This window comes from Tardiphaga alba (assembly GCF_018279705.1).
Taxonomy (GTDB): Bacteria; Pseudomonadota; Alphaproteobacteria; order Rhizobiales; family Xanthobacteraceae; genus Tardiphaga; species Tardiphaga alba.
In genome coordinates this window covers 2,825,581-2,882,137 of the sequence record NZ_CP036498.1, presented here as the reverse complement: position 1 = coordinate 2,882,137, position 56,557 = coordinate 2,825,581, and the positions used below count along the sequence as shown (strand labels likewise).

General features: G+C 62.4%; 54 protein-coding genes and 4 pseudogenes (2 of these 58 running past the window's edge). 29 read left to right on the top strand and 29 right to left on the bottom strand.

Features of this window, described 5'->3' with window-relative positions; all coding sequences use genetic code 11:
• On the bottom strand, positions 1-235 hold the 5' portion of the coding sequence (locus tag RPMA_RS13715) for a PaaI family thioesterase (RefSeq protein WP_211913309.1). 164 nt of this gene lie to the left of the window's left edge; 235 of the gene's 399 nt are visible here — the first part of the coding sequence; it begins with the start codon at positions 233-235; its stop codon lies beyond the left edge, outside the window.
• 101 nt (positions 236-336) lie between these two features.
• Between RPMA_RS13715 and RPMA_RS13710 the strand changes: the two genes are divergently transcribed.
• Positions 337-1,119 carry a cobalamin-binding protein gene (locus RPMA_RS13710; protein ID WP_211913650.1) on the top strand — a complete coding sequence of 261 codons (783 nt, stop codon included), beginning with the start codon at positions 337-339 and terminating at the stop codon, positions 1,117-1,119.
• A 102-nt stretch (positions 1,120-1,221) separates the two neighbouring features.
• Here RPMA_RS13710 and RPMA_RS13705 read toward each other — a convergent pair whose 3' ends face one another.
• Complete coding sequence (locus tag RPMA_RS13705) at positions 1,222-1,965, bottom strand: pyridoxamine 5'-phosphate oxidase family protein (protein WP_249225668.1); 744 nt, start codon at positions 1,963-1,965, stop codon at positions 1,222-1,224.
• A gap of 73 nt (positions 1,966-2,038) precedes the next feature.
• On the opposite strand from RPMA_RS13705, the pseudogene pdxR reads away from it, so the two are divergent.
• Together pdxR and RPMA_RS13695 are read left to right on the top strand one after the other, a co-directional pair.
• Positions 2,039-3,517, top strand: a pseudogene (gene pdxR / locus RPMA_RS13700) (MocR-like pyridoxine biosynthesis transcription factor PdxR); the annotation flags it as partial.
• A gap of 263 nt (positions 3,518-3,780) precedes the next feature.
• A complete protein-coding gene (locus RPMA_RS13695) occupies positions 3,781-4,026 on the top strand; it encodes a DUF6719 family protein (RefSeq protein ID WP_211913306.1) in 246 nt (81 codons plus the stop codon).
• Positions 4,027-4,087: 61 nt separating this feature from the next.
• Here RPMA_RS13695 and RPMA_RS13690 read toward each other — a convergent pair whose 3' ends face one another.
• Together RPMA_RS13690 and RPMA_RS13685 are read right to left on the bottom strand one after the other, a co-directional pair.
• On the bottom strand, positions 4,088-4,513 hold the full coding sequence (locus tag RPMA_RS13690) for a hypothetical protein (RefSeq protein ID WP_211913305.1): 426 nt from the start codon (positions 4,511-4,513) through the stop codon (positions 4,088-4,090).
• 37 nt (positions 4,514-4,550) lie between these two features.
• Positions 4,551-4,715: a hypothetical protein gene (locus RPMA_RS13685; RefSeq protein ID WP_211913304.1), complete on the bottom strand. Its 165-nt coding sequence runs from the start codon at positions 4,713-4,715 to the stop codon at positions 4,551-4,553.
• 266 nt (positions 4,716-4,981) lie between these two features.
• On the opposite strand from RPMA_RS13685, the gene RPMA_RS13680 reads away from it, so the two are divergent.
• Positions 4,982-5,257 carry a hypothetical protein gene (locus RPMA_RS13680; protein WP_211913303.1) on the top strand — a complete coding sequence of 92 codons (276 nt, stop codon included), beginning with the start codon at positions 4,982-4,984 and terminating at the stop codon, positions 5,255-5,257.
• A gap of 21 nt (positions 5,258-5,278) precedes the next feature.
• Here RPMA_RS13680 and RPMA_RS13675 read toward each other — a convergent pair whose 3' ends face one another.
• The gene (locus RPMA_RS13675; RefSeq protein ID WP_408056550.1) at positions 5,279-5,785 is read right to left on the bottom strand and encodes a CreA family protein; all 507 of its coding nucleotides are present in this window, start codon (positions 5,783-5,785) and stop codon (positions 5,279-5,281) included.
• Positions 5,786-6,131: 346 nt separating this feature from the next.
• Here RPMA_RS13675 and RPMA_RS13670 point away from each other — a divergent pair, with 346 nt between their 5' ends.
• From RPMA_RS13670 to RPMA_RS13655, 4 genes are all read left to right on the top strand, one after another.
• Positions 6,132-7,709, top strand: a complete 1,578-nt coding sequence (locus RPMA_RS13670; protein WP_249225667.1) for a L,D-transpeptidase — start codon at positions 6,132-6,134, stop codon at positions 7,707-7,709.
• 82 nt (positions 7,710-7,791) lie between these two features.
• Positions 7,792-8,364 (top strand): glutathione peroxidase, encoded by a 573-nt coding sequence (locus RPMA_RS13665; RefSeq protein WP_211913301.1) that lies wholly within the window; start codon positions 7,792-7,794, stop codon positions 8,362-8,364.
• Positions 8,365-8,731: 367 nt separating this feature from the next.
• Positions 8,732-9,688 (top strand): polysaccharide deacetylase family protein, encoded by a 957-nt coding sequence (locus tag RPMA_RS13660; protein ID WP_211913300.1) that lies wholly within the window; start codon positions 8,732-8,734, stop codon positions 9,686-9,688.
• Positions 9,689-9,696: 8 nt separating this feature from the next.
• Positions 9,697-10,248 (top strand): dihydrofolate reductase, encoded by a 552-nt coding sequence (locus tag RPMA_RS13655; protein WP_211913299.1) that lies wholly within the window; start codon positions 9,697-9,699, stop codon positions 10,246-10,248.
• Between the two features lie 98 nt (positions 10,249-10,346).
• Here RPMA_RS13655 and RPMA_RS13650 read toward each other — a convergent pair whose 3' ends face one another.
• On the bottom strand, positions 10,347-10,799 hold the full coding sequence (locus RPMA_RS13650; RefSeq protein ID WP_211913298.1) for a DoxX family protein: 453 nt from the start codon (positions 10,797-10,799) through the stop codon (positions 10,347-10,349).
• Positions 10,800-10,942: 143 nt separating this feature from the next.
• The gene (locus RPMA_RS13645; protein ID WP_211913297.1) at positions 10,943-13,252 is read right to left on the bottom strand and encodes an NADP-dependent malic enzyme; all 2,310 of its coding nucleotides are present in this window, start codon (positions 13,250-13,252) and stop codon (positions 10,943-10,945) included.
• Between RPMA_RS13645 and RPMA_RS13640 the strand changes: the two genes are divergently transcribed.
• Together RPMA_RS13640 and RPMA_RS13635 are read left to right on the top strand one after the other, a co-directional pair.
• Positions 13,251-13,394 carry a hypothetical protein gene (locus RPMA_RS13640; protein ID WP_211913296.1) on the top strand — a complete coding sequence of 48 codons (144 nt, stop codon included), beginning with the start codon at positions 13,251-13,253 and terminating at the stop codon, positions 13,392-13,394. The genes RPMA_RS13645 and RPMA_RS13640 overlap by 2 nt on opposite strands.
• A gap of 189 nt (positions 13,395-13,583) precedes the next feature.
• On the top strand, positions 13,584-15,563 hold the full coding sequence (locus RPMA_RS13635) for a hypothetical protein (protein ID WP_211913295.1): 1,980 nt from the start codon (positions 13,584-13,586) through the stop codon (positions 15,561-15,563).
• Between the two features lie 187 nt (positions 15,564-15,750).
• Here the strand turns inward: RPMA_RS13635 and aspS are convergent, their stop codons facing one another.
• The gene (gene aspS, locus RPMA_RS13630) at positions 15,751-17,523 is read right to left on the bottom strand and encodes an aspartate--tRNA ligase (protein WP_211913294.1); all 1,773 of its coding nucleotides are present in this window, start codon (positions 17,521-17,523) and stop codon (positions 15,751-15,753) included.
• On the opposite strand from aspS, the gene RPMA_RS13625 reads away from it, so the two are divergent.
• The 4 genes and pseudogenes from RPMA_RS13625 (at position 17,522) to rnd (ending at position 22,534) form a co-directional block, all read left to right on the top strand.
• Positions 17,522-17,686, top strand: a complete 165-nt coding sequence (locus RPMA_RS13625) for a hypothetical protein (RefSeq protein ID WP_211913293.1) — start codon at positions 17,522-17,524, stop codon at positions 17,684-17,686. The genes aspS and RPMA_RS13625 overlap by 2 nt on opposite strands.
• A gap of 262 nt (positions 17,687-17,948) precedes the next feature.
• Positions 17,949-19,627: pseudogene (locus tag RPMA_RS13620) on the top strand (methyl-accepting chemotaxis protein).
• A 181-nt stretch (positions 19,628-19,808) separates the two neighbouring features.
• Complete coding sequence (locus tag RPMA_RS13615) at positions 19,809-21,284, top strand: protein adenylyltransferase SelO (protein ID WP_211913292.1); 1,476 nt, start codon at positions 19,809-19,811, stop codon at positions 21,282-21,284.
• Positions 21,285-21,385: 101 nt separating this feature from the next.
• Positions 21,386-22,534, top strand: coding sequence for a ribonuclease D (gene rnd, locus RPMA_RS13610; protein ID WP_211913291.1), 1,149 nt, complete (start codon positions 21,386-21,388; stop codon positions 22,532-22,534).
• Here rnd and RPMA_RS13605 read toward each other — a convergent pair.
• Positions 22,531-23,034, bottom strand: a complete 504-nt coding sequence (locus RPMA_RS13605; protein ID WP_249225666.1) for an FCD domain-containing protein — start codon at positions 23,032-23,034, stop codon at positions 22,531-22,533. The two genes, rnd and RPMA_RS13605, sit on opposite strands and share 4 nt — an antisense overlap.
• Before the next feature lie 27 nt (positions 23,035-23,061).
• Positions 23,062-23,223 (bottom strand): annotated as a pseudogene (locus RPMA_RS28565) (GntR family transcriptional regulator); the annotation flags it as partial.
• 120 nt (positions 23,224-23,343) lie between these two features.
• Between RPMA_RS28565 and RPMA_RS13600 the strand changes: the two are divergent.
• From RPMA_RS13600 to RPMA_RS13590, 3 genes are all read left to right on the top strand, one after another.
• Entirely contained in the window at positions 23,344-24,303 is a 960-nt protein-coding gene (locus tag RPMA_RS13600; RefSeq protein ID WP_211913289.1) for a fumarylacetoacetate hydrolase family protein, read from the top strand.
• Complete coding sequence (locus RPMA_RS13595) at positions 24,300-24,791, top strand: GlcG/HbpS family heme-binding protein (protein ID WP_249225665.1); 492 nt, start codon at positions 24,300-24,302, stop codon at positions 24,789-24,791. The genes RPMA_RS13600 and RPMA_RS13595 overlap by 4 nt, the downstream gene beginning before the upstream one ends.
• 197 nt (positions 24,792-24,988) lie before the next feature.
• Positions 24,989-25,807, top strand: coding sequence for a Bug family tripartite tricarboxylate transporter substrate binding protein (locus RPMA_RS13590; protein WP_211913288.1), 819 nt, complete (start codon positions 24,989-24,991; stop codon positions 25,805-25,807).
• Between the two features lie 13 nt (positions 25,808-25,820).
• Here the strand turns inward: RPMA_RS13590 and ppx are convergent, their stop codons facing one another.
• The 4 genes and pseudogenes from ppx to RPMA_RS13570 all read right to left on the bottom strand — a co-directional run bounded on the left by ppx (position 25,821) and on the right by RPMA_RS13570 (position 30,959).
• Positions 25,821-27,326 carry an exopolyphosphatase gene (gene ppx, locus RPMA_RS13585; RefSeq protein ID WP_211913287.1) on the bottom strand — a complete coding sequence of 502 codons (1,506 nt, stop codon included), beginning with the start codon at positions 27,324-27,326 and terminating at the stop codon, positions 25,821-25,823.
• A 12-nt stretch (positions 27,327-27,338) separates the two neighbouring features.
• Positions 27,339-29,540, bottom strand: coding sequence for an RNA degradosome polyphosphate kinase (locus RPMA_RS13580; RefSeq protein WP_211913286.1), 2,202 nt, complete (start codon positions 29,538-29,540; stop codon positions 27,339-27,341).
• A 158-nt stretch (positions 29,541-29,698) separates the two neighbouring features.
• Positions 29,699-30,376 (bottom strand): P-loop NTPase family protein, encoded by a 678-nt coding sequence (locus RPMA_RS13575; protein ID WP_211913285.1) that lies wholly within the window; start codon positions 30,374-30,376, stop codon positions 29,699-29,701.
• A 29-nt stretch (positions 30,377-30,405) separates the two neighbouring features.
• Positions 30,406-30,959, bottom strand: a pseudogene (locus RPMA_RS13570) (CDP-alcohol phosphatidyltransferase family protein).
• Positions 30,960-31,126: 167 nt separating this feature from the next.
• Here RPMA_RS13570 and purM point away from each other — a divergent pair.
• A complete protein-coding gene (gene purM / locus RPMA_RS13565) occupies positions 31,127-32,200 on the top strand; it encodes a phosphoribosylformylglycinamidine cyclo-ligase (protein WP_211913284.1) in 1,074 nt (357 codons plus the stop codon).
• A 4-nt stretch (positions 32,201-32,204) separates the two neighbouring features.
• A complete protein-coding gene (purN, locus tag RPMA_RS13560; RefSeq protein WP_211913283.1) occupies positions 32,205-32,858 on the top strand; it encodes a phosphoribosylglycinamide formyltransferase in 654 nt (217 codons plus the stop codon).
• A gap of 139 nt (positions 32,859-32,997) precedes the next feature.
• Here purN and RPMA_RS13555 read toward each other — a convergent pair whose 3' ends face one another.
• On the bottom strand, positions 32,998-33,822 hold the full coding sequence (locus RPMA_RS13555; RefSeq protein WP_211913282.1) for an alpha/beta fold hydrolase: 825 nt from the start codon (positions 33,820-33,822) through the stop codon (positions 32,998-33,000).
• A gap of 322 nt (positions 33,823-34,144) precedes the next feature.
• Between RPMA_RS13555 and RPMA_RS13550 the strand changes: the two genes are divergently transcribed.
• Both RPMA_RS13550 and RPMA_RS13545 read left to right on the top strand, forming a co-directional pair.
• Complete coding sequence (locus tag RPMA_RS13550; RefSeq protein WP_211913281.1) at positions 34,145-35,170, top strand: alpha/beta fold hydrolase; 1,026 nt, start codon at positions 34,145-34,147, stop codon at positions 35,168-35,170.
• Positions 35,167-36,108 carry a fatty acid desaturase gene (locus RPMA_RS13545; RefSeq protein ID WP_211913280.1) on the top strand — a complete coding sequence of 314 codons (942 nt, stop codon included), beginning with the start codon at positions 35,167-35,169 and terminating at the stop codon, positions 36,106-36,108. Before RPMA_RS13550 ends, RPMA_RS13545 begins: the two co-directional genes overlap by 4 nt.
• A 73-nt stretch (positions 36,109-36,181) precedes the next feature.
• Here the strand turns inward: RPMA_RS13545 and RPMA_RS13540 are convergent, their stop codons facing one another.
• Genes RPMA_RS13540 through RPMA_RS13530 form a run of 3 tightly spaced genes read right to left on the bottom strand, consistent with a single transcriptional unit; the run spans position 36,182 to position 38,774 of the window.
• The gene (locus RPMA_RS13540) at positions 36,182-36,763 is read right to left on the bottom strand and encodes a TetR/AcrR family transcriptional regulator (RefSeq protein ID WP_211913279.1); all 582 of its coding nucleotides are present in this window, start codon (positions 36,761-36,763) and stop codon (positions 36,182-36,184) included.
• A gap of 53 nt (positions 36,764-36,816) precedes the next feature.
• Positions 36,817-37,380 carry an adenylate/guanylate cyclase domain-containing protein gene (locus RPMA_RS13535; protein ID WP_211913647.1) on the bottom strand — a complete coding sequence of 188 codons (564 nt, stop codon included), beginning with the start codon at positions 37,378-37,380 and terminating at the stop codon, positions 36,817-36,819.
• Positions 37,377-38,774: a cache domain-containing protein gene (locus RPMA_RS13530; RefSeq protein ID WP_211913278.1), complete on the bottom strand. Its 1,398-nt coding sequence runs from the start codon at positions 38,772-38,774 to the stop codon at positions 37,377-37,379. Before RPMA_RS13530 ends, RPMA_RS13535 begins: the two co-directional genes overlap by 4 nt.
• A gap of 163 nt (positions 38,775-38,937) precedes the next feature.
• Here RPMA_RS13530 and RPMA_RS13525 point away from each other — a divergent pair, with 163 nt between their 5' ends.
• A complete protein-coding gene (locus RPMA_RS13525) occupies positions 38,938-39,321 on the top strand; it encodes a hypothetical protein (RefSeq protein ID WP_211913277.1) in 384 nt (127 codons plus the stop codon).
• A gap of 123 nt (positions 39,322-39,444) precedes the next feature.
• On the opposite strand, the gene RPMA_RS13520 is transcribed toward RPMA_RS13525, so the two are convergent.
• From RPMA_RS13520 to RPMA_RS13500, 5 genes are all read right to left on the bottom strand, one after another.
• Positions 39,445-40,122 (bottom strand): ABC transporter ATP-binding protein, encoded by a 678-nt coding sequence (locus RPMA_RS13520; RefSeq protein ID WP_211913276.1) that lies wholly within the window; start codon positions 40,120-40,122, stop codon positions 39,445-39,447.
• A 1-nt stretch (position 40,123) separates the two neighbouring features.
• On the bottom strand, positions 40,124-40,879 hold the full coding sequence (locus RPMA_RS13515; protein WP_211913275.1) for an ABC transporter ATP-binding protein: 756 nt from the start codon (positions 40,877-40,879) through the stop codon (positions 40,124-40,126).
• Positions 40,876-41,838, bottom strand: a complete 963-nt coding sequence (locus RPMA_RS13510) for a branched-chain amino acid ABC transporter permease (protein ID WP_211913274.1) — start codon at positions 41,836-41,838, stop codon at positions 40,876-40,878. The genes RPMA_RS13515 and RPMA_RS13510 overlap by 4 nt, the downstream gene beginning before the upstream one ends.
• Before the next feature lies 1 nt (position 41,839).
• A complete protein-coding gene (locus RPMA_RS13505; protein WP_211913273.1) occupies positions 41,840-42,745 on the bottom strand; it encodes a branched-chain amino acid ABC transporter permease in 906 nt (301 codons plus the stop codon).
• A 61-nt stretch (positions 42,746-42,806) separates the two neighbouring features.
• Positions 42,807-44,102, bottom strand: coding sequence for an ABC transporter substrate-binding protein (locus tag RPMA_RS13500; RefSeq protein WP_211913272.1), 1,296 nt, complete (start codon positions 44,100-44,102; stop codon positions 42,807-42,809).
• 174 nt (positions 44,103-44,276) lie between these two features.
• Here RPMA_RS13500 and RPMA_RS13495 point away from each other — a divergent pair, with 174 nt between their 5' ends.
• Entirely contained in the window at positions 44,277-45,203 is a 927-nt protein-coding gene (locus tag RPMA_RS13495) for a ketopantoate reductase family protein (protein WP_211913271.1), read from the top strand.
• Positions 45,204-45,356: 153 nt separating this feature from the next.
• Here RPMA_RS13495 and RPMA_RS13490 read toward each other — a convergent pair whose 3' ends face one another.
• Both RPMA_RS13490 and ndk read right to left on the bottom strand, forming a co-directional pair.
• Positions 45,357-46,190 carry a TerC family protein gene (locus RPMA_RS13490; RefSeq protein ID WP_211913270.1) on the bottom strand — a complete coding sequence of 278 codons (834 nt, stop codon included), beginning with the start codon at positions 46,188-46,190 and terminating at the stop codon, positions 45,357-45,359.
• An 83-nt stretch (positions 46,191-46,273) separates the two neighbouring features.
• Entirely contained in the window at positions 46,274-46,696 is a 423-nt protein-coding gene (gene ndk, locus RPMA_RS13485; protein WP_211913269.1) for a nucleoside-diphosphate kinase, read from the bottom strand.
• Positions 46,697-46,954: 258 nt separating this feature from the next.
• Here ndk and RPMA_RS13480 point away from each other — a divergent pair, with 258 nt between their 5' ends.
• Entirely contained in the window at positions 46,955-47,224 is a 270-nt protein-coding gene (locus RPMA_RS13480; protein WP_211913646.1) for a sulfur globule protein precursor, read from the top strand.
• 178 nt (positions 47,225-47,402) lie between these two features.
• On the opposite strand, the gene RPMA_RS13475 is transcribed toward RPMA_RS13480, so the two are convergent.
• Complete coding sequence (locus tag RPMA_RS13475) at positions 47,403-47,636, bottom strand: hypothetical protein (RefSeq protein WP_211913268.1); 234 nt, start codon at positions 47,634-47,636, stop codon at positions 47,403-47,405.
• Between the two features lie 6 nt (positions 47,637-47,642).
• Here RPMA_RS13475 and RPMA_RS13470 point away from each other — a divergent pair, with 6 nt between their 5' ends.
• The 4 genes from RPMA_RS13470 to RPMA_RS13455 all read left to right on the top strand — a co-directional run bounded on the left by RPMA_RS13470 (position 47,643) and on the right by RPMA_RS13455 (position 53,454).
• A complete protein-coding gene (locus RPMA_RS13470; protein WP_211913267.1) occupies positions 47,643-49,505 on the top strand; it encodes an ABC-F family ATP-binding cassette domain-containing protein in 1,863 nt (620 codons plus the stop codon).
• Between the two features lie 303 nt (positions 49,506-49,808).
• Complete coding sequence (locus RPMA_RS13465; RefSeq protein ID WP_211913266.1) at positions 49,809-52,121, top strand: TonB-dependent siderophore receptor; 2,313 nt, start codon at positions 49,809-49,811, stop codon at positions 52,119-52,121.
• 44 nt (positions 52,122-52,165) lie between these two features.
• A complete protein-coding gene (locus RPMA_RS13460) occupies positions 52,166-53,272 on the top strand; it encodes a PepSY-associated TM helix domain-containing protein (protein WP_249225722.1) in 1,107 nt (368 codons plus the stop codon).
• Positions 53,269-53,454: a hypothetical protein gene (locus tag RPMA_RS13455; RefSeq protein ID WP_211913264.1), complete on the top strand. Its 186-nt coding sequence runs from the start codon at positions 53,269-53,271 to the stop codon at positions 53,452-53,454. The genes RPMA_RS13460 and RPMA_RS13455 overlap by 4 nt, the downstream gene beginning before the upstream one ends.
• A gap of 9 nt (positions 53,455-53,463) precedes the next feature.
• On the opposite strand, the gene RPMA_RS13450 is transcribed toward RPMA_RS13455, so the two are convergent.
• The 3 genes from RPMA_RS13450 to RPMA_RS13440 all read right to left on the bottom strand — a co-directional run bounded on the left by RPMA_RS13450 (position 53,464) and on the right by RPMA_RS13440 (position 56,088).
• Positions 53,464-53,994 (bottom strand): hypothetical protein, encoded by a 531-nt coding sequence (locus RPMA_RS13450; protein ID WP_211913263.1) that lies wholly within the window; start codon positions 53,992-53,994, stop codon positions 53,464-53,466.
• A 132-nt stretch (positions 53,995-54,126) separates the two neighbouring features.
• On the bottom strand, positions 54,127-54,579 hold the full coding sequence (locus tag RPMA_RS13445) for a DNA polymerase III subunit chi (protein ID WP_211913262.1): 453 nt from the start codon (positions 54,577-54,579) through the stop codon (positions 54,127-54,129).
• A gap of 6 nt (positions 54,580-54,585) precedes the next feature.
• Positions 54,586-56,088, bottom strand: coding sequence for a leucyl aminopeptidase (locus RPMA_RS13440; protein ID WP_211913261.1), 1,503 nt, complete (start codon positions 56,086-56,088; stop codon positions 54,586-54,588).
• 445 nt (positions 56,089-56,533) lie between these two features.
• Here RPMA_RS13440 and lptF point away from each other — a divergent pair, with 445 nt between their 5' ends.
• Positions 56,534-56,557, top strand: the beginning of a protein-coding gene (gene lptF, locus RPMA_RS13435) for an LPS export ABC transporter permease LptF (protein WP_211913260.1). 1,149 nt of this gene lie beyond the right edge of the window; only the first 24 of its 1,173 coding nucleotides appear in the window; its start codon is at positions 56,534-56,536; its stop codon lies beyond the right edge, outside the window.

Here is a 56,557-nt window from a genome sequence, read left to right as displayed (position 1 = left end):
CGATGGTCGTGGTGCCCTTGGCGTCCTCGGGCAGATTGATCACGGTCGCGGCAGCGCCAACGGCATCGGCCAGCGCCATCACCGCGCCGCCGTGGATCGTATGACGCGCCGTGCACAGGTCTTCCCGCACCAGCATGGTGGCGACCACGCGGTCGAGTTCTGCCTCGATGAAGGTGACACCCATCGATACCGAAAACGGCATCGTCACGGCCTTGATCTTGTCGAGCGGCGTCATGTGGTTCTCCCTGCAATGTCCGTCGTGGCGCGGACTGATGGCCCATGGAGACGGATGCGGCGCGCCGTGACAAGTCCCCCTTTCCGCGGCATAGCGATGCGATGAACGCCTTCCCGCCCCGCCGCATTGTCTGCCTCACGGAAGAGACCGTGGAGACGCTGTATCTGCTCGGCGAGCAGGACCGCATCGTCGGCGTCTCCGGCTATGCGGTGCGCCCGCCGCAGGTGCGTCGCGAGAAGCCACGTGTCTCGGCCTTCATCTCGGCGGATGTGCCAAAAATCCTGGCGCTGGAGCCGGACCTTGTCCTCTGCTTCTCCGACCTGCAGGCCGAGATCGCCGCCGCGCTGATCCGCGCCGGCATTGCCGTGCATGTGTTCAACCAGCGCGACATCGCCGGCATCCTGGCAATGATCCGCACACTCGGCGCCATGGTCGGCGCGCAGGACCGTGCAGAACGGCTTGCCCGGTCCTACGAACAGCGTCTGGCCGACGTCGCGGCAGCCGCACAGACCCGCGCTGCCAGGCCGCGCGTCTATTTCGAGGAATGGGACGATCCGCTGATCACCGGCATCGGCTGGGTATCCGAATTGGTCGACATCGCCGGCGGCGTCGATGTTTTCCCGCAGATGCGTTTTCAGAAGGCGGCGAAGGATCGCATCGTGTCGCCGGACGACGTACGCGACACGATGCCCGACGTGATCCTCGCCTCATGGTGCGGCAAGAAAGTCGTGCCGGACAGGATCAGGCAGCGACCGGGATGGGGTGACATTCCGGCCGTGCGCGACGATCGCATCGTCGAGATCAAATCGCCGCTGATCCTGCAACCCGGCCCGGCGGCGTTGACCGATGGCCTCGATGCGATCGTGAAGGCGCTCTGGCCGTAGCCCGGATGGAGCGCAGCGCAATCCGGGGACCGGCGTTTCCGCGAAATCTGCTGTCCCTGCATTACGCTACGCTCCATGCAGGCTACGAAATCAGCGACGCCCTCAACCTTCCGGATATTCCAGCGCATAGGCCTCCGTCAGCGCATCATCAAGCAGCCTGCCTTCGCTGAAAATCTGCAGCGATGCCGGCCGCGCGACGCCGGGCAACAATCGCTGACACGGCTCGGGGGCTCCGATCACGGTCCTCACCGGAATGCGCTCGGCATAGATCGGCAGCTCGTAATCCTCGTCGTCATCGGCAACACCCTTGGCGCGGATTTTTGCCGACGCCTCCTCGATCTCCATGGCGATGAAGGACGTTGCTTTCATCTCCTGCGCTGTGGTAGCGCGCAGGCCCGCGGTGCGGTCGGGGAAGAAGCGATCGACCATGGCGATGCCGGCGCGATCCTTCTCCGCGGGATCGGTGACCAGATAGGCATTTCCGAACGCCATCACGGCGCGATAATCGGCCGAGTGATTGAAGCCACAGCGCGCCAGCACGAGGCTGTCGAGGAAGGCCACGGTGAGGCAGACGCGCTGATGCGCGGTCTGGTTCTTCAGCATCCGGCTCGCGCTCGATCCATGCCAGTAAAGCGTCGTGCCTTCGCGCCAGAAAAAGGTCGGCGTGCAGTAGGGCTGGCCGTCGATCACATAAGAGACGTGGCACATCATCGCCGCGTCCAGGATCCTGTGCACGGTCTCGTGGTCGTAGAAGCCACGATCATGCCGCCGCTTCACGCGGTTGCGCTGGGTGAGCGGATAGGTCGGCGTTGTCTCTTCTGTCGTCTTCAGTTCGGCGGTGCTCACAGTAAGTCCTCGTGGATTGGAAGCGTTCGAAACTGTTGTAGCCGCCGAATTGGTCTGCGATAGTGCCAATTCCATGCGAAAAATTCCGACCAATTCTCGCACGATGAAATCGACACCTGCAGTCCCGCACGCATTGCCGCTCGATCTCGATGGCGCACATATCGACCGCCACGCGTCCGCGCCGGAACGCCTGTATCAGGCGCTGCGCCATGCCATCACGTCAGGCACGGCCAAGCCCGGCGAAGCGCTGCCGCCATCGCGAAACCTCGCCGAACAAGCCGGCTTTCGCCGCAACGCGATCACCGATGCCTATGAGCGCCTGATCGCTGATGGCTTCGCCGTCGCGCGCGTCGGCTCCGGCACGTTCGTCGCCGAGCGCATTCCATCCGCCGTCGATGCGAAAGCGCCGAAGCGCATCGCCATCATCGAGCCCCAGCGCGGCACGCTCGCGCTCGGCTGCACCGATATCGACGAGACGGCGCTGCGCCGTTTTCGCTCGTTTGTCGGCCGCCGCATGCGCGCCTTCGGCAGCGAGCATCTGCATTACGGCGATCCCCGCGGCAGCCGCGAGCTGCGCATCGCCATCGCCAATCACCTGCTGTCGGCGCGCGGCCTGCGCTGCGATCCCGACCACATCATGCTTACATCAGGCACCCAGCATGGCCTGCGCATCGTGCTGTCCGCCATCCTCAAGCCAGGCGAACAGATCTGGGTCGAAGACCCCGGCTACCCCGCCGCGCGCAAATCCATCGAGCATTACGGCGGCAAGCCGGTCTCCGTGCCGGTGGACGACAGCGGCATGATCGTCGCCAAGGGGCGCTCCTCCGCGCCGCATGCGCGCGCCGCCTATGTCACGCCCTCGCATCAGTTTCCGCTCGGCGTGCAGATGGCGATGCCGCGGCGACTGGAGTTGCTGGACTGGGCGCGCGATGCTCATGCCTTCGTGTTCGAGGACGATTACGACAGCGAATTCCGCTATGACGGCGCGCCGCTGCTGTCGCTCGCCGGCATCGATCACCTGCGCCGCGTCGTCTATATGGGCACCTTCGCCAAGACGTTGTTTCCCGGCCTGCGCATCGGCTATTGCGCGCTGCCGGAAAACCTGATCGGCCCGGTCGCCGCCGCCCGCGCCGCAATGGACCGCTTTCCCGCCACGGTGATGGAAGGCGCCATTGCCGACATGCTGAATTCTGGCGCTTTCGCCGCCAACCTGCGCAAGATGCGCGGCCGTTACCGCGAGGCGCGCGATGCCCTCGCCCGCACGCTGACGGACGCATCGGACGGGCAACTCACCGTCCCCGTCCCGTCGCAAGGCTTGCATCTGGTCGCGCGGTTTGCGGCAACGACACCGCTCGAGATCGCCGCGCAGGCCAAGGCCGATGCCGGCGTCGAAGGCTGGCTGCTGGCCGACACCTATCTGCGCGCCCGCCCCGCGCCGGGCTTCGTGCTCGGCTTCTCTGGGCATCCGTTACGCAAACTCGTCACCGCCGCCGAAACGCTCGCAAAGGCCTCGGCCGCAACGCTGCGCGCGCATCAAAAAGTCGCAACGAAACGGCGCGATGGAACCCGCGCCGGGGCTAGCACTTATGGCTGGCGACTGCTGCGCTTCAAGAATCGAACCGGCGTCCGTAGACTGCATCACCAACGGCCCCACGGAGATTTCATGTCCGGCAATCGCAACGTGCTCTTTCTCATCATCGGCGCACTCGTCGTCGGGATCGGCGTGCTCGGCTACAACCTCTATCAGGAGAAGAAGGAGCCCCAGGGCCTGCAGATCAATGTCGGCCCCGACGGCCTGAAGGTGCAGAACAAATAATGCGCGCCACATTGGCTCTCGGCCTGCTCGCCGCCCTCACCGTCACCGCCCCGGCTTTCGCCGTTGATCAGGTTTCGCGCGAGGAGGACATCGTCGAACTGCGCCTCGGCCAGCGCATCTGGGTCGATGACGGCTCCTGCCCGACCGGCCAGATCAAGGAAGTCATGGGCACCACCCTCGCCGCCAACGGCAACGTCGCCCGCGTCAAGAAATGCGTCCCCCGCGGCGGCACGCGGGTGCGTTGAGGGGCGGCCATCGACGTATCGTGCAGAGACTCAGCGATCGCTGAGATGCGCCTTCGCCGCCTCAGTCGATCGGCGCGGGGTCATACATGCATTGCAGGGTCGGCTTTGCGATCTGGCTGAACGTCGCGCTGACCAGCGATTGCTTGGATTCCGGGATCCAGCCCTTCTCGATGGTCGGCACGCCGCGCTCGGTGATACCGCGCAGCAGGGCCTCCCGCAGGTCGGTGTCATCCACCGGCGCGATGGCGTGATCGTGCAGGCAGCCGCAGACCTGTTCGGGATGCGCCCAGCGCCCCGCCATATGCGGCGCGCACAGGCGGACGAATTCACCGCGCTGATCCGGCAGCTTGCGCCAGGACAGCGTTTCCCAGAACCGCGCCTCCCGCACCCTGGCCTCCGGCACCTGCGCCTGCGCATCGACACCGGGCAGAACGCAGGCAAGGATCACGGCGACACAGGCAGCAAAACGAAATGGCAGTCGGGTCATGCTGGGCTTTTCTTGTTGTTGATCGCGCACGTCGTGGTCAGCGGATAGCGGCCAGAACGATGGTGGCAGGTGCCGGGTCCGGCGATGGCGCGCCGTTGAAGGTGAAGGTGCCGATGGCCGGCAGCGTGCTGTCCGCCGAGCCCGCCAGCGACGGACCCGCGAACAGGAAGGCGAAAGCGAGGACGAGGCTGGCAAAGCGCATCGGACGTCTCCAGAGTGATCGCGTGTTGGAGACTGGATAGCGGGCCGCCGTTTCGGCCGGTCTGCGTGCCAAGCGCAAAATGGTTTCGCGAGAGACCCACAATGTGTCGTCGGAACCCGTGCGACGAAACATGCATTGCCGTCGAATGGTCACCCTGCCGTCACCCGGCTTTAACCGAACCGCGCTTAAAGCAACGGAGATGCTCGCGGGTGCAACCAATTGAGGCAGTTGCGCGTTTATGTTGCTCTAGTGGCAGAAGGGTACGCGTGGTGGGAACCGGCAACGACGATGTTGGCAAAGATCAGGGCAAAGACCTGATGGTTGACGCCGCCGGGTTGTCGCCGACGATCGCACCGCGTGATCCGACACATGTCATCGCCAACACGACTGTAGCAACGCCCCAGCAGACGTCTCGCTGCCTCCGCGACAACGAATGCTCGCCACAGCAGCTCGTCCGCCTGATCGGCAGCCGCAGCCCGCCGGTGACGCCGCTGTCATGGGAACGGCTGCGCCAGCAGCAGGCGCAATTCACCGCTAGCTAGCGCCGTACCATCGCCTCGCGCCTACTTGATGAACTCACCGCATTTCTGCACGTCGGTATTGGCCGTGCCCCACGGCATGATCGGCACCGACGAGGTCGAGTTCTTCGGCGAGCCTTCGATGATCCGGTCGGAATAGACCATATAGACCAGCACGTTTCGCTTGGCGTCGCAGCCACGCACGATCTGCATCTTCTTGAAGAACAACGAACGGCGCTGGCGGAACATGTCCTCGCCCTGGTCGCTCTTGGCCTTGAACTTGATTGGGCCGATCTGGCGGCAGGCCAGCGAGATGTCCGAGACCTCCTCGGCCAGGCCGAGCCAGCCCTTGAAGCCACCCTTTTCCGGCACCGTGAAGTGACAGGCCACGCCCTCGACCTCGGGGTCGTCGACGCCATAGGTGGCGAGCTTGTCGTTCGGACTCAGCCATTTGAACACGGTGGAGCGGCGGAAGATCAGGTCGGGCTCGTCGGCCGCCTGGGCCACGCTGCCAACCCCCACCGTCACCGCGACCAGCGCGAGCGCAGCCATGCGGCTCCAACCGAAGCGAAAGCTCAAACCCATCAACGACATTCAACTCTCCGTGTCTCACACCGCTTATGTAGAGATTGCTTTGGGCAACGGTAGGCCCGATGCCGCGGCGTTAATTCAATGTGAGGCTTTTTTGTTACCTTCGCATCCAGCCTGCAGCGGTGCGATTCGCCCGCTGGTGAACGCCTTTTGCGTCCGCGACACTAACCCTTTGAAACGGATTCGAGGATTTTTCAGCGTGACGGTTTTTAAGTTTCCGGGAAGCTCCACCCGCAAGCACCTGCTTCTCAGCGGCACTTCAGTTTCACGGAGCGCATGGTCCCCTCGCCACCTTTTGCAGGCGGCATTGCTGACCTCTTTCGTGCTCGGCGCCGCGGCTCCCGCCCATGCCGTGTTCTGGTTCGATGAAGATCCGATGCGTCCGCGTGTCATGGAGCCGTCACCGCCGCCGGTCCGCGCGCTGCAGCAGCGCGACAACCGGTTGAAGCAGCAGGGTGCGACCTTCGAGAAGGAAGCCAAGGCCCATGCCAAGCCGGTCGGCCCGCTGGTGATCGCGATATCTCTCGACAAACAGACCATGCGCGTGTTCGACGCCAACGGCCTGTTCGCGGAAACCCGCGTCTCTACCGGCATGCGCGGCCACGCCACACCGACGGGCGTGTTCAGCATCATCCAGAAGAACAAGTGGCATAAGTCGAACATCTATAGCGGCGCGCCGATGCCCTATATGCAGCGGATCACCTGGTCGGGCATCGCGCTGCATGCCGGCGCCCTTCCCGGCTATCCGGCGTCCCATGGCTGCATCCGCATGCCGATGGCGTTCTCCACCAAGCTGTGGAGCTGGACCCGCATGGGCGCCCGCGTGATCATCACGCCGGGTGAGATTTCGCCGGCGGAGTTTTCGCATCCGCAGCTGATCGCCCAGAAGCCGGTGCCGGTTGCGGCGACGCCGATGGCAGCCCCGAAGGATGACCAGCCCGCGACCGCCAAGCCTGCGGATGGCAAATCCAATGAGGGCAAGTCGACCGAGATGAAGCCCGACGATCTCGGCCTCAAGCCGAGCACCACAAGCGCGGGCACCAAGACTGTCACCGCCGATGCCAGCAATGCGCTACCCAAGCCGGTGCTGACCGATGCCGGCGCGGCCCTGGCCCAGATGTCTTCAGCCAGCGCCGATATCGCAAAACTCGCCGAGAAGAAAACCGACGAACCCACCCGCGTGACGCGCCAGGACGTCGATGCAGCCGCCGCGAAGATCGCAGAGACGCCGGCGCCAGAGGTGAAGCAGGCAGCCGAGGATCTGCCGCCGGCATCGCCGCTCGTCGCCGCCGCGCCCGAGGCGAAGAAGGACGACAGCCGTCCCGCCGACGCGCCTAAAGCCGAACAGACGAAGACCGAGGTCAAAGCCGAAACCGAGACAAAGCCGGATACGGCCAAGCGCGATGCCGTCGATATCCCGCCGCCGCCGGATACGTCACCGAAGCGCACCGGCCAGATCGCCGTGCTGATCAGCGGCAAGGACGGCAAGCTCTATGTGCGGCAGAATTTCGCCCCGCTGTTCGAAACGCCGATCACCATCAAGCCCGGCGATCGTCCGCTAGGCACGCATGTCTTCACCGCACGCATCGACAAGGATGAGGCCAAGAGCATCCACTGGACCGCAGTGTCACTTCCCGCTGTTCCGCAGCGCGCTGCTGCCGAGACCGGCACACGCAAGCGCGCCGCCGTGGCGCCTGTCACGCCGGAAAGCCTGCGCACCGACAGCGCCGCCGAAGCCCTCGACCGCGTCACCATCCCCGAGGATGCGATGGCGCAGATTGCCGAAGCCCTCGCCACCGGCGGTTCCATCATCGTGTCCGACCAGAGCATCAAGTCTGGCGGCGAGACCGGCCAGGGCACCGAATTCGTGGTGCCGATGCGCTGAGCGATCCGGTGAGACAAGCGGCGCGGTTGACGCGCCGCATCGACGGGATCACCCTGCACGCTTCTTCAGATCGAGGCGCGCGATGATGGATCGCAGACATCTGCTCATGACCCTGATCGGTGGCGCGGTCAGCGCTGCCACGGCATCGTCGGCTCGCGCGCAGGCGAGCCGCATCACCGCCTATGGCTTTTCCTTCCCGGCGCTCAAGGGCGGCAACGACATCAGGCTGTCCGACCATGCGGGCAAGCCGATTATCGTCGTCAACACCGCCTCGCAATGCGGTTATACCCCGCAATATGCCGGCTTGCAGGAACTGTGGACCGAGTTTCGCGAGCGCGGCCTGATGGTCATCGGCGTGCCGTCCAACGATTTCGGCAATCAGGAGCCGGGCGGACCGCACGAGATCGACGATATCGCCCGTGGCCGTTTCGGCATCTCGTTTCCGATCGCCGCCAAGACGGTGGTGAAAGGCCCGAATGCGCATCCCTTCTACAAATGGGCCGCCGAGGCCCGCCCCCGCGACCTGCCGCGCTGGAATTTCCACAAATACCTCATCGGCCGCGACGGCTACCTCGCCGACGCCTTCGCTTCCGAATTCGAACCAACGGATACCCGCATCAAGACAGCCGTTGCGAGGGCACTGACGGTGGTGTGAGGGGTGAGGTTGACGCGCAGAGGCCTGAAGCCTCCCCTCCCTCCAGCCGCGCAGCGGCGCAGTGGGGAGGGTCCACCGATAGGCGGGGGTGGGGTCCATCCCCACGTGACGTCAGAGCTTGCGGAAACACCCCACCCGTCCGCGCTTCGCGCGGCCACCCTCCCCACGGCGCGGCTTCGCCGCTTGGGGGAGGGAAAAGGAAGAGCTGCGCTCCGGGGAGGGAAAAGACAGTGCCGCTCCGGCTTTAGAACGCCCCTTGGGGATAAGGCCCGGCGCCATGGCGGTAGCGGGTGAAATCACGTTAGACTTCCAGCCAACCTCTTCTCACCCGGCCCGATCAGGCCGGAGCCAATTCCACGGAGACGACATGCGCAAGGCGGCGGGTCTGATTTTGGCGAGCGCGGCCGCGCTCTGGACGGCACAGGCGCTGGCACAGGCGCCGAAAGCGGCCACGCCGGCACCTGCGGCCCCGGCTGCAGCCCCTGCCCCGGCAGCAGCTCCCGCGCCGGCCCCCTCCGCTGCCGCTGCAAAAGCGCCCGCCTGCGCCAATCCCAATGCGCTCGGCGTCAGCCGCGTGGTCGAGATCGACACCACCGGCGGCCCCGGTTTCGGCTTCGAGCATTTCAAGCAGCTCGACTTCCTGCGCGACAAGGAAGTGGTGCTGACCTTCGACGACGGCCCGTGGCAGACCACCACGCCGACCGTGCTGCGGACGCTGGCCGACGAATGCGTCCGCGCCATCTTTTTCCCGATCGGCAAGCACGCGACTTACTATCCGGAAATCCTCAAACAGGTGGCCGCCGCCGGCCACACCGTGGGCGGGCATACCTGGGGCCATATCGCGCTGACCAACAAGAAGCTCAACGAGCAGCAGCGCAAGGACGAAATCGAAAAGGGATTTAGCGCCGTCAAATGGGCACTGGGCTCCGCGCCTGCCCCGTTCTTCCGCGCGCCGGCACTGCAGCATCCGCCTGAGATCGTCACCTATCTCGGCGAGCGCAACATGGCGATCTTCTCCACCGACATCGACAGTTTCGACTTCAAGACCCGCAAGTCCGAACAGGTCGTCACCAATGTCATGACCAAGCTCGACAAGCTCGGCAAGGGCATCATCCTGATGCACGATTTCCAGAAACACACCGCCGAAGCGTTGCCGACACTGCTGCAGAAGCTGAAAGCCGGTGGCTACAAGGTCGTGCATATGCGCGCCAAGGCGCCGGTGCAAACGATTGCGTCATATGACGAGGCGATCACCAAGGATGCCAAGCTGCCGACGGTGAGCACGCGGCCTTTGAGCGGCGTCGTCACCACTGTCTCGGAATAAAATGCCAGATGCCGATCACGGTCGAAGGATACGTTATCGTCTCGGCCGACGGCCGGCTGACCGACGCAACGAACCAGCAGCCCGATGCATTGCGTTTCAAGGAGGACCATCGCTTTTTCGTCGATGGCCTGAAGCGCGCCGCACTTGTCGTCCACGGCCGCAATTCCGGCGATGGGGATCCGCGCACATGCGTGAGGCGACGACTGATCGTGACCCGCAGCGTCGCCGCTTTCGCATTGGCGGACGATATCCCGCAGGCCGTCTATTGGAATCCCGCCGGCGCGTCCTTCGAGGCTGCAGCGGATGCGGCTGGTATCGCCGATGGATCTGTCGCGATCATTGGTGGCCCGGCGGTGTATGGTCTCTTTCTCGACCGCTACGACGTGTTCTGGCTGTCGGAAGCGCATGGGGTTCACCTCCCCGACGGCCAGGGCTGCTTCCCAGGCGTGCCCGCAAAGTCGCCCCACGAGGTGCTGGCAAGCCACGGACTGACAGCGAGCGAGACGCGCGTGCTGGATGCGGACAATGATGTGACGGTCACGGCCTGGCGGCGTTCGTAGGGCGGATGAGCGAAGCGTCATCCGCCAGCGGCGTTGGTTGGGCGAAGAACGGCGGATGACGGCTTCGCCTCATCCGCCCTAGATTCTACAGGCAGAGCTCACGCCTCGTGATAGCCATCCATGCGCGGCCCCTTGCCGATCCCTGCGATGATGAAGAGACCGCCGATCAGCGACAGGTTCTTCAGCGCATGGATCATCTGGCCCTTGGCCTCGGCGCCGGTGAGATTCCAGAAATCGTGGAAATAGAACGTCGCCGCCATCACGAACAGCACGAGGACAAGAGCGAAGAATCGCGCACCAAAATTCAGCGCGATCATGATGCCGCCGAGCAGTTCCAATGCCGCGACGGCAATCGCCAGGATTTGCTTCAGCTCCATCTTGGCCAGTTGTTCGAGCTGCTGCGTGTAAGGCAATAGATCGGCCGGTATGGTCGGAATGACCTTGTTGGCGATCATGTCCGCCGCCGCCGACAGGTCGATGAACTTGGACACACCGGAAGCAATGAAGATCACGGCGAACAGGATTCGCCCGAAAGTAATAAATGCCGGCATGTGTGAAAGCCCCACGGAACTGCAATGACTGCGACTTGAAACTGCGGCGAGTATGATCAATCCCGTCGCTTTTTCAAACGCTCAAATGGACGACTTCGTTGAAGTCATCCATTTGTCGTCAATGCTGCAGTGATGGTTCGGTTTCAGCCGAACAGATTGGCCTGCGACCGCCCTGCCCGTTCCTGCGCCTCAACCGCGGCAACTGCGGTCATGTTGAGGATGCCGCGCGCGGTCACGCCCTGGGTCAGGATATGCGCCGGACGTGCCGGGCCGATCAGGATCGGGCCGACCGGCAGCGCATCGGCCAGCGTCTTGATCATCTGATAGGCGACATTGGCGGCATCCAGCGTCGGCATAATCAGGACATTCGCTGCACCTTCGAGCTTCGAATGCGGCAGCACCATCTTGCGGGCCGCCTCGGACAATGCGGTATCGCCCTGCATTTCACCGTCGGACTCAATCTCCGGATGCTTCTCACGCAGCAGCGCAGCGGCGCGGCGCATCTTGCGGGAGGAGTCCGTATCGTAGCTGCCGAAATCCGAATGCGAGACGAAAGCGATCTTCGGCTTCATGGCAAAGCGCTGCACATGGTTCGACGCCAGTGCCGCGATCTCCGCGAGTTCTTCCGCGCTCGGATTCGGGCGCACCTGCGTGTCGGCGATGAAATGCGCGCCCTTGCTGGTGATCATCAGCGACAGCGCTGCGAAGTCGCTGACACCCGGCAGGAAGCCGATGATCTCGCGCACATGGCGCAGATGGCTCATGAAGCGACCTTCGATGCCGCAGATCATCGCATCGGCTTCACCGCGGATCACGGCTAGTGCTGCGATGACCGTCGCATTGGTGCGAACGACCGTACGGGCAACATCCGGCGTGACGCCGCGACGACCGGCGACATCGATGTAGGACTGCACATAGGAGCGATAGCGCGGATCGTCCTCGGGATTGATGAGGTCGAAGTCCTGCCCGGCCTTGATCGACAGACCGAAGCGCTTGATGCGCGCTTCCACAACCGACGGACGACCGACCAGGATCGGACGCGCCAGCTTCTCTTCCAGCACGACCTGCACAGCGCGCAGCACGCGCTCGTCCTCGCCTTCCGCATAGATCACGCGGACAGGCTGCGTCTTCGCCTTGGCGAAAACGGGCTTCATCACGAGGCCCGAACGGAATGCAAAGCGCTCGAGATTGGCGGTGTATTCGTCGAAATTGGCGATCGGGCGCGACGCGACACCGGATTCCATCGCCGCCTTGGCGACGGCCGGCGCGATGCGCAGGATCAGGCGCGGATCGAATGGCGACGGGATCAGCGAGCCCGGACCAAAGCCCTGCGTCTCGCTCTCGAAACCGGCATGCACGGCATCCGACGGCGGGTCCTGCGCAAGCTGCGCGATGGCATCCACGGCCGCATGCTTCATCGCTTCATTGATCGCAGTGGCGCCGCAATCCAGCGCACCGCGGAAGATGAAGGGGAAGCAGAGAACGTTGTTCACCTGGTTCGGGAAGTCCGAACGACCGGTGCAGATCATCGCATCCGGACGCGCCTTGCGCGCTTCGTCCGGCATGATTTCCGGGGTCGGATTGGCAAGCGCCAGCACCAACGGCTTGTCGGCCATTGCCTTGACCATCTCGGGCTTCAGCACGTTCGGTGCGGAGACGCCGAGGAAGATATCGGCGCCGCCGATCACGTCACCGAGGGTGCGCGCGTCGGTCTTCTGCGCGTAGACCGCCTTCCAGCGATCCATCAGCGTGTTGCGGCCTTCATGCACGACGCCGTCGATGTCGCAGACCCAGATGTTTTCGCGCTTGGCGCCGAGCGACACCAGCAGGTTCAGACAGGCGATCGCCGCGGCGCCAGCGCCCGAGCAGACGATCTTCACATCCGGCAGTTTCTTGCCGTTCAGCAGCAGCGCATTCTTGATCGCGGCGCCGACGATGATGGCGGTGCCATGCTGGTCGTCATGGAAGACCGGGATCTTCATGCGCTCCTTGAGCTGCGCCTCGATCTCGAAACACTCGGGTCCCTTGATGTCTTCGAGGTTGATGCCGCCAAAGGTCGGCTCCAGCGCCGAGACGGTCTCGACCACGCGCTCGATGGTGTCGGCGGCGATTTCGATGTCGAACACATCGATGCCGGCGAATTTCTTGAACAGGACGGCCTTGCCCTCCATGACGGGTTTCGACGCCAGCGGGCCGATATTGCCGAGACCGAGCACCGCGGTGCCGTTCGAGACCACCGCAACGAGATTGGCACGCGAAGTCAGCGATGCCGCCTCGTTCGGATCGGCGGCAATGGCCATGCAAGGCGCGGCAACGCCGGGCGAATAAGCAAGCGCGAGGTCGCGCTGGTTGGCGAGCGGCTTGGTCGCCTGGATTTCGAGCTTACCCGGCTTCGGCAGGCGATGATAAGCGAGCGCTGCGCGGGACAATTCTTCGGAGGAAGGAGAGGACATGAGCGCTCCGGTCGGGCCGAACGGTACGGACAGGATAAAAGGGTCGTTCGGCGGATTCAGCGCGATGTCTATCCCGCCGGACGGCATTGGCGCAACCGCTTCCGGACGCATGTCAGACGTCCTCTCGCCGATGGAAAATTGACGTTTTCCGTCTTCGAACCCAACTGCCTGATCGCGCGTCTTAGGAAAGACTGCCTTGCCCGCCCTCAACAAAAATGGGTACCTTGATGCTGCAACGCCAAATGTATCCGACGCTGCTCCCGCGCCGCGATGCGATACCTGGCGAAGTCAGGCATTTATGCGCCGCATAGCCCGCTAACGGAGTTTCCTCATGTCAAAAACTGTCATCGGCCTCGGCGTGGCCGCTGTTGCTGCTGTCGGCGGCTATTTCGGCACTGAAGCCTATATCAAGCACCGCATCGCCGGTGAGATCGAAACCAATTTCGCGCAGATCCGCGCGGGCGGCGGACAGGCCAAGCATGGCGACCTCGCCTTCAGCCTGTGGACGCGCAACGTCACACTTTCCGATATCGCCGTGGAATTCACGGCGCCGCAGCCGGCCAAGATCAAGGTCGCCAGCTTCACCGCATCGGGCATCGGGCTCGACAGCGGATCGACCTTCAAGGCCGACAACATTGTCCTCACCGACATCGACGCCAGCGGCGCGATCGCGCCCGCGGGCGGCCTCGACGTCACGGTCAAGGCGCCCCGCTTCGAGATAGCCGATTATTCCGGCCCGACGCGGATGCCGGAGGGCACCAAGGTGACCTCGCCGCTCGACATGTATCGGGCCGGCCTCACTCAATTCGCCGCCGTCTCGGCACGCGCGATGACGGCCCCCACCGTGACAGTGGCGGCGAAGGGCACGGCGCTGCCCGGCGGCGCCGATTATGTCTATTCGGACCTGACCATCCGCGACATCAAGGACGGCAAGGTCGCCACCACGCATGCGAGCCGCGTCAATGTGGCAATGAGCGTCGCACAGCCCCGCAAGTCGGTGCGGATGACCGGCGAGATCGTCGATATCACGGCAAAGGATTTCGATGCCGCAGCAGCGGCCACCGTGCTCGATCCCGCTCATGCGAGCGATGAGAAGTTCTATCGCATCCAGGGCCAGGTCAGCACCGGCGCCTATACGCTGACATCAGATAACGGCCCCTCGTTCCGCATCGACGGCATCCGCATGGGCGACATGAAGATCCAGCCCGCCAAATTCAAAATGCAGGAGTTGCTCGCCGTATTGCCGGCCACGGGCGCGCGCGTCGATCCCGCCAAGACTCGCGCCATGATCGAGACCGTGGCTTCGACCTATGAGGGCATCCAGATCGACAATGCCGAGATGCTCGGCCTGTCCGTCCAGACACCTGACGGTCCGATCAAGCTCGCCGCCATGCGCTTCAATCTCGATCGCGGCAAGGTCGGTGAGTTCGCCATCGAAGGTCTCGACGGCACGACGAAGGAAGGCCCATTCAAGCTCGGCCGCTTCGCGCTCAAGGGCTTCGATTTCTCCGGCCTGATGCGCCAGACGTCGCAAATGGCGGCGCTCGGCACAACGCCGTCCACCGACAGCGTCGTCGGCATGTTGAAAGCGCTGGAGAGCATCGAACTCAGGGACATGGTGGCGCCCCACAAGAACAGCGGCAAGCTGATCACGCTGCACAATGCGAGCCTGAGCTGGGGGCAGTTCGTTGGCTCGATTCCGAGCAAGATCAATCTCAAGCTCAAAATGACCGGGCCGCTGGAAGAGAAGGACGGAGAGCCCTTCACGCTGTTGCGCGATGTCGGCATCACCGAAGCCACGGCTGATATGGATGTCGGAATTGCTTGGAACGAGAGCGAGAAGAAGCTGGTGCTGACGCCCGGCACTTTCGAGATCGGCAAGCTGTTCGCCATCAATGCGAAGACATCGCTCGACAATGTCCAGCGTGATCTATTCACCACCGATCCGCAACGCGCGATGATGGCGGCCTTGCCGATCGAATATGGCGCCATTGAAATCGTGGGACGTGATCTCGGCGCCGTCGATCTGTCGATCGCTCAATATGCCCGCAAGCAGAATATCTCGACCGAACAGGCGCGGTCGACGCTCGCCAACGAGATTCGCACGAAGGGCCGCGCGGCCGGAAATGACGACCCGGTTTCGGGTCGTCTCGCCGACGCGGTTGCCTCGTTTATCGAAAAGCCGAATGGCACACTGGCGCTGAAGATCACGCCGCGCGCGAAATTGCCGGTGCTGCAGTTCATCGAACTGACGAAGAACGATCCGTCGGCGATGTTCTCGCTGTTCGATATCGATATTCAGAACAAGTAGTGCTTCTAGCTTCACCTCTCCCCTCCGGGGAGAGGTCGAAATCGAAGCGCAGCGTAGATTTCGGGTGAGGGGGAGCCCCAAACTCCGACGTCACAAGCCCCTCACCCGCGCGTAAGAACGCGCGACCTCTCCCTCTAGCGAAGCTTCGCTTCGCGCGGGGGAGAGTTGAAGGACGCAAGCGCAGAGCTTACTTCTCCGGAAGGTTCAGCCGGATGTGAGCTTCGCGCAGCTGCTTGGGCGAGGCTTCCGACGGCGCCCCCATCAAAAGATCTTCCGCACGCTGGTTCATCGGGAACAGCGAGATCTCGCGCAGATTGTTAGTGCCACAGAGCAGCATCACAATGCGGTCGACGCCAGCAGCCATGCCACCATGCGGCGGCGCGCCATACTGGAACGCGCGATACATGCCGCCGAAGCGTTCGATCACCGTCTCCTCGCCGTAGCCGGCGATCTCGAACGCCTTCACCATGGCTTCCGGCTTGTGATTGCGGATGCCACCCGAAGCGATCTCGAAACCGTTGCAGGCGATGTCGTACTGGAAGGCGCGGATGGTCAGCGGGTCCTGCCCGTTGAGCGCATCGAGACCGCCCTGCGGCATCGAGAACGGGTTGTGCGCGAAGTCGACCTTCTTGTCGTCCTCGTTGTATTCGAACATCGGGAAGTCGACGATCCAGGCGAGCTTGAACTGCTCCTTGTCCGCGAGGTTCAGATCGTCAGCCACCTTGTTACGGGCGAGACCGGCGAACTTGTAGAACTTCTCGGGATCACCCGCGACGAAGAACGCGGCATCTCCGGCCTTCAGGCCAAGCGCGGCACGGACGGCTTCCGCACGCTCGGGACCGATATTGTTGGCGATCGGGCCTGCGCCCTCATTGTTCTCGCGCCACATGATGTAGCCAAGACCAGGCTGACCTTCGCCCTGCGCCCAGGAATTCATGCGATCGCAGAATGCGCGGCTGCCGCCGGTCGGACCGGGAATGGCCCAGACCTGGTTCTTCGGATCTTCGAGCATGCGCGCGAAGACCTTGAAGCCCGAACCGCGGAAATGCTCGGAGACGTCCTGCATGACCAGCGGATTACGCAGGTCCGGCTTGTCGCTGCCGTATTTGCGGATCGCTTCGGCGTAAGGAATGCGCGGCCAGTCCTTGCTGACCGGCTTGCCGTTCGCGAACTCCTCGAAGATGCCGGTGATCACCGGCTCCATCGCGGCGAAGACGTCTTCCTGCTCGATGAAGCTCATTTCGAGATCGAGCTGGTAGAATTCGCCGGGCAGACGATCGGCGCGCGGGTCTTCGTCGCGGAAGCATGGCGCGATCTGGAAGTAACGATCGAAGCCCGACATCATCAGCAGCTGCTTGTACTGCTGCGGCGCCTGCGGCAACGCGTAGAACTTGCCGGGATGGATGCGCGACGGCACCAGGAAGTCGCGTGCACCCTCCGGCGACGACGCGGTGAGGATCGGCGTCTGGAATTCGAAGAAGCCGCCCTCCTTCATGCGACGGCGCATGCTGTCGATGATGGCGCCGCGGGTCATGATGTTCTGGTGCAGCTTCTCGCGGCGCAGGTCCAAGAACCTGTATTTCAGGCGGATGTCTTCCGGATATTCCTGATCGCCGAACACCGGCAGCGGCAGTTCAGCGGCCGGGCCGAGCACTTCGATCTCGTCGATATAGATTTCGACGGCGCCGGTCGGCAATTCGTCGTTGTTGGTGCCTTCAGGGCGACGGCGCACCTTGCCGTCGATGCGCACAACCCATTCCGAACGCAGCGTTTCGGCGATCTTGAAGGCCGGTGAATCCGGATCGGCGACACACTGGGTCAGGCCGTAATGGTCGCGCAGGTCGATGAAGAGCACGCCGCCATGGTCGCGAATACGATGGCACCAGCCGGACAGGCGCACGGTCTGATCGATATGGCTGTCGCGGAGCGCGCCGCAGGTGTGAGACCGGTAGCGATGCATGATTATCCTGGAAGTGCTTCAGAGGTCAGAATCGACGTCGCCCCAAGGGCGCGAAGCGCAGGGTTTACCCGACCGGATCAAGCGCGGCAACCAATCCGCCGGAACGTCAACCCTCGCGAACGGCCTGACCGAATTCGGGCAGAACGCCATCATGCAGCTCTGAGACGTCCGCCAAGCGAACACACTCTTAGGCTGCGCCAAGGTGACATAAATCATCTGGAGATGAGAAAAACTGCGACAAAGACAAAGACTTAGAGCCAATTGCATAAAAATTTACCGAACATCAACGGGAACTCCTCAGTGTCATCCATATGAAACCTGCCCATTTTGAAGGCAGGCTCTTCAGCTGGAACTTGCTGCATTCATTGCCCGCTGCCCATCCGGACCCATCTGGACAACGGCAGCTCAAACCGAGGAATACGTCCGTGCTCGCCCGATACTCCATCAGCACCAAGCTCTTTGTCATCGTCGCCTTTCTGTTTGTCGCGATTGCCGCCATTGGCGGTCTAGCGGTGTTCCAGATGCGCGCCATGAATGCAGCGACCCACGACATCAAGGACTCCTGGCTGCCCAGCGTCCGCTGGATCGGCGAGATGCGCGTGCAGTCGGCCCGCTTCCGCGCCGTTCTGCGCGACCACCTGATCGTGACCGATGCGGACCGCCCCGACGTGGACAAGAACCTCGCCGCCCGCAAGGCCGACTTCGACAAGGCCGCCAAAGCCTACGCCCCCTCGTCTCTTCGCCGGCCGAACGCGAACTCGCCGACAAGCTCACCAAGGAATGGAACGAGTTCATCACCGCCGCAGCCGACGTTCAGGCCCTCGCGACTAAGGGCGACATGAACGCCGCCAAGGACATCAATGCCAAGAAGGTCGTGCCGACCGGCCGCGCCATGGACGGCACTCTCGCCAAACTGACCGAGATGAATGACAAGGGCGCGGGCGAAGCCGGCGCGCATGCCGACGCCACTTACGCGAACTCGATCTGGATGATGATCGCGATCCTCGCCGCCGCGGTCGTTGCCGGCATCGGCGCTGCCGTCTACCTCGTTCGCGACATCTCCGGCGGCATCTCGTCGATCCTCAATCCGATGGGCAAACTCACCGACGGCGAGCTCGATGTCGGCATTCCGCATCAGGGCGAGACCACGGAAATCGGCCGTATCGCCAGCGCGTTGCAGATCTTCAAGAATGCGTTGATCGCCAAGCGCGCCTCCGACGAAGCTGCAGGCGCCGAAGCCAAGGTGAAGGCTGCACGTGCCGAGACCATCAATTCTGCGACCCGCAATTTCGAAGCCATGATCGGCGAGTTGGTGAACTCGCTGTCGTCGGCCTCGACCGAACTTGAAGCCTCGGCCACGACGTTGACCCGCACGTCGGATGTGACGATGACCCTGTCGGGGTCGGCGGCATCCGCCTCGACCGAAGTGTCGCAGAATGTTCAGTCGGTTGCTGCCGCGACAGAGGAGATCACCTCGTCGGTCAACGAGATCGGTCGCCAGGTGACCGAGTCGAACCGCATCGCTGCGACGGCGGTTCAACAGGCCGAGAAGACCAATGCCAGCATCGCAAGGCTGAGCCAGGCCACCGCCCGCATCGACGATGTCGTCAAGTTGATCACCGCTGTGGCAGAGCAGACCAACCTGCTCGCGCTCAACGCCACCATCGAAGCCGCCCGCGCCGGTGAAGCTGGCCGTGGTTTTGCGGTGGTCGCCGCCGAAGTGAAGGCCCTCGCCTCGCAGACCGCCAAGGCCACCGACGAAATCTCGACCCAGATCGCCGGCATGCAGGCCGCGAGCTCCGAGACCGTTGAAACCATCAAGGAAATCGGCGCGACCATCACGCTGATTTCGGAAGTGTCCTCGGCGATCGCAGCCGCGGTCGAGGAACAGGGCGCGGCGACTCAGGAAATCGCGCGCAATGTCCAGCAGTCCGCCCAGCTCTCCGGCCAGGTCGCCAACGAGGTCACCGAGGTCAATCGCGGCGCCGCGGAAACCGGCTCCGCCTCGACCCAGGTGCTCGCTGCTGCACAGTCGCTCTCGCTGGAAAGCAACCGCCTGAAGGGCGAAGTCGATAAGTTCCTCGATACGGTTCGGGCTGCTTGACACTCAACTGTCGTCACCCGCCCAGGCGCGCAATTGCGCGCGTGGAGCGGGTGACCCAGTAATCTCAAACGACAAAGAATACACTGGAACTACGCCGCATACTGGATCACCCGCTTTCGCGGGTGATGACACTGAGAATGGGTGTAGTTGCCAAACCCTCACGCTGGCCTATCTTAAGGCCATGACAGTTCACTTCCCCTTCGATAACAGCTACGCGGCCCTGCCCGCCAATTTCTTCGCCCGCGTCGCACCGACGCCGGTGAACGCGCCGCGGCTCATCAAGCTGAACACGGCGCTCGCCAAACAGCTCAAGCTCGATCCGGAATGGCTCGCCAGCAACGAGGGCGTGGATGTCCTTGCCGGCAAGCGCGTGCCCGATGGCGCCGATCCCATTGCCATGGCCTATGCCGGACACCAGTTCGGTAACTTCGTCGCCCAGCTCGGCGACGGCCGCGCGATCCTGCTCGGCGAAGTCATCGACAGCGACGGCGCCCGCCGCGACATCCAGCTCAAAGGTTCGGGGCCAACACCATTCTCGCGCCGCGGCGACGGCCGTGCAGCGCTTGGCCCGGTGCTGCGCGAATACATCGTCAGTGAAGCAATGTTTGCGCTCGGCATTCCGACCACGCGTTCGCTCGCGGCAGTCATCACCGGCGAGAAAGTCCAGCGCGAGACGATGCTGCCCGGCGCCGTGCTGACGCGCGTGGCGTCGAGCCATATTCGTGTCGGCACCTTCCAGTTCTTTGCCGCGCGACAGGATATCGACGCGCTCAGGCATCTCGCCGATCACGTCATCAAGCGGCACTATCCGGACATCGCAAAGGCCGAGCATCCCTATCGCGCCCTGCTCGATGCCGTGATCAGACGGCAGGCGGAGCTTGTCGCGCGCTGGCTGCATGTGGGCTTCATCCACGGCGTGATGAACACCGACAACTGCTCCATCGCTGGCGAGACCATCGACTACGGCCCCTGCGCCTTCATGGATGAGTACAATCCGGCGACGGTTTACAGCTCCATCGACGAAATGGGCCGCTATGCCTATGCCAACCAGCCACGCATCGCGCTGTGGAATCTGACGCGCTTTGCCGAGACGCTGCTGCCATTGATCGACAGCGACGAGAAGACCGCCATCGACATCGCGCAGAATGCGCTCGGCGCGTTCACCGACATCTTCAACGACGCTTATCAGGGTGGTCTGCGCAAGAAGATCGGTCTGTTCACGACACAGCCCGATGACGAGACGCTCGTGCAGGACCTGCTGGTCGCGATGACAGCCAATCAGGCTGATTTCACCAACACCTTCCGCCATCTCGGCGCCGCGGCTGCTGACCCGGCGAAGGACGCCGATGTTCGCGGCCAGTTCACCAATCCCGCCGCCTTTGACGAATGGGCAGCCAAGTGGCGGCAGCGACTCGGCCATGAGTCCGAGGATGGTGCGGCGCGAGAGAAGGCCATGAACGCCGTCAATCCGGCATTCATCCCCCGCAATCACCGTATCGAAGCGGCGATCCAGGCGGCTCTGGCCGACGACTTCGCGCCGTTCGAGAAACTCGTCGCGGTGCTGGCAAAACCCTATGAAGATCAACCGCTGATGGCAGAATATGCCGATCCACCAGCGATGGACGAGCGCGTGTTACGCACATTCTGCGGCACCTGATTACCCGTTTTTTACTCTCGCAGACCTCAAATCTGCGGGATTCCCTTGACTCACCAGCGTTTTGGGCCGAACGCCTTTTATAAAAGCGTTATGGACCATCCATGGAACTGATCACCACCACCGACCAACTCGCCGCCGCCTGTGAGCGCCTCGCCCAGCATCCGGTCATCACCGTCGATACGGAATTCCTCCGCGAGACCACCTACTATCCCCTGCTCTGCGTCGTGCAGATGGCCAGCGCGGATGATGCCGTGGTCGTTGACACCCTCGCCGAAGGCATCGATCTCGCGCCGTTCTTCGCGCTGATGAACAACGAAGCCGTGCTGAAGGTCTTCCATGCCGCGCGGCAGGACATCGAGATCATGGTCCACCGCAATGGCGTGGTGCCGCATCCGATCTTCGATACACAGGTCGCGGCCATGGTCCTCGGCTATGGCGACAGCATCGCCTATGACCAGCTCGTCGAGCGCGTCACCGGCCATCGCCCGGACAAGACACATCGCTTCACCGACTGGTCGCGCCGTCCGCTGACCGAAGAGCAGTTGCACTACGCCGTCTCGGACGTGACCCATCTGCGCGATGTGTTCGCCAAGCTCGATGCGGATCTGAAGAAGCGCAATCGCAGCGACTGGGTGAGCGAGGAGATGAAGATCCTCACCTCGCCGAAGACCTATGACTTCCATCCCGAGCGCGCCTGGGAGCGTCTCAAGACCCGCGTCCGCAAGCCGAAGGAGCTGGCGGTGCTGATGGAAGTGGCCGCCTGGCGCGAGCAGGAAGCGCAGAGCCGCGATGTGCCGCGGTCGCGCGTCCTCAAGGACGATGCTGTCGGCGATATCGCCACCCACGCGCCGACCTCGCTGGAGAAGCTCGCAAACCTGCGCTCGCTGCCGAAAGGCTTTGAACGTTCGAAGTGGGGCAGCGATATCCTTGCCGCCATCCGGCGCGGCATCGATCGCGATCCCAACACTCTGCCGAAGCTGGAAAAGCCGCGCGGCAATGGAAATGGCGCAGCCACAGTCGAGCTATTGAAAGTTCTGCTGCGCATGACCTCCGAGCGTCACGCCGTCGCCAGTAAGGTGATCGCCACCGTGGACGATCTCGAACAGATCGCCATCAACGACAATGCCGATGTCGGCGCGCTACAGGGCTGGCGGCATGAGCTGTTCGGCAAGGACGCGCTCGCGCTGAAGCATGGTCGTCTTGCTCTGGCGATGGAAAAAGGCCGCGTCATCCGCGTCGAGCGGAGCTAGTCCGCTCGCTCGCTGCTGTTAAAGACTTTTCGAACAAGGTCGGACGTCGTCTGGAAGTGCTGCTGCAGCAATGCGACGGCCGTGTCAGCCTGACGCGCCACCGCCGCTTCCATGATCGCGCGATGTTCGTCCAGATCCCCGCGATTGGTCGAACTGGCGATGCGCGCGGCATGCCGATAGCGCTCGGCGGCGTCGAACATCTGATCGCAAAAGCCCTCGATCCATTTCGTGCCGCATGCCGACAGCAGGCTGGCGTGAAATTCCTTGTGCGCGTGCTCCCATTCGGCATTTCGGGTCGCCGACTGTCCCTCGAGATATCGCGGAATACGGGACAGGCGATGATAGGCCAGCAACACCCGCTCTTCCCAATCGGCGCCTCCCTTTTCGATCGACTCCCGTAGCGCCTGCCCGTCAAGCCAACAGCGGGCTTTCGTCAGTTCGTCGAGATCAGAACCACTGAGCTCGGCCACCTGGAAGCCGCGCTGGTCCGACTGGACCACGAGACCCTCGCTCGACAACCGGTTCAACGCCTCGCGGAGCGGATTCAATCCGATGCCATATCGCTCGCAAAGCGATCGTATCCGCAGCTTCGAACCGCGATCGAACGTTCCATAAATGAGATCCTGACGGAGCTGCGTATAGGCCAGCGTCGCCAGTGTGCCAGCTCCTTCCTGGTCATTCGCAGCCATTTCGTCCCCTCAAATCATCAGCAAAACCGCTCATTGAAATAACACACCTTCCCGCCGAAATAGATTGAAAATCGATTTATTTGACAATACCGTCTTGAAAATACATTTTTTGGAGGGATCATGAAGTTTGTTTCCGTGCTGGTGGGTGGCAACAGTCGCCTGGGTGTCGTGATCGGCGATGGCAGGTTTGTGGATCTGGCCCACGCACAATCCCTCGCAACAGACGCAACTTCGACCACGCCGGAAATCTTCAAGGACTTGATTGCACTGATCGAAGCCGGCGATGCGGGCCTTCAGGCGACAAGACAACTCGTGGCCCAGGCCGAGGCCGGTCAATTGCAAGGCGCCATCGGCAAACTGTCGGATGTCAAACTGCAGGCGCCAATTCCTACACCGCGCAAGAACGTCTTCTGCGTCGGACGGAATTACATCGAGCATGTGAACGAGGGTTACAGAGCTCGCGGCACCGAAGTGAAGCTTCCCGAATATCCGCAATTCTTCACCAAGCCGCGGACGGCGGTGATCGGCGCAGGCGCAACCATCCCCCTGCACGCCAATGTCACCGCGATGCTCGACTATGAAGTCGAACTCGCCATCGTGATCGGCCGCGGCGGCGTCAACATCCCGATCGAAACGGCGCTCGACCACATCTTCGGCTTCACCATCATCAACGACGTGACCGGCCGCGACGTTCAGCGCCGGCATGATCAATGGTTCAAGGGCAAGGGTCTCGACGGGACCTGCCCGATGGGACCGTGGGTGGTTGAACGCAGCGACGTTCAGGATCCGCAGGCGCTCGATCTCTCTTTGAAGGTGAACGGCGAAGTTCGGCAAAGCTCGAACACCAAACACATGATTTTTCCGATCGCGCGCATCATCAGCGAACTCTCGCTCGGCCTGACGCTGGAGCCCGGCGACGTGATCGCGACCGGAACGCCATCTGGCGTGGGCTATGCCATGACGCCCCTCGCCCGCTTCAGGGTGGCGACGTCGTCACCTGCGAGATCGAACAGGTTGGAACGTTGGAAAATCGCGTCGGCCACTAGGCTGACGTCCGCAAATCGGGGGATCACCGCGTGAGCGACTACTATGTACACCGCTTGAAGGTGTCGATGCCCTTGGCGACCGCTGAAAAGCTGGCGAATGAGGCACTCGCCGTCGGCCATGAAGCGGGATTGCTGCCGTTGACCGTGGCCGTGCTGGATGCCGGCGGCGTTCTTGTCGTCCTCAAGCGAGAGGACGGCTCGGGAATCTTGCGCGGCGATATCGCGATCGGCAAAGCGTGGGGTGCGCTTGGGATGGGTATCTCCAGCCGTACGATCCGGGACCGTCTGCGGGAGCGTCCGGCCTTTCAGAGCGCCCTTGCGGCAGCATCTGACGGCCGATTTATTCCCGTGCCCGGAGGCGTTCTCGTGCTCGACGACCAGAATGACGTGATCGGCGCGATCGGGATCAGCGGCGATGCATCCGACAAGGATGAATATGCGGCCGTCACCGCCATTCAACGAAGCAATCTGAAACCGCATCCTGAACAGCCCGCGGACAACTGGCGCGATGCGGGTCTCTGACAATACCGAATAAACACAATAACGAATAAACACATGGGGGACGTCATGAAGAAACTAGCGATTGCCGCCTTCTTTCTTGCGGCCAGTTCTGCACCCGGTCTGGCGCAAGATTCCTATCCGAACCGCGCAATTAAGCTGATCGTGCCATTCGCGGCGGGTGGACCGACCGACGTTTTCGCCGGCAATATGCCGAGCGCATGTCCATCGCCCTGCGTCAACAAATGGTCGTCGAGAACAAGGCAGGCGCCGCGGGCGCTATCGGATCGACGGAAGTCGCGCGCGCTCCGGCCGATGGTTACACATTGCTCTTCGGCACGACGTCAACTCATGCCCTCTACAATCTGCTGTCGAAGAATGCGCAATATGACTCCGTGAAGGATTTTGCACCCGTTGCCATCGTGGGCACCGCGCCCGCGGCGATCGTGGTCAATCCATCGCAGCCAGCAACGCTCAAGGACCTGGTCGCCGCCGTGAAGGCCAATCCTGGAAAGCTGCAATATGGCTCACCGGGCACCGGTACGTTTTTGCATCTGACCGGAGAGATGTTCAAAGTCACCGCAGGAAAGCTCGATATCGGTCACGTCCCGTACAAGGGATCGGCGCCGGCGATGAACGATCTGCTCGGCAATCAGATCGGCATGGTGGTCGATACGGTTGGCACGTCACTGCAACAGTTTCGCGCCAACAATGTTCGCATCCTCGCCGTCGCATCCGCCAAACGATCGGACCTCGCCCCCGACATCCCGACCGTCGATGAAGCGCTCGGCACGAGCGGATTTGAAGCCGGTCTCTGGGCATTGGTTGCAGCGCCTGCCGGAACGCCCGAGCCCGTCATCGCGAAGTTGCACGCTGCCACGATGACCGTTGTTACCGACAAGACGTTTGGCGAGCAGCTTCGCAAGATCGGAATAGATCCGATCACCGATTCCACGCCGGCCTCTGCCCGTGCTTTCATCGAAAAGGAACGCGCGCGGTTCAAACCAGTCGTCGAGGCTGCCGGCGTCAAGATCGACTGACGTCCCGTCAGGCCTAGCGTCTGACGATCGACCCGGACTTGCCGACTAGGCGTGCCAGCTGCTTGAAACGGCTGCCGACGCGGTCAGCGACGAGATCGACGAGACGGTGCTCGAACACGAGCATCATCTTGCGATCCTGCACCGTGAAACGCGCGGCTGGCAACACGCCCGGCTGCGCGGCCGAGATCAGATGGGCCACACGGAACAGTGCCCCGAGTAAACGCGCGCGCTCCACCTGCGCTGGCGTCACCAGAGCCCGGACGATGTCCGGCGGCTCATTCTCCGCGCTGAAACCGGCATATCGATAATAGACACACAGCGCCAGGAAGGCGCGGCCATGATGATCGATGGAGCCGAAATTGCCATTGGTGATCAGATGCAGCGTTTGCTCGCCGCGATGATCGGGATGCACGCGCCAGCCGATATCCGACAGCAGGCAGGCGACGCGGCGGAGCCGGCGATCGTCTTCGGTCTCAGGAAGCTTCGCGATGCGCACGAAGTGATCGCTCCAGTCACTGAGCTCCTGCGCATGGCGCGCCGAGCGTGAATGGAGCTGGTTCATGACCTCGGCTGCGCCCACCAGACCATCCTGCGCACGCTGCGCCGGAGACAGCATCTCGTAAAACAGGCCTTCGCGGACACCGTAGGTCGAGAACACGATAGCTTTCGGCTTGCCGATGCGAATGATGTGTTCGAGCAGCAGCGCGGCGTAGATCAGCAGCGGTTGCCGCGCTTCGGTGATTGTCTCGATATCGGCAAGCACATTGGCGGATGCGAAGCGACGTACACGACGCACAAAGCTCAGCGCATCAGCCGCCGGGATGGTGTAGCCGTGCATGACTTTGAGCGGATAACCGCTCTGCAGGATGTGCAGCCGCGCCAGCGCACGCCATGTGCCACCCACCGCGTAGAAGTTACGCCCGGCGCACGCCTTGAGCTGCTCCACGTCTGCAAATGCCTTGGTGACAATACGCTCGGCCCGCTTCGGCGAATCCTTCGATGTGTCCTGCAGGGCAAGACCACCGAGCGGCAGTGTGATGCCCTGTCTGACCGCATTGCCGCGCACATCGACGAGTTCGAGCGAACCACCGCCCATGTCGCCGACCAGACCATTCGGCTTGTGCACGCCTGAGATCACGCCCAGCGCGGACAGCTTGGCTTCACGCGGGCCGGAAATGATCTGGATCTCGCAACCGCAGATCTTCTCTGCGGCGGCGATGAAGTCCGGACCATTACTGGCATCGCGCGCTGCCGCCGTCGCGATCGCGTAGACGCGACCGACCTTCATGATCTTGCAGAGCGCACGGAAACGCCGAAGCGCCACCAGTGCCTTGTCGACGGCGTCCTTCGCGAGCAGGCCGGTGCTCTGCACCTCGCGGCCGAGACCGCACAAGGCCTTCTCGTTGAAGATCGTGACGAGACTGCGCGTCAGCGATTCATAGACGACGAGACGAACGGAATTCGAACCGATATCGATGACTGCGACACTGGAGGCGCGTTGAAGCGCACGCGCTACCACGAGTTGGTATCCTTACGACGACTGCTGGCGTTCTGAGCGGCGCGTGAGCCGCCGCGGCGATGATTTCTCAAGCGACTTTCCACGGCCAGACAGACTCGGATTCGTCATGAAGTAATTATGCACGTTGAAGGGCTCCTCGCCCTTCGCGGCCTTCATACGCGTTGACGACCCATCGGGCAACAATTGCCAGCTCTGTTCGTTGTCCTTCAGATTCGCGACCATAATCTGCTCGAGCACCTGCGTATGCACCGTCGGGTTCTGCAACGGGCACAGAACTTCGACGCGACGGTCCAGGTTGCGCGGCATCATGTCAGCCGATGAGATGTAGATCATCGCCTTCGGGCTCGGCAGGCCGTGTCCCATGCCGAAGCAGTAAATGCGGCAATGTTCCAGGAATCGACCGATGATCGACTTGACGCGGATGTTCTCCGACAGGCCGGGAACTCCGGGCCGCAGGCAACAAATACCGCGAATGATGAGTTCGATGGAAACCCCCGCCTTCGATGCTTCGTAAAGCGCATCGATAATGCCGGGATCGACCAGCGCATTCATCTTAAGCCAGATCGCAGCGGGCTTGCCGGCCCGTGCGAATTCCGCTTCGCCACGGATGTGGTCAATCATCTGCTTGCGCAGCGTCAATGGCGAAACCGCCATTTTCTCGATGTCGCTCGGCTCGGCGTAACCGGTGATGTAATTAAACACGCGCGCCACATCGCGGCCGATGATCGGATCGGACGTGAAGTAAGACAGATCGGTATAGATGCGCGCGGTGACCGGATGATAGTTGCCGGTGCCGGTATGCACATAGGTGGTGAGCGCACCACCTTCGCGGCGCACCACGAGCGAAAGCTTGGCGTGTGTCTTCAGTTCGAGGAAGCCATAGACCACCTGAACGCCGGCACGTTCGAGATCGCGTGCCCAGCGGATATTCGCTTCTTCGTCGAAACGCGCACGCAACTCGACCAGTGCCGTCACCGACTTGCCGGCTTCGGCGGCTTCCACCAGCGTACGAACGATCGGTGAATTGTTGGAGGTGCGATACAGCGTCTGCTTGATCGCGACCACATCCGGGTCGCGCGCCGCCTGCTGCAGAAACTGGACGACCACATCGAAGGATTCATACGGGTGGTGAACCACCAGGTCCTTCTGGCGGATTGCCGCAAAGATATCGCCACCATGATCGCGCACGCGCTCGGGATGGCGCGGCACATAAGGCACGAATTCCAAGTCCGGGCGATCGAGGCGCGTCAGCTGCGACACCTCGTTCATGGCGAGAATGCCATCGACCAGCAGAATCTCGTCGTCCGACGTCGCCAGCGCACGTTGCACGAAAGCACGCAATTCGACCGGCATGGTCGCTTCGATTTCAAGCCGGATCACCGAACCGCGGCGGCGGCGCTTCAATGCCGTTTCGAACAGGCGAACGAGATCCTCCGCCTCTTCTTCCACTTCGAGTTCGCTGTCGCGGATGATGCGGAACGCGCCCTGCCCCTGCACCACATAGCCGGGGAAGAGACGGCCGATGAACAGACCCGTGGCCTGCTCCAGCGTGATGAGTCGGACTTCGCCGTTCTTGCCTGGGCTTGGCAAACGAATGAAGCGATCGATCTTGCCGGGCATGCGGATCAGGGCGTTCATCGTCTTGCCGTCGGCGACGCGCGACAGATGCAGCGCGATGGTGAAACCGAGGCTGGGGATGAACGGGAATGGATGCGCGGGATCGATGGCCAGCGGCGTCAGCAGCGGGAAGATATTGTGCAGGAAGTGATCTTCGATCCAGGTCCGTTCGGCCTTGCTGACGTCCTTGCCGTCGAGCAGCACGATACCGACATCGGCGAGCATGCTTCGCTGATCCCGCCAGATCGCTTGCTGGTCGGTCGCCAGTTTGGACACGGCATTGTTGATCAGCACGAGCTGTTCGGACGGGGTCAATCCGTCCGGGCTACGCTCGCTTATGCCTTCACGGACCTGCGCCTTGATACCGGCGACGCGAACCATGAAAAATTCGTCGAGATTGTTCGCAGAGATCGACAGGAAGCGAACCCGCTCCAGTGCGGGGTGACCGGGATTGACCGATTCCTCGAGGACGCGACGATTGAAATGGAGCCAGGAGAGTTCGCGATTGATGAAACGCTCCGGTCCGGAAGCGATCGCCTCCGCCAGCTTCGCTTCGCCCTTTTTCTCTTCAATCACAATCTCTTCCGCGGAATCCATCAGGTTGTAATCCATCCTGTTCAAGCAAGGCCGACGTATCAGCCGATCGACGCGGACAATGTGTTAGTTGCGTGACAGTTCGATGACATTGAGAAACCGCAATGCTGTCCCGTCAAGGCGCAATGCGGCTCACGCGCACCATTCTACCTGGACAAATGTCAGGAATCGCGAAGCAGTTCCGCGGCCAATGCACGTGTCACAGGGCGCCCGAGACGCAAGGCTTCGGCATCGAGCAGCTCGACCGTCCGCCGCGCCGCAGCAAAAGACCGTTCGATCCGGCTGGCGACGTAATTCACCACATTCTCGTCGATGGACAATTGGCGGTCGGCGCACAATTTCACGATCAATGCCCTGAAAAGATGGTCATCTGGCGCTTTCAGGTGAACGACCGGCAGCGCCCGCAGCCGTGACCGGAGGTCGCGCAGATCGATCTCCATGGCCGCCGGGGCGATACGGGCGGTGATCAGCACGTGGGCCTCATCCTCCCGCGCCAGATTGAGCAGGTGGAATAGTGCGCGCTCGTCGAAGCAGCCGGCCTGAAGGTCTTCCACCACGACCGCGCCGGTCACCAGCGCTGCCGGCACTGTGGCCGCCGTCAGCGACTGTACCGTAGTCGATCGCGCACCGGCCTGCTCGGCCCAGATCGCCGCCAGATGGCTCTTGCCGGCGCCTTCCGGCCCGACCAGCACCATCACCCGGTTGGGCCAGTCCGGCCAACCATCGACCAGTCCCAGCGCTTCGGCATTGGCCGAGCCTTCCAGAAAATCGTCGCGTGACAGGCTCTCTGCGTGTGGCAGGGCAAATGCGAGTTGACGGGGTTGGACGCGGACAGCCACGCAGATACTCCAGGCCGGGTGACCGGCAATTACTCAGGGCGCGCGCCCGTCTCGATCGTGCTCATGTGCCTCACCCACTCGACCAGGTAAAGGCTGACGGAAGCGAGAGTCAGGACAGTCACAAAACCCATTAAAATCAAATCGTAAGGCGAGGATTTGAAACCAAATCCGAGGGCAGCGAGAACCAAAGCGGCGAACGCGACCTGCGCGACCGTATTGAGCTTCGACACCATCAGAGGCTTCATGGGGATCGGCTTGCCGAACAGCCAAGAGACGATCACGGCCCCCACGATCATGATATCCCGCGACACCACCAGAATCACGAGCCAGCGCGGCACTGCCCCCATATCCCCAGGGACACATAGATCGAGACGAGCAGCGCCTTGTCAGCCAGCGGATCAAGCAAGGCCCCGAGCTCGCTGGCCATGTTGAAGCGCTTGGCGAGGAAGCCGTCCACGGCATCGCTGACGCCGGCAATGACAAAAACCGCAAAAGCGATCTCCATCTGGCCGGATGCGATCGCCCAGACGACGATGGGAACCAGCAGGATGCGGCCCAGAGTGATGATGTTCGGGATGCTCAACTGGTGTTTTCCGGCTTCGGCTCCTGCCAAAATCCGAGCGTGGCGGCTCTGACCGGCTAACCGCCTAGATAGTAGCCGGGATAGCGTTTACGAGCCATTGCGCGTCTGCAATTTCCGACGTAACCAGCGGAAAATTCACAATTTCGCAGTTCGCCAGGATACCGGGCATGACCGACCAGAAAAAAGGCCTCACTTACGCGGATGCAGGCGTCGATATCGATGCGGGCAATCGCCTGGTGGACCTCATCAAGCCGATGGTGCGCGCCACCGCCCGCCCCGGCGCCGATGCCGAGATCGGCGGCTTTGGCGGATTGTTCGACCTCAAGGCAGCCGGCTTCAAAGACCCGATCCTGGTGGCGGCCACAGACGGTGTCGGCACCAAGGTCAAGATCGCCATCGAGGCCAATGTCCATAACGGGATCGGCATCGACCTCGTCGCCATGTCGGTGAATGACCTCGTCGTCCAGGGCGCCGAGCCGCTGTTCTTCCTCGACTATTTCGCCTGCGGCAAGCTAGACCCGGAAGCCACTGCATCGATCGTCGCCGGTATCGCCGAAGGCTGCCGCGAGTCCGGCTGTGCCCTGATCGGTGGCGAGACCGCGGAGATGCCCGGCCTCTACAAGGACGGCGACTATGACCTCGGCGGCTTCTCCGTCGGCGCGGCCGAGCGGGGCACCCTTCTCCCCACCAAGGACATGGCGGTCGGCGATGCCGTGATCGGCCTGGCCTCGTCGGGTGTCCACTCCAACGGCTTCTCGCTGGTCCGCAAGATCGTCGAGCGCACCGGCCTGTCCTATGCCGACAAGGCGCCGTTCTCCCCCGTGATGACGCTGGGCGGGGCGCTGCTAACCCCGACCAAGCTCTATGTGAAATCCTGCCTACGCGCGATCCGCGAGACCGGCGCCGTGAAGGGCCTCGCCCATATCACCGGCGGCGGCTTCACCGACAATATCCCGCGCGTACTGCCGTCGGGGCTCGGCGTTCGCATCGATCTGCCTGCCCTCACCGTCCTGCCCGTCTTCAAGTGGCTCGCCGCCGAAGGCGACATCGCCGAACTCGAACTGCTGCGCACCTTCAATTGCGGCATCGGCATGATCGCCATCGTCAAGCGCGAGGCTGTCCAGCAGGTGATGGATATCCTGCGCGAGAGCGGCGAAACCGTTTCGCTGCTCGGCGATGTGATCGAAGCCAAGGGCGACGAGCGCGTGGTCTATGACGGGCATCTCGACCTGAAACTGTGAGGCCATGATGCGTCCCGTCGCCATCCTGATTTCCGGCCGCGGATCGAACATGTCCGCGCTGATCGAAGCCGCCGCTGCCGATGGCTTCCCCGCGGAGATCGCGCTCGTGATCTCCAACCGCGCCGACGCCCCGGGCCTCGCCAATGCAGAGGCCAATGGCATCAAGACGCTGGTGATCGAGAGCAAGCCATTCGGCAAGGACCGCGCCGGCTTCGAGAAATTGCTGCAGGCAGCACTCGATGAGCACAAGATCGAAGTGATCTGCCTCGCCGGCTTCATGCGCCTGTTCACCGCCGAATTCGTGCAGCACTGGTATGGCCGGATGCTGAACATCCACCCGTCGCTGCTGCCATCCTTCCCCGGCCTCGACCCACACGGCCAGGCGCTGCGTGCCGGCGTGAAGATCTCCGGCGCCACCGTGCATTTCGTGATCCCGGAAACCGACGCCGGCCCGATCGTGATGCAGGGCGCCGTGCCCGTCGCTCCCGACGACACATCGGAAACGCTGGCAGCGCGCGTGCTCGGCGTCGAGCACCAGATCTATCCGCAGGCGCTCCGCCTGCTGGCGACTGACGGTATCAAGATCGATGGCGACGTGACGACCAGCACCGCCGGCGTCGATGCAGACGACAGCCTGATCGCACCGATGGTGATTTGAGCCTTCATTGCGAGGTCAGGGAAAGCCTTCGGCTTTCCCCTTAGCGAAGCGACGAAGCAATCCAGCTCTGGGCTTTCTGGATTGTTTCGCCCAAACGAATTGCTTTGCAATTCGTCAGGGCTCGCAATGACGAAATTTGTCAGCCCTTCACGAAGGCCAGCAGATCCGGATTAATCACATCCGCATGGGTCGTGCACATGCCATGCGGGAATCCGGGATAGGTCTTCAGGGTCCCGTTTTTCAACAGCTTGACCGACAGTGGTGCAGAGTCCGCGTAAGGCACGATCTGGTCGTCGTCGCCATGCATCACCAGCACCGGTACATCGATCGCCTTCAGATCTTCGGTGAAGTCGGTTTCCGAAAACGCCTTGATGCAATCGTAATGCGCCTTGGCGCCACCGATCATGCCTTGTCGCCACCAGTTGTCGATGACCCCCTGTGAGATCTTCGCGCCGGGACGGTTGAAGCCGTAGAACGGACCAGCCGGAACATCGATATAGAACTGCGCACGATTGGCGACCAGCGCGGCCCGAAACCCGTCAAACACTTCGAGCGGCAGGCCGCCCGGGTTTTTCTCGGTTTTCAGCATGATCGGCGGCACTGCGCCGATCAGCACGGCCTTGGCGACGCGGCCCTTCTTGGCGCGGGCCACATAGCGCGCAACCTCGCCGCCGCCGGTTGAGTGGCCGATATGCACGGCATCTTTGAGATCAAGCTTGTCGGTGAGCTCGATCAGATCGACGGCATAGGTGTCCATCTCATTGCCGGTGGCGGTCTGGGTGGATCTGCCATGGCCGCGACGGTCATGGGCGATGACGCGATAGCCGTTGTTGAGGAAGAACATCATCTGCGCATCCCAGTCGTCCGCGCTCAGCGGCCAGCCATGATGGAAGACGATCGGCTGCCCGGTGCCCCAGTCCTTGTAAAAGATATCCGTCCCGTCCTTGGTGGTGATGGTCGGCATTTGACGCTCCTTGCTGGCTTGGGAATCCGATGGGATCGATAGACGGCGTTTGCAAATCCTTCAAAGAACAAGTTCTTGAACGAACGAGAAATCCTGTAATCGGCGCCGCTGTAACGTCACTACCTTGTGTATTCTATCCGCGTCTTGGACATTCGTACGCCCCAGCTTAGCGCAAAGAACGGGCAAGCGGTTGCCCGCAATTAGGGCGACCACTCCTCACTTTGTCATTGCTGGCCTATATTTATTGTACGTATAGTCCAGTTATTGACACATCTCAATTGCGAGACGCGCAATCGCTGCAGCTTCTCGATGGAATTCTCGCATGAGCGTATCACCCGATTACGACATCTTCGACGCCGGCGATGTGACGCTGCAATCCGGCACGATCTTCCCCGGGCTGAAGCTTGCCTACAAGACCTATGGCAAGCTCAATGCCGACAAATCGAATGCGATCCTGTATCCGACCTCCTTCTCGGCTCAGCATGTCGATATCGACTGGCTGATCGAGCCGGGCGCGGCCCTCGACCCCGAGCGCTATTTCATCATCATTCCGAACCTGTTCGGTAATGGGTTGTCGTCCTCGCCCTCGAACACCCCGCAGACCGCAGCTGACTATCCGAATATCAGCTATCACGATGCCATCGCGGTCCAGCGCCGCCTCATCACCGAACGGTTTGGCATTGCACGTCTCGCAATGGTCTATGGCTGGTCGATGGGCGGCATGCAGGCCTATCACTGGGCGGCGCGCTATCCCGATATGGTGGAGCGCGCAGCGGTCGTCTGCGGAAGCGCCCGGTGCTCACCGTTCAATACGGTATTTCTAGAAAGCGTGCGCGCGGCGATCACCGCCGATCCCGCTTTCAGCAATGGCCGTTTCACATCCCGTCCGGCTGCCGGACTTCGCGCCATGGGCCGCGTCTATGCCGGCTGGGCGATGTCGCACGGCTTCTATCGCGACGAACTCTGGCGCGACGGCGGCTTCACGTCGCTGGAGGATTATCTCAGCCGCTCCTGGGATCTGGCTTTCGCCCATCGCGATGCCAACAACATCCTGGCCCAGCTCTGGACCTGGCAGAACGGCGACATCAGCAATTGCGCGGAATTCGGTGGCGACTTTAAAAAGGCGATGGCTGCCATCAAGGCCCGTGTATTGCTCATGCCCGGCGCCACCGACAATTATTTCCAGATTGGTGACAACGAGGCTGAGCTTCCGTTGCTCACCAATGCCCGCTCCGCAGAACTCTGCCCGATCCCCTCATTGCATGGCCACCGCGCCGGCAACCCGATCAAGATCACTGAGGACAAGGCGTTCCTGAACGCAAAGATCAAGGCTTTTCTCGACTCATGACCGTCATTGATACCCACCATCACAAACCGGTGCGCGCTCTCACACCAGCGCAACTCAAGGATCTCTCCCTCCGCGCCAATCTCCCCGGCACGGTGCGCTCGCTCAGCCATTATGGCGTGATCCTGATCGTCGGCACCGCAATCTGGCTGACTGTCACGCGCTTCGGAGCGGTCTGGGCTTTGCCGCTGGTCGCGATCCAGGGCTATCTGATCGCCTTCCTGTTCATGCCCGTCCACGAGGCCGCGCATAAGACGGTGTTCACGGGTCGCCTTGCAAACGAGATTCTTGGCCACTTGTCATCGCTGCTGATCGTACATCCCTACGAGCATTATGCGCTGTTTCACTGGGATCATCACCGCTTCACCCAAGACCCCGCACGCGATCCCGAACTGGTGACTGCGACCATCCCGACCTCGGATACGAAACTGGCAATCGCCTATACCGGCATTGTCCAGCTCATCAACCGCATCCGTTTGCTGTTCCGCCGTGCCCTCACCGGCCGGGCCGTCGCCCCGTGGATTCCCGAGAACAAGCAGGGCCTCGTCATCCGCGAAGCGCGCATCTATGCACTGGCTTACGTGCTGCTGTTCGCCGGATCGCTCGCATTCCAGACGACGTTGCTGCTCTGGTGCTGGCTCTTGCCGCTGCTCGTCGGCCAATTGTTTCTGCGGCCGTATCTCTATGCCGAGCACACCGGTTGCGAGCACACCCGCAGCGCCTACGAAAACACGCGCACCACCTATACCGGCGCGCTCATGAAATGGTTCACCTGGAACATGCCGTTCCACGTCGAGCACCACGCCTATCCATCGGTGCCGTTCCATGCACTGCCGAAGCTGAATGCCATTGTCGATGATCGCATCCTGCATCGCGGCCGCGGCTATCGCCGTGTCCACCGCGAAACCTTCGCATGGTTTCGTCGCGCGCGTAACCTCTAGGGTGGGCAAAGCGCAGCGTGCCCACCATGGCGGCCCGTGCACGTGTCGGTGGGCACGCTACGCTTTGCCCACCCTACGCACCGGTCAGCACCGCCTTCACGAGTTTGCGTGCATTCTCCGCAGTCGCAGCGCGAAAGCCGAACGCGTCCTGATAGAACAGCGTGCCGTAAATGCGATCGTAGAGATCAGCGGGTGGCTCCGTTGATGTCACGCTGCCATCCTTCTGGCCGGCTTTGATGATCTTCACCACGACATCGCGACGGGCACCGAGATAACGTTCCGCGAACAGTCGCGCTGATCCCGTCCGTGCGATGCATTCGGCGATGACAGCAAGTTGCACCTTGCCAAATTCGCCGCTCAGCGCGACCGCATAGGCCGAAGCGTGGCGGCTGATCTTCGCGACCGCATCGCCGCTGTCGGGTATCGGTAGCATGGACGCAGCCTGCCGCAAGAACGCATCGATCAGAAGTGCCTCTCGCGATGGCCACCATTTATAGATGGTCATCTTCGACACGCCGGATTCGCGCGCAATCGCATCGATGGTCGCGGTCGATAGCCCATCGACCGCCATCATGCGATAGGCGCTATCGAGGATCGCCTCCTCCGTCTCGACGGAGCGCGGACGACCGCGGCGGATTGGTTTGACATCGGACATGAGTGAGCTGCATGGACGCTGACGGTGTTCGTCTATAGCGCGAATTGGCGCGATCAAACAGCGGGACTGACGACATCCGTCAAAGGCAACTCCGGCGCATCGGTGTGGCGGCCAAGCAATTCGTAAACGCCGACCTCTTTGGCAAAGCCCTTAGGCTTGATGGTCGCAACGCTGCGGAATGCAAAACGCGATTCTGCCGCGTCTTTGACCGCCTGACTGACGAGCACCCGCGTTCCATAGTCCTTGTTGAGTGTCTCAAGCCGAGACGCCAGGTTCACCGTGGCGCCGAGCGCGGTATAGTTCATTCGATCGGACGAACCGATATTCCCGATCATGGCATCGCCGACATGCAGCCCGAAGCGCGTTTTGTAGGCCGGCCAGCCCTCGCGCGCGAATTCGTCATTCAAAGCCTGATTGGCTTCGATACAGCGCAGCACCGCTTCACAGGCCTGCAAAACGTGCTCATCATGTTCGACCGGCGCATTCCAGATCCCCATCACGGCATCCCCGATGAACTTGTCGACAGTCCCGTGATGTGCCGCGATGACGTTAGACATCGCAGCAAAATAGCGCGACGTATAAAGCATCACCTGGGTCGGATCCCTGTCCTCGGTCATGCTGGTGAAATTCTCGACGTCGGTGAACAGGATGGTTGCCTCGCGCCTGATGCCCCAAGCTCCATGGAGTCACCGGTCTCCACGAGTTGCTGCACCAGCCGCTTGGGGACGAAATTGGAGAATGTCTGGACCAGCGAACGCATGGTGTAGACCGAGCGACCGAGATCATCGATCTCCCGGATCGGCGAGCGCAGCCGTGGCATCGTGGAGAAGCGGAAACGCTGGATGCGATCCACTTCCCGCGACAGGATGCGCAGCGATAGCGACAGCCGGTTGCCGATCAGGAATGCGGCAGGTAGCGCGGCCAGCAGCAACAGAATGGCGACAATGATCAAGGATCGCCGCTCTGCTACGATCTCCGAATAGAATTTATCGACGGGTGCAAAGACGACAATCCGCAGGTCAGCCGTGCCGGCGACGACCACCGGTCGCAGCGCCGCCAGATATTCGCGGCCATCGCGATCCCGGAAGAATTGCTCGCTTACGCCCGTTCGGCGCCAGGCTTCGATCGCCGCCGTAGCACCGACCGTGTCGAGGTCGGTCAGGCGCGGCAGGGCGGCCAGCTGATTGCTCGTGCTACGCGCGCTGAGCCATTTGGACAGATCCGGATGTGCAATCACCCGGCCGGCATCGTCGAACAGGAATGCCATACCGGCCCCGCCAAGCCCCTGCTGGCGCAGCATCGTCTCGGCCTCGCCGATCAGGATGTCGCCCGCGACCACCCCGTCGCGTCCACTGCCGATGGGCATCCGCACGGTGTAGCCGACATTGTCGGTGAGATGGAAAATATAGGGCGCGGTGAGCAGCGCGGCGTCCGGCTCGAATGCCCCCTCATACCAGGGACGCTTGCGCGGATCGAAATCATCCGGGCCGGACGCGCGCGCGAGTACCCGCAATGCATCGTCCAGATAGGCCGTTGAGGCCTGCAATGCGCCGGTGGTTGCCAGTTTCGCGATCACGAACAGCCGAAATTTCGCACCGTCCGGCGCCCCGATCCGCTTGCGCGCTTCCGGGCCAGACCGATCGATGAAATCAAGCTCCAGGAACGAGCCATCGGAATAGCCGACATAGAGATTGGAGAGCTGCGCATTGTTCCGCAGCATCGAGGCCAGCAGGCTGTAGAAGCGCAGATTGTCGGAGATATCCGCCTCCTGCACCGACGGGATGCCGCGCAGGATGTCCAGGTTGTCACGCACCGATTTGAGCTGCCCATCGATGCGGTCGGCGGAGGCCTGCGCCACCGTGCTGAGATAGGACGATGCGGCGGTGCGCACGATGGCGTTGACGCGACTGAAGCTGAGATAAAGCAGCGCCAGCCCTACCGTCAGCACGATGCCGACGAACAGGGCGATGATCGATGTCCGGAAACTGACGCGGATGCGCGTGTTTTTCATCACCTCGGAGCCGCCCGCGTTAGCAAAACTCGAACATTATCGGTGCTATGCGAGTGCTCCGATCGCCAAGCATTATGCGGGCGGGCCGCCGATTGCAAAACAATAGCGGTATCCGCATAGTCTGCGCGAGCGAGTGTTTAACCGATCATTAAGGAAGCAAGATATGGCGGGCGCCGATATAGACGTGGTCATCCGGCAGACCGCGAAGCAGCAGAACAAGACGCTTCTCGCAGCCATCAAGGCGCGGCGCGATCATTTCACCGGCCTGGCTGCAAAGGCCAAGGACGCAACATCCAAGGAGCGCTACAAGCAGGCTGCCAAGGACGTGGTCGAGCAAGGCGCTGCCGCTATGCGTCGCCTGCAGGTTTCCGCCGACAACGCCGCCGACAGCTTTGCCCGCTCGATGCGGATGGCCAGCGACGCATTCGCCGCCAAGGCGGCTGCAGAAGCTGCAAAGGCTCCGGCCGAGAAGGCGCCGAAGCCGGCCAAGAAGGCTGCCAAGGCGTCTGTCAAAGCCAAGAAGGCTGCCAAGGGCAAGAAAAAGTAGCTCTCACTGTCGTCGCCCGGCTTGACCGGGCGATCCAGTAGACACTGATGCCAACATTCCTCGCGACGACAACGTTTACTGGGTCCCTGCTTTCGCAGGGACGACAAGCTGTGGCTTTGGCGCCTACGCCGCCACATCCGTATTCGGCACATCCGTCGCGATCTCGCCGCGCTCGATGGTGATGATACGCTCCGCAAAACTGCGGAGCAGATGCGGATTGGACTCGGTGATGATCAGCGCCAGGTTCGGATCGGCATCGCGCAGTCGCCGCAATGCTTCGGCGTAGCGATTGGCGAGCACCGGCGCGAGGCCCTGAAACGGCTCATCGAGCAGGATCAGCCGCGTCGCGATCATTAGTGCGCGGCCGAGCGCCACCATCTTGCCCTGCCCGCCGGACACCGATCCGGCCGGCCGCTTGGCCATGTCCTTGAGCTCCGGCAGGATGTCATAGACGCGGCCGAGGCGGCGCTCGGTCTCCGCTGCCGTGAGACTGGCGACGCGCGCTGGCAGCAGGATGTTCTCCTCCACCGTGAAGCGCGAAAACAGCCGGCGATCCTCCGGCGCGTAACCGATGCCGAGGCCGGGCCGGAGATGGGATTCGACCTTGTTGAGATCGCGCCCGTCGAACAGCAGTTCTCCGCCGTTTTTGGTGAAGCCCATAATGGTGCGGAGCGTGGTCGTCTTGCCGGCGCCGTTACGACCGACGAACGCGACCGTCTCGCCCTGCTTCAGGGCGAAGGACACGTTCCGCAACACCGGAACGCTGCCGAAAGAGACCGTCACGCCATTCAATGTCAGCATGTCAGCCTCCAATCACCGTGCGGATCACATCCGCGTCGTTCAGCACTTCGCCGGGCGGCCCGACGCGCTGGATCTTGCCGGTGCTCCAGACGGCGACCCGGTTTGCATAGCGTTGCACCATGTCCATGTCGTGCTCGACGAACACCGATGCGACTTTTGCCTTGGCCAGCGCCGCGACAAGGATTTCCATCACGCCGAACTTGTCGGCCGACGCGACGCCTGATGTGGGCTCATCCATCAGCAGCAGCTTCGGCTTCAACGCCAGCGCGATCGCGATGTCGATGAGCTTGCGATGCCCCTCGGGCAGTTCGCCCGCATGCTTGTTGCGGTGATCGGCGCAATCCACCAGTTCGAGCAGTGCGATCATCTCGTCGCGCTCGGCGATCCGGTCCAGCGGCCGGAACGGGTTCCAGCGCCGCTCGCGCGACGCCGCCGCCAGCAGCATGTTTTCCAGCACCGTCTGTTCGGTGAACAACTGCGGGATCTGGAATGCGCGGGCGATGCCGAGCCGTGTTATCTCGCGCGGCGGATGCGCGGTGATTTCCTTGTTCTCGAACCGGACCGAACCTGCCTTCGGCCTGAGATAGCCGGTGCAGATATTGAGGAACGTCGTCTTGCCCGCGCCATTGGGGCCGATGATGGCGAGGTTCTCGCCGCCATAGACGTCGAGATCGATGCCATCGGCCGCGACGACACCGCCAAAACGGATGTCGAGCCCACGGGCCTCGAGAAGAACGGTGTTGGCTGCCGCGCTCATTTGCCAGTCTCCACGGCACGTGATGCACGGCGACGTTCAGCCATCGAGGTCGCGAGACCGACGATCCCTTCCGGTGCACGCAGGATGATGACCAGCAGCACAAAGCCGAGAATGAGCTGCCAGGAATCCGCGACAAAGGCCGCTGCATAGGTGCGTACGGCCTCATAGACCAGCGATCCCGTCAGCGCGCCGGCGACATTGCCGATCCCTCCCAGGATGGCGATGAAGACGAATTCGCTGGAGCGGGTCCAGTAGGTGTATTCCGGCGTGGCAATGCCCTGGATGATGCCAAGCGAGGCACCGCCGAGGCCGCACAACACCGCCGAGATGACATAGCCCACCAGCAGCACCGACCGGGCGGACAGGCCGATATATTCCAGCCGCGTCTCGTTGGTCTTGATGGCCTTCAGCGCCTGCCCGAGCGGGCTCTTCAGATAGCGCCAGACCAGAATGGCGGCGCCCAGCGCCATCACCAGCGTGGCGTAATAGATCACCGTATCGAACTGGCCGCGATCGAAGGTCTGACCAAGAAAAGTCGGGCGCCGGATGCGAACGCCGTCCGACCCGCCTGTGAGATGGAAGAACTTTTCCAGGATCGAATACAGCACCATGGAGAAAGCAAGATTCAGCATGCCGAAGAAGATGTAGCGATAACGCACCACGAACAGGCCGACAGCGACGCCGAGCACCAGCGACGTCACAAGCCCCGCAGCCACCAGCAGGACAAGATCGCCACCACCGAGATAGCGACCGAGGAAGGCGACCGTATAGGCACCGGTTGCGAAGAACATGCCGTGGCCGAACGACACCTGCCCGGCCTGCAGCAGCAGGATGATGCCAAGCACTGCGAGGCTTTTGGCGAATACGATGGCCATGAAAGTCTGGATCGAACCGGCGAAGACCGGGACGGCAGCCAGCACCAGCGCGACGAGAATGAGGGAGATATTGCGCAAGGTCATGTCAGATCTTCCGCAACTGCTGCACGCCGAACAGACCGCTCGGGCGGAAGATCAGCACGATCACCATCAGGATATAGGGCACCAGCACCTCGAATTCCGGCGCGGTGTAGACCGCAAGCGAGCGGCCGAGCCCGATCATCAGCGCTGCCACCGCGGCGCCCTCGATCTGGCCGAGGCCCGCGGTCGCCGCCACCGCAAAGGACAGCACGATCATCTCCGCGCCCATGCCGGGGATCAGCGATGTCGTCGGCGCTGCCAGCGCACCGCCAAGTGCCGCCAGCGTCGCGCCGACGATGAAGGTCACGAAATAGATTTTCTGGGCGTTGATGCCGATCGCGCAGGCGGCTTCGCGATCCTCGGTCACCGCCAGGATCTGCGCGCCGACCGCCGTATAACGCAGGAAATAGCGCAGGCAGACCAGCACGACGACGGCCAGCACCGGCAGGAAGATCGTTTGATAGGCGGTATAAGTGATCCCGAACACCGAGACATTGCCGAGCAGCTGCAGCGGCTCCGACATGAAATAAGGCTGCACGCCCCAGATCAGGCGCTGCACGTTTTCCAGGATCATGAAGACGGCAAAGGTGACGAGGATCTGCAGCACCTGCTCCTTGGCATAGATGCGCTGGAGCAGAAACTTCTCCATCGCACCGCCAAGGATCGCGCCTACTGCCACGGCCGCCACGAACAACATCGGGAATGTCAGCCAAGGACTGTAGCCGGCCTTGGTCAGCGCAACGCCACCGGTCACGGCCAGATAGGCGCCGAAGGCGTAGAAGGAACCATGGGCGATGTTCAGCACGCCGAGCACGCCGAACACGAATGTAAGTCCCACCGCGACGAGAAAGACGAGCGAGGCGTAGGCCACGCCATCGCAGATCGCGAGCATCAGGGTATCGAACGACATTGCAAACCTCCCATGCGACGCACCGGACGAGCCGGCGCGTCGCATGCCTCTTAAGCAGCCATCACTTGTCGAACGAGAAGTTGTCGACCTTGATGTTCATGATCGCCGGCGTCAGCGTCTTGATCCATGCGTCCGACTTCTGACCGACCGGCGGCATCATCTGCGAAGCCGGGAAAATGGTCATCTTGTCGAGCACAGCGAACGGATAGGCCGGGACTCGGCGCGTGGTGCCGATCAACTGATCCTCGATGCCCTGCCCGTCCGCGCGGATCTCCACCGGGCGGCCGAAGGCCTGGAACTTGAGACCTGGCATCGCCTTGGCGACCTGCTCCTTGGTCGGCCACTTGCCGCCATTGGCCGGCACTGCCTTGGCATACACAGCTTCGAGCGCCGCAAAGGCCTGCGCCATGTGGAACACGGAGTAGATCGGATAGCGACCCGTCTTGGCCTTGAAGGCGTCAACGAAAGCCTTGAACTTCGGATCGTTCTTCATCTCCGGATGCAGGAAGTAGTGATCCCCGCGGCCGCCGACGATGACGCCTTCCGGCAGGTCGGCACCGAGACGCTCCAGCGAAGATTCCGCCAACGGCAACACGAATTGCGAGTTCTTGAACAGGCCGCGCTGGTTGGCCTGGCGCACGAACGTGTCGAGATCGCCGCCCCACGAAGTGGACAGCACGACATCCGGGCGCAGCGCCAGTAGACGCGAGACTTCCGTCGAGAAGTCGGGCGCGCCAAACTTCGGGAAAAACTCAGCGACCACCTTAACGTCCGGCTTCAGGACCTTCAGCGCGGCCGAAAAAATCTCCCAGCTGTCGCGGCCCCAGGCGTAGTCCTGATTGACCACCGCGACGGTCTTGAAATCCGGCTTCGCCTTCAGGAGATACAGCAGCGGCGCCATGACTTCCGGTGTCGCATTGGCCTGGGTGCGGAAGACGTACTGATATTTGTCGTCTTCAAGGATGCGCTGGGTGCCGCAGTCCCACATGAAATTCAGCATCTTGAGGTCTTCGGCCAGCGGCGCGACCTTGTTGCAGACGCCGGACGAGATCGAGGCGAACATCACGTCCACCTTGGTGTCCTGCGCCAGACGGCGATATTCCGTCATCAATGTCTCGATGCCGGCGCCTTCGTCGATGAAGTAGAGCTTCACCGGCACGCCCTGAATGCCGCCGCGCTTGTTGATATCTTCGGCCAGCAGTTCCGCCGCATCGCGCGCAGGAACGCCGAACACAGAGGCTGCGCCCGAATTGTAAGTGGTGATGCCGATGCGCAATTCGGACGGCTTGTCCTGCGCAAATGCTGACGTGATGCCAAGCAGCGATACGGCTGCGGCCGCCAATAAGCGACGTATCATGGGGTCTCTCCCGCTCCGCGGAATGCGGTTTGTTGTTTTTTGGACCCGCCAGGCGGGCAGCCCATAATGCATTGCTCGGGCGCGTCGCAAAAGACTATTTTGACGCATCACCGGCAACCGGACTTATTCCGAGAAGCGCAAATCAAGCGCAGCTGGACAGCAGGGAGCGAGCGAATGGCAAAAGTGGCGATTGTCGGCTGCGGCGCGATGGGATCGGTCTATGCGGCTTTGATGGTCGATGCCGGCCATGAGGTCCATGCGATCACGGCCTGGCCGGACCATGCCGAAGCCATGAACACGAACGGCCTGCGCTGCGAAGGCATCAGCGGCGACCGCACCGTGCCGATCCACGGCACAACCTCCACCGACGGCATCGGCCCCTGCGATCTCGTCATCATCGCCACCAAGGCTTTCGACGTCGAGGCAGCGGCACAAAGCTGCGCGCCCCTGCTCGGCCCGGAAACCGTCGTACAGACCATCCAGAACGGCCTCGGTTCGCCGGAGGTCGCGGCGCCCATCCTCGGTGCCGATCGCATCGCTGTCGGCGTGGTCGGAGGATTCGGCGCCTCCATGCGCGGGCCCGGCCATGTCCATCACAACGGCATGGAGATGATCCGCTTCGGCAGCTATGCCGGCCTGCCGAAACAGCTCGTACAGGCATCCGCAAAGATCTGGGAATCCGCCGGCTTCAAGGTCGCGCTGTTCGACGACATCAAGCAGATGGTGTGGGAGAAGCTGATCATGAATGTCGCCTTCTCCGGCACGTCCTGCACCACCGGGCTGACCATTGGCGAAATCATCGACGATCCCGACGCGTGGAGCGTCGCGCGCGGCTGCGCGGAGGAAGCGATTGCGGTGGCCCATGCTTCCGGGATCAAGCTCGATGTCGGCGATCCCGTTGCCCACGTGCGAAAACTCGGCGGCAAGATCCCGCACGCCAAACCATCGATGTTGCTGGACTATGAGGCCGGTCGTCGCTGCGAGATCGACGCGATCAATGGCTCGATCCCGCGCCTTGGCAAACCGCTCGGCGTGCCGACACCGGTGAACGACACCGTGGTCGGCATCGTGAAAGCGCGAGAACGGAAGATGCTGGGCTAGGCTCATAGCTGTAGCCCGGATGAAGCGCAGCGCAATCCGGGGACCGGCGTTTCAATTAGCTCTGCTGTCCCCGGATTACGCTTCGCTCTATCCGGGCTACAAAAACAAAAACGGGCGCCGAAGCGCCCGTTTGAAGTTCCGATCACTGCAAGCTTACGCCGCCTGCTCTGCATGGGCTGCCTGGCTGCGGCGACGCCACAGCCCGCCGACCGCAAGCACCACGAAGATGCCGAGCAGACCGCAGAGGATCTCGCCGCCGGTGCCGTCGCCGGTGAAGCGGATGCCGCTGCCGAGCGATGCAAACACACCATCCAGGCTGGCGCCGAGCGCACCGCCGAAGAAGCTGTGCAGCGCCGGCAGGACCGCCGGATCGGTGGCAATGACTTCGCCCGCGACCCAGCCGAGCAGTGCGGCACCGAGCCAGACCAGAACCGGCAGACGGGTGAGCAGCGCCATGATCAGCGCGGCACCAGCCACGATCAGCGGGACGCTGACGGCCAGACCCAGTATCAGCAACGGCACGCTGCCATTGGCGGCTGCCGCCACGGCGATCACGTTATCGAGACTCATCACGATGTCGGCGATCACCACGATCTGCACGGCGGCCCACAGATTCGAGGCGGCCTTCACGCCATCCTCTTCCTCGGGTTCAGGCACCAGCAGCTTGGCCGCGATGACGATCAGCGCGAGGCCGCCGACCAGCTTGAGATAGGGCAGTGCCATCAGCGAGGCGACGATGCCGGTGAAAATGATACGGAGAATGACGGCCGCAGCGGCGCCGAGGATCATGCCCCACATGCGCTGCTTCGGCTCGAGGCCGCGGCAGGCGAGCGCGATCACGAGCGCATTGTCGCCCGACAGCAGAACATTGATCCAGATGATCTTGCCGACGGCAACCCAAAATGCGGGCTGCTGCATCTCGACTTGAAACTGAGCGAAAACCGACTTGATCGTTGCCGGATCGAAAACTTGCAGTATCCAGTCCACCGCGCGCCCCTCTTCGTTTGTTCGTTTTATGGAAATGCCGGCGCGCCCCCGCGCGCCGGCAGATAGTGTAGTCCGGCTAAAGCTTAACCGACAATCTCGTTGCCCGAGAAGAACTGTGCGATTTCGATCGCAGCGGTCTCGGCAGCGTCCGAACCGTGCACCGAGTTCTCGCCGATCGACTTGGCGTGCGCCTTGCGGATGGTGCCGTCAGCAGCCTTCGACGGATCGGTGGCGCCCATGACGTTGCGATACTTCAGGATCGCGCCTTCGCCTTCCAGCACCTGCACGACGACCGGACCCGAGGTCATGAAGTCGACGAGCTCGCCGAAGAAGGGACGCTCCTTGTGCACGGCATAGAAGGTGCCGGCCTGTTCCTTGGTCATGCGGATACGCTTCTGCGCGACGATGCGCAGGCCGGCCTTCTCGATCAGCGCATTGATCGCGCCGGTCAGATTACGCTCGGTCGCGTCGGGCTTCAGAATCGAAAAGGTACGCTCGATGGCCATGGTTCATCCTTGAATAGCAGTGTTGGAAGATGGCGGCTTATATCGGTGCGCTCCCGGAACGGCAAGCGATCCGTCCGGGGCTTTCGGCTCGATCCGGGCAGCAAAAATGACCAAGATGTCATCCAGATGAACCGTTCCTGACGGCCGCAGACGGATCCCGTTCAGCCGGGCCGCCCTACCTTCATCTCGACAGCACGCCCCACCCGCTTCCGGCGGCATCCACCGGCCAACGGACGTGCCTGACGAGGAGAAATGACGATGTTCCGCAAGATCGCACTGACTTTGGTGGCTGCGGCCTCCCTGGGCGCCGCAGCACTGGCACCGACCGCCGCCTCGGCCTGGGGCGGTCATGGCGGCTGGCATGGCGGCGGGTGGCACGGCGGCGGCGGTGGCTGGCACCGCGGCTGGGGCGGCCCGCCCCGCTTTGCCGGCGGGCCCGCCTATTACGGCGGTGGCGGCTGCTGGGTCCGCCGCGTGGTTCCGACCCCATGGGGTCCGCGCTGGCGCTCGGTGAACCGCTGCTACTAACTATTTACCACAGGAGGCGCCCGGCCCTGCCGGCCGGGTGTTTCCGCACTGCACCTGTGGATATTTCATCCTTTCTTGAAGGAAACGCGCTGAAATCCGGGTTGCGGGAAACATTTTCTTCCCAAGCGACTTGCCTTGATATCTGTACGGTAACGAACACTCCTGGATCACGATGACTTCACCTTTCACCAATGACAGCGATGACGAGATGGACCGCGGCACCACCGCTGCCATCTGTAACGCCATTGGTGAACGACTGCGACGCGACATGGGAACTGACGAATCCCTGCCCTCGCATCTCCAGATGCTCCTGAGCCAGCTTCAGCAGCGCGACGACGACGGCGCCTGAGCCGGCAGCGCAAAGCCCGGTTGCCCAAATCTCGGTTGCGTTTGTGCGCAGCAGCGGTGACAAGGCCGCATGCTCTCCATCAACGATATTTCCATTCGCATTGCCGGCCGGCTCCTGATCGAAGACAGCACGGTGCAGATTGCCCCCGGCGCACGCGTCGGTTTTGTGGGCCGCAACGGCGTTGGAAAATCGACGCTTTTTCACGCCATCCGTGGCGACCTCTCCCTCGAAGGCGGCAGCATCGTGATCCCGCCGCGCTGGCGGATCGGCAGCCTCGCCCAGGAAGCGCCGGATGGTCCGGAAAGCCTGATCACCGTCGTTCTGAAGGCCGATGTCGAGCGCCATGCGCTGCTCGCCGAGGCCGAGACCGCCACCGACCCCGACCGCATCGCCGAAATCCAAACCCGTCTGGTCGATATCGATGCCCATTCCGCCCCCGCCCGCGCCGCCGCGATCCTCAGCGGTCTCGGCTTCTCGGCTGACGACCAATTGCGTTCCTGCTCCGAATTCTCCGGCGGCTGGCGCATGCGCGTGGCGCTGGCGGCGACCTTGTTCTCCGCGCCTGACCTGCTGCTGCTGGACGAACCGACCAACTATCTCGATCTCGAAGGCACGCTGTGGCTGGAAGATCACCTCGCCAACTATCCCCGCACGGTGATCGTCATCAGCCATGACCGCGACCTGCTCGACGTCTCCGTGAACGAGATCCTGCATCTCGATCGCGGCAAGCTCGTGCATTATCGCGGCACCTATTCGAATTACGAAGAATTCCGCGCCAACAAGGAAGCACTGCACGCCAAAAACTTCGAGCGCCAACAGGCCGAGCGCAAGCGGCTGCAGGACTTCGTCGATCGCTTCAAGGCGAAGGCGACCAAAGCCCGCCAAGCGCAATCGCGCGTGAAAATGCTGGAGCGGATGAAGCCGATCGCCGCCATAGTCAGCGACGAGGTGCGCGAAATCCGTTTCCCCGCTCCGGAAAAGATCCTGTCGCCGCCGATCCTCGCGCTCGACAATGTTTCGGTCGGCTATGAGCCCGGCAAGCCGGTGCTCAACAAGGTGACGCTGCGCGTCGATACTGAGGACCGCATTGCCCTGCTCGGCTCCAACGGCAACGGCAAATCGACGCTGGTGAAGTTGATCGCCAACAAGCTGCAGCCATTCTCAGGCGCGGTGACGCGCGCAGACAAGTTGTCCGTTGCCTACTTCGCCCAGCATCAGGTCGATGAACTTGTGATGGAGCAATCGGTCTATGACCACATCCGCAGGCTGATGCCCGAAGCGCCGGAATCGAAGGTTCGCGCGCGCGCCGGCAATATCGGCTTCTCCGGCAAGGCGGCTGACACCGTGGTGCGCAGCCTGTCCGGCGGTGAGAAGGCGCGATTGCTGCTCGGCCTCGCGACATTCTACGGCCCGAACATGATCATCCTGGACGAGCCGACCAACCATCTCGATATCGACAGCCGCGCAGCGCTCGCGGAAGCCATCAACGAATTCCCTGGCGCCGTGATCATGGTCTCGCATGACCGCTACCTGATCGAGGCCTGCGCGGATCAATTGTGGGTGGTTGCGAACAAGACCGTTACCAATTTCGACGGCGATCTCGAAGACTATCGCAAGCAGGTGATGCAGATCCGCGATCCGCGCACGCCCGCACGCGAACGTGCGGCGACCGAGGAAAAGCCGGTGCGCGCGAAAGAGAAACGCGTCTCTCCGAAGCAGCAGATCGCCGAAGCCGAATCCGAAATCGAGCGCATTACGGGGATCATCGAAAAGATCGATACAGCGCTATCGCTCCCGGATATCTTCACCCGCGATCCCAAACAGGCGGCACAATTGACCAAAGCCCGCGCGGCTGCAGCCAATGCGCTGGCTCGCGCAGAGGAGCAATGGCTGTCCGCCAGCGCGCTGCTGGAAGAAGCAAATAGCGCGTAAACGCTCTGATTTCTTGTGGCCGCCTTCGTCATGCTAGAGGCGAAATCTGGGCAATAGACGCGTGAGCCACTCACTGGCGCACGTTTTCCGATCAGAACCCTCGCCAAGTGTCGGCAACCCGACATTGCCGGCCGCTATTGTTGACAAAATGTTCCACCTTGCGCCGTTTAACTGCGGCGCGGAAACAACACCTCGTGGTTCATCGCTTAGTTTAAAAGTCTTCTAGTGTGCAACCGCGTGCGGCATCCCGCTACGTCGGATAGAGCCGGATGAAAGGCCGATTCAACGGCTGGGGAATCTGGGGTGTCTGAAGTGAAAGTGTCGAACAAGCTCGCGGCTGCGGCCTGCCTGAGCGCGGTCAGCTATATTGCAATATCGGTCCATCTGGATGGCGCGGCCCACGCGCAGTCGTCCACGCTACCCGCGGTGACGGTGGAAGCGCCAACGGCGCGTCCCGCCGCCGCCCGGCCATCGGCCAATCGGCAAGCGACGCGCGCTGCACGTCGCGCCCAGCCCGCTCGCACCAATGTGGCAGCTCCCGCTACGCCGGCTCCGACGTCGCGCGTTGAACGCGCCGATGGTCCGGTCGATGGCTACATCGCCACACTTTCGGCAACCGGTAGCAAGACCAGCACGCCGCTTCGCGAATTGCCGCAGACGGTAAACGTCATCACCGCCGACCAGATCCGCGATCAGGGCGCACAGAGCGTCAGCCAGGCGCTGCGCTACACATCGGGCGTTCTCGCCGAGACCTATGGCGCGGCTTCGCAGTTCGATTCTTACACGCAGATCCGCGGCTTTACCGCCGATTACTTCCTTGACGGGTTGCGCCTACCAAATGGCGGCACCACGACGGGCTGGTCGAGCGCCGTCATGGAACCATTCGCGCTCGAGCGTATCGAAGTGCTGAAGGGCCCCGCCTCCGTGCTGTATGGCCAGGCCGTCCCGGGCGGCCTCATCAACATGGTCAGCAAGCGCCCGACCGACACGCCGATCGGTGAAATCCAGTTGCAGACCGGCAGCTTCGATCGCAAGCAGGTCGGCATCGATATCGGCGGTCCCGTCGACAAGGACAAGCAGTTCCTCTACCGCCTCGTCGCGCTCGGCCGCGAAGCCAATACACAGGTCGATTTCATCGAGAACAATCGCGGCTATATCGCGCCGTCCTTCACCTGGCGTCCGGATCTCGGCACCTCGCTCACCGTGCTCGGCAGCTATCAGAAGGAATGGGGCGGCAAGACCGGCTTCAACTATGTGCCGACCTCCGGCACGCTGTTGCCGAACCCGAACGGCCGCATTCCGTATAGCCGCTATCTCGGCGAGCCCACCTTCGACACGCTCGATCGCCAGCAAGGCGCGATCGGCTATCTGTTCGAACATCGTTTCAACAACGTGTTCACCTTCAAGCAGAACCTGCGCTATTTCGAATCCGATGCCGACCTCAAGGCACTCAACCGCGTGGGCGAATTGCAGGCGGACAATCGCTCGCTGAACCGCGCAGCCTTTGGTATCGATGCCGGAACGAAAGCCTGGACGCTGGACAACAATCTCGAGGCCCGGTTCCAGACCGGCGCCTTCACGCACACGATGCTCTTCGGCGTCGATTATCGCGACGAAGACAGCCGCTACAATGTCGGCCGCAACACTGCTGTGCCCCCTATCAACGTCTTCGCGCCCGTCTACGGCATAGCGATCCCCAATCCCGGCACGACGAATTTCCAGCTCTCCAATGCGCAGGAGCAACAGCTCGGCGTCTATCTGCAGGACCAGATCAAGGTCGATCGCTGGGTCGCCACCATCGGCGGTCGCTGGGACAATGCGACCTCGACGTCCTTCACCAGCACGGCGCTGGCAACCACCAATCTCAAGCAGGATCAGGATGCCTTCACCGGCCGTGTCGGCCTGAACTATCTGTTCGATAACGGCATGACGCCGTATGCGTCTTACTCGACCTCGTTCCGCCCTGTCGCGGGCGCAAATTTCGCCGGCGTGGCCTACAAGCCGACGACCGGTGAGCAGGTGGAAGTCGGCGTCAAATATCAGCCGGTCGGCCAGAACACGATGATCACGCTGTCGCTGTTCGACATCACGCAGCAGAATCGCCTCGTGCAGGATCCCGCCAATATCACCTCCTTCATCCAGATCGGCGAAGCCCGTGTACGCGGCGTCGAGGTGGAGAGCCGCACGGAGCTGACCAAGGGCCTCAACCTGATCGCGTCCTACTCCCACCTTAATCACGAGGTGACGAAGAGCACGGTGCCTGCAGAAATCGGCCGCAAGCTGTCGCAGACGCCGAATGATCAGGCCGCGTTGTGGACCTTCTATGACATCCAGGGCGGCCCGCTCTGGGGCATGGGTTTCGGCGGTGGCTTCCGTTATGTCGGCACCACCACCGATCTCACCAATGCGCGCATCACGCCGTCCTATGCGCTGTTCGATGCTGCGGTGAAGTTCGACTTCGGCAAGCTGATCTCGCCGCAATTCAAGGGCGCTGTGCTGTCGATCAACGGCTTCAACCTGTTCGACAAATATTACATGACGGAATGCCAGCTCAATCAGGGCTGTACGCTGGGCTTCGGCCGCAGCGTGCTGGCGACGATGAGCTACCGATGGTGATATGATCGCCAGTGATGCAAGCAAATCAGGTTCACAGATTGAGGGTGTGGTCGGCCGTCCATAAATGGACAAGCCTCATCGCGACTCTATTCCTGCTGATGCTGTGCATCACCGGCCTGCCGCTGGTGTTCGACGATGAGATCAGCGACTGGCTCAATCCTCCCGTGATCGCCGAGGTGCCCTCAGGCACCCCGGCGCCGACACTCGATACCATCGTGGCAACGGCGCTGGCCAAACATCCGGGCGATGTCATGACGTCGCTCGGCTTCGTCAAGGACCGCCCGGCCGTCGTCACGCATTCCGCGGCCACGCCGAGAGCGCCGCTCAGTCAGTCGCATCGCGGGACCTATGATCTGCGCACGGGCAAGCCGACGGATCTGCAAGCACAGCGCCGCGGCCCGGTGATGACGTTCATCCGCGAATTACACACCGACATGTTTCTTGGCCTCGCCGGCGCGCTTTTCCTCGGCGCCATGGCGCTTCTGCTGATCGTCGCCATCATTTCGGGCATCGTGATCTATGCACCGTTCATGCATCGTCTTGCATTCGGCACGGTCCGCAAGGACCGCAGCGCGCGCACGACATGGCTCGATCTGCACAACCTGCTCGGCATCGTCACCGTGGCGTGGCTGCTGGCTGTCAGCGTCACCGGTGCGATCAATACGCTGCATGATCCCGTGGCCGATGCGGTGCGCGCCGACATCTTCCGCATGGGCAAGACCTATGGCGGCAGCGCGCCGAAGCAACTCACCTCCATCGACGCCGCACTCGCCACTGCGAAAAAGGCCCTGCCCGACGGCAAGCTGGTGTCCTTCTTCTTCCCGGGCGCCGGCTTCAGCACGCCGCATCACTACGCGATCTTCGCTCGCGGCAATCAGCCGATCACATCGCAGCTTTTCTATGCTGCATTGGTCGATGCCGAGACCGGCGAACTGACACGGACCTATGAGATGCCGTGGTACGCCAAGGCGCTGCTGCTCTCGCAGCCGCTACATTTCGGCGATTATGGCGGGCTACCACTGAAGATCGTCTGGGCGCTGTTCGACTTCGTCACCATCGTGGTGCTCGGCAGCGGGCTCTATCTCTGGATAGCGAAGTGGCGGCGTGCGCGAAAATCGCGGATCGCCATCGATGCGGTGCAGGCTGCATGACGACGCGTTCACGTCAAAGCTTGATGCAGATTTTTGCCGTGCCACTGCTGCTGGCACTGCTCAGCATTGCGGGGCTGGCTTCCGCCCTGTTCGGCGACGATCTCTGGGACGCGGTATCATGGCTGACACTTGGCGTGCCGCTGCTGACGGGCGTTTATTTTGCGATCAGGAAACGATCGTAGGCCGCCGCGCTAGCCCGCGCTGCGGCGCTTCTTCGCGGCGCGTGCCGGCTGCGGCGGAGGCGCCGGCGTGCCTTCCACCATCGTCAGGCGACCGGCCGTGAAGGTGTAGATGCCCGCACGGGGGCCGCGCAGATAGGTCAGCGTGGTGACGCGATCGCCGCGCGGATTGCCGCCGATATTCACGCTATCGGGCGCGCCAGCACCGCGAGCAACGTCGCATTCGGTATGGCCCAGCGCGACAACGCCTGTTGCGGGCGCAACAGCAGCGGCACCATCGGCGAGCGCGCTGGCATCGCGTGGCGGCATGCCGGGGCATGCGCCATCGGCGCTGATCAGGTCCTGCGGCGAGACCGGCGTATCCGGCGTCAGCGGCGGGGTTTCAATGGAGACATTCTTGATGATCGTGCGGCCGGACCGGGAAAACCAGTCGGCGTCCTTGGACAGCAGGTCGGACTTGAACATGTCACCGGCACTCATCCCGGAACATCCGCCAAGCAGCGGTGCCAGAAGGAGTACGGCCAAACCCGTTCGATGAAGCATTTTGCTGTTCACGATCAACGCTATCCCACACGGCGACGAAGCGCCCGTCTCATCATTCGTTTGCGGCGTGACCGTGACACCCGGCCGCCACCGTTCCAAAAAGGGGCAATTAGCATCAAATACGGTTAATCGCTAATTCCGCTTCTGCCAGCGGCCGCGCTCGTCGGCCTGCCAGTAGGTCGCGGTCAGTCCCCGCGCCTTGCAGTCGGTCCAGGCACTGCGGGCTGCCGCCAGCGCCTCGTCATCGTCGCCATTGAAGACAAGAACCAGCCGCTGATAGCCCGCCGTTTCGGCTGGAAGCCCCGCATTGTCAACGAGGAACCGGACCTGTGCACCGTTCGGATTGCCCTCCTCCAACATCAGCAGGATCGGCTGTTCCGCCGCATCTGCCGCACGCCAGGTGGCATGCGGCAGGAACGAGTCGTCGCGATAGGTCCACAGATGCGCATCGAGCGCATCGGCACGCTCTTCCGAGGTGGACTGGACAACGCATCGCCAGCCGCGCTCGAGGGATTTCTCGAGCAGCGGCGGCAGCACGTTTTCCAGCGCCATATTCTGCAAGTGGTAGAACAGAACCTCGGTCATACCGGCTTACTTCTTGCCCTCGTAATAGTCCGCCACGAGCCGATCGAGCAGACGCACGCCATAGCCTGAGCCCCAGCTCTGATTGATCTCGGTCTTCGGCGCGCCCATGGCGGTGCCGGCGATATCGAGATGCGCCCAAGGCGTGCCATCAACGAAGCGCTGCAGGAACTGCGCGGCGGTGATCGAGCCGCCGTAACGGCCGCCGGTGTTCTTCATGTCGGCGAATTGCGAGTCGATGAGCTTGTCGTAATCGGGGCTGAGCGGCATGCGCCAGACACGCTCACCGGTCGCCTGCCCCACCGTGGCGAGACGGGTCGCGAGTTCATCATTGTTGGAGAACAGACCGGCATGATCGGTGCCGAGTGCCACCATGATGGCGCCGGTGAGCGTTGCCAGGTCGATCATGAATGCCGGCTTGTGCTTCTTCGCCACGTACCAAAGTACGTCGGCCAGCACGAGGCGGCCTTCGGCGTCGGTGTTGATAATTTCAATCGTCTGCCCCGACATTGAGGTGACGATATCGCCCGGACGCTGCGCGTTGCCGTCGGGCATGTTCTCGACGAGACCGATGGCGCCAATGACATTCGCCTTGGCCTTGCGACCGGCAAGCGCATGCATCAGGCCGACGACACAGGCCGCACCGCCCATATCGCCCTTCATGTCTTCCATGCTGCCGGCCGGCTTGATGGAGATTCCGCCGGTGTCGAAAGTGACGCCCTTGCCGATGAAGGCAATGGGTTGCTCGCCCTTCTTGCCGCCGTTCCAGCGCATGACCACGATGCGTGCCGGATTGGCCGAGCCCTGGGCCACGCCGAGCAGCGCGCCCATGCCGAGCTTCTGCATCGCCTTGACGTCGAGCACTTCGATGGTGACGCCGAGCTTCTTCAGCTCGCCGGCACGACGTGCGAATTCCACGGGAAACAGCACATTCGGCGGCTCGTTGACGAGATCGCGCGCGATCACGACGCCGTTCACGACAGCATTATCGGATGCAAACGCCTTCTTGGCAGCGGCGACGTCGCCGACGGCCAGCGAGACGCTGACCGTACCAGCCTTCTCCTCGCCGTCTTTCTTCTTGGTCTTGTAGCGATCGAATTTATAGGCGCGCAGCAACACGCCAGACGCAACCGATGCGGCCTGCTCTGCCGTCATGTCTGTTGACGGCAGTTCCGCGATCACGGTGATCGCGTCAGCCGATGCGCCGAGCTTTCCGGCCAGCACGCCGCCAAATTTCAGAAGATCCGTCTCCTTGATCTCCTCGGCCTTGCCGGTGCCGATCACCAGCAGCCGGTCGGCCTTCACGCCTTCCGGTGCGAGGATGTCGAGGGTCGATCCGTTCTTGCCCTTGAACTTTCCGGTGGCGGCGGCGCGCTTCACCAATGCGGCAGCGGCGCCCAGCGCCTTGGTCGTTGCCTTGCCCAATTTCAGCGCGTCATCGGCAAACACCACCAGGGTGCCGCGGGCGGCCTGAGACAACGGAACGAAGCCGACCTTGACGGTGTCGGACATGGGCAGAACCTCCAGAACATCGATGAGGCGCGTCGGGCCGCGGGCCGCGACGCGAGGGAATGGATGTTGTTGTCCTCATCGCCAAAGCCGTCAAGCCGTCCGATCAAGGCCGTCGATCTGCAGGGCGGCAAAGCGCAGCGCGTTCTCCCTACCGGTCACTGATTCCATCGGCGGTTTGTGTCCGAATATGCAAGCGGCCGACAAAAGGCACGGTTCAGGCGCGATGGCTGCGTAGAGATGACCTTCCGCGCCTGCTTTCAGTGGCTCAAGGGACACATCAGGCACTTAATTCGCCTCGTCCACCGCCAGCCACGGCCCGGCCATTTTGTTGTCCGATCAAAGGGATGGTAAGTGTAACGATCGGTCCGGAGACGACCCAGCACCTCGGGGATCCCCATATCGGGGATGGGTGCGTGGGGCGACTTTCGGACGATAACGGGGACTGATGGGGTCGATCGACAGATATATC

Coding starts and splice junctions, on each gene's coding strand:
- RPMA_RS13555 (WP_211913282.1), bottom strand. CDS start 33,822: ATGCCGACCATCACCACCAAGGACGGGACGGATATCTTTTACAAGGAC.
- RPMA_RS13535 (WP_211913647.1), bottom strand. CDS start 37,380: ATGACCGAGGACAGGGATCCGACCCAGGTGATGCTTTATACGTCGCGC.
- RPMA_RS13540 (WP_211913279.1), bottom strand. CDS start 36,763: ATGTCCGATGTCAAACCAATCCGCCGCGGTCGTCCGCGCTCCGTCGAG.
- RPMA_RS13690 (WP_211913305.1), bottom strand. CDS start 4,513: ATGACCCGACTGCCATTTCGTTTTGCTGCCTGTGTCGCCGTGATCCTT.
- RPMA_RS13695 (WP_211913306.1), top strand. CDS start 3,781: ATGCGCGCCACATTGGCTCTCGGCCTGCTCGCCGCCCTCACCGTCACC.
- RPMA_RS13520 (WP_211913276.1), bottom strand. CDS start 40,122: ATGCTGACATTGAATGGCGTGACGGTCTCTTTCGGCAGCGTTCCGGTG.
- RPMA_RS13635 (WP_211913295.1), top strand. CDS start 13,584: ATGTCAAAAACTGTCATCGGCCTCGGCGTGGCCGCTGTTGCTGCTGTC.
- RPMA_RS13660 (WP_211913300.1), top strand. CDS start 8,732: ATGCGCAAGGCGGCGGGTCTGATTTTGGCGAGCGCGGCCGCGCTCTGG.
- RPMA_RS13625 (WP_211913293.1), top strand. CDS start 17,522: ATGATTATCCTGGAAGTGCTTCAGAGGTCAGAATCGACGTCGCCCCAA.
- purM (WP_211913284.1), top strand. CDS start 31,127: ATGACCGACCAGAAAAAAGGCCTCACTTACGCGGATGCAGGCGTCGAT.
- RPMA_RS13665 (WP_211913301.1), top strand. CDS start 7,792: ATGATGGATCGCAGACATCTGCTCATGACCCTGATCGGTGGCGCGGTC.
- RPMA_RS13650 (WP_211913298.1), bottom strand. CDS start 10,799: ATGCCGGCATTTATTACTTTCGGGCGAATCCTGTTCGCCGTGATCTTC.
- RPMA_RS13655 (WP_211913299.1), top strand. CDS start 9,697: ATGCCGATCACGGTCGAAGGATACGTTATCGTCTCGGCCGACGGCCGG.
- RPMA_RS13640 (WP_211913296.1), top strand. CDS start 13,251: ATGAGCGCTCCGGTCGGGCCGAACGGTACGGACAGGATAAAAGGGTCG.
- RPMA_RS13510 (WP_211913274.1), bottom strand. CDS start 41,838: ATGACCTTGCGCAATATCTCCCTCATTCTCGTCGCGCTGGTGCTGGCT.
- rnd (WP_211913291.1), top strand. CDS start 21,386: ATGGAACTGATCACCACCACCGACCAACTCGCCGCCGCCTGTGAGCGC.
- RPMA_RS13495 (WP_211913271.1), top strand. CDS start 44,277: ATGGCAAAAGTGGCGATTGTCGGCTGCGGCGCGATGGGATCGGTCTAT.
- aspS (WP_211913294.1), bottom strand. CDS start 17,523: ATGCATCGCTACCGGTCTCACACCTGCGGCGCGCTCCGCGACAGCCAT.
- RPMA_RS13675 (WP_408056550.1), bottom strand. CDS start 5,785: ATGGCTGCGCTCGCGCTGGTCGCGGTGACGGTGGGGGTTGGCAGCGTG.
- purN (WP_211913283.1), top strand. CDS start 32,205: ATGATGCGTCCCGTCGCCATCCTGATTTCCGGCCGCGGATCGAACATG.
- RPMA_RS13500 (WP_211913272.1), bottom strand. CDS start 44,102: ATGATACGTCGCTTATTGGCGGCCGCAGCCGTATCGCTGCTTGGCATC.
- RPMA_RS13480 (WP_211913646.1), top strand. CDS start 46,955: ATGTTCCGCAAGATCGCACTGACTTTGGTGGCTGCGGCCTCCCTGGGC.
- RPMA_RS13505 (WP_211913273.1), bottom strand. CDS start 42,745: ATGTCGTTCGATACCCTGATGCTCGCGATCTGCGATGGCGTGGCCTAC.
- RPMA_RS13440 (WP_211913261.1), bottom strand. CDS start 56,088: ATGTCCGACACCGTCAAGGTCGGCTTCGTTCCGTTGTCTCAGGCCGCC.
- RPMA_RS13530 (WP_211913278.1), bottom strand. CDS start 38,774: ATGAAAAACACGCGCATCCGCGTCAGTTTCCGGACATCGATCATCGCC.
- RPMA_RS13450 (WP_211913263.1), bottom strand. CDS start 53,994: ATGCTTCATCGAACGGGTTTGGCCGTACTCCTTCTGGCACCGCTGCTT.
- RPMA_RS13550 (WP_211913281.1), top strand. CDS start 34,145: ATGAGCGTATCACCCGATTACGACATCTTCGACGCCGGCGATGTGACG.
- RPMA_RS13445 (WP_211913262.1), bottom strand. CDS start 54,579: ATGACCGAGGTTCTGTTCTACCACTTGCAGAATATGGCGCTGGAAAAC.
- RPMA_RS13710 (WP_211913650.1), top strand. CDS start 337: ATGAACGCCTTCCCGCCCCGCCGCATTGTCTGCCTCACGGAAGAGACC.
- RPMA_RS13515 (WP_211913275.1), bottom strand. CDS start 40,879: ATGAGCGCGGCAGCCAACACCGTTCTTCTCGAGGCCCGTGGGCTCGAC.
- RPMA_RS13455 (WP_211913264.1), top strand. CDS start 53,269: ATGACGACGCGTTCACGTCAAAGCTTGATGCAGATTTTTGCCGTGCCA.
- RPMA_RS13470 (WP_211913267.1), top strand. CDS start 47,643: ATGCTCTCCATCAACGATATTTCCATTCGCATTGCCGGCCGGCTCCTG.
- RPMA_RS13600 (WP_211913289.1), top strand. CDS start 23,344: ATGAAGTTTGTTTCCGTGCTGGTGGGTGGCAACAGTCGCCTGGGTGTC.
- ndk (WP_211913269.1), bottom strand. CDS start 46,696: ATGGCCATCGAGCGTACCTTTTCGATTCTGAAGCCCGACGCGACCGAG.
- RPMA_RS13615 (WP_211913292.1), top strand. CDS start 19,809: ATGACAGTTCACTTCCCCTTCGATAACAGCTACGCGGCCCTGCCCGCC.
- RPMA_RS13590 (WP_211913288.1), top strand. CDS start 24,989: ATGTCCATCGCCCTGCGTCAACAAATGGTCGTCGAGAACAAGGCAGGC.
- RPMA_RS13545 (WP_211913280.1), top strand. CDS start 35,167: ATGACCGTCATTGATACCCACCATCACAAACCGGTGCGCGCTCTCACA.
- RPMA_RS13525 (WP_211913277.1), top strand. CDS start 38,938: ATGGCGGGCGCCGATATAGACGTGGTCATCCGGCAGACCGCGAAGCAG.
- RPMA_RS13645 (WP_211913297.1), bottom strand. CDS start 13,252: ATGTCCTCTCCTTCCTCCGAAGAATTGTCCCGCGCAGCGCTCGCTTAT.
- RPMA_RS13685 (WP_211913304.1), bottom strand. CDS start 4,715: ATGCGCTTTGCCAGCCTCGTCCTCGCTTTCGCCTTCCTGTTCGCGGGT.
- RPMA_RS13580 (WP_211913286.1), bottom strand. CDS start 29,540: ATGGATTCCGCGGAAGAGATTGTGATTGAAGAGAAAAAGGGCGAAGCG.